Here is a 57,263-nt window from a genome sequence, read left to right on the forward strand (position 1 = left end):
ATTCCAGCACTTTTGTACGGATTGCATCGAAGCGATCCTGGAAAATCATCCCGGCAATCGGTACGAGGATCGTCTTCGGAACGATCGACGGGATGATCGGTGCGGCCATCTGCTTGATGACGTTTTCATAATAGCGGTTTAAGTCTTGTGCTTCTTGTAGCTTTTTTTCGATGTCCATTCCATGCACCTCTGAAAGTTATTGGCAAAACAGAAAGACAGAATAGGAAGGATCCTATTCTGGTTGGCTCGAAAGAAACTCTGTCACTTCTTCCGGCGATTTCGCATTCGCGCTATGAAGGTGAGCGGTCTTTGATCCGTTTTTGAAAATCAACAGGCTTGGAATGCCCATGACTTCATATTGCTCAGCGATTTCTGGCAGCTCGTCGCGGTTGACGTCGAACCACTCATACTTGTTGAATTCTTCAACGATCGGATCGATGAACATGTCCATACGTGTACAGTCCGGGCACCACCCCGCCTGGAATTTAACGATGACCGGCTTGTCTCCGCCGATGATTTGGTTGAAATGATCTGCAGTTGTAATTGGTTTCAAGAAAATCTCCTCCTATATTGCTTATAGTTTACCTTTTTATCAGGGAAGTGGGAAGGATTGTGTTTTGAAAAGTTTATGTCCCGGTGGGGGGAGTATGGAGAGACCGGCTGACCTGCATTCCAGAGTTTCGCGTGCTGGAGGAGTAAACCCGCGCCTCCTCGGTTGCTATCGCAACCTGCGGGGTCTCGGGTTTACTCTGATTCTCCGGCACGCTCACTCTTCCATTCCGGCTCAGCTCGTTTGATAATAGGAGTTTCATAGAACTTCAGTGATTGGGAATATCCCTGCATAATTTGCCTTCGTCGCTTTCTACTAGAAGGTATCGGGTAGTTGGAAGTGAGTTCAGGAAATTTGTCATCTATCATTTAGTCGTGACTCGTGGCATTCTAATCACCACGCAGGTTTTTTCATACTTGATAATGAGCAAACCAAACATATTTGTCGTATCTCGTGATCATCTCGTCATATCTCATCAATTTTCAGCTCCGATGTGATGCTGGCTAAGAATGGAGACATAATGATACGCTCCCGATAACTTTTGCACACAAAATTATTTGAAAATGGCGGCCTACGCAGTCAGCCGCCAAACAAAGATGAAACACTCGAATTAGAATGAAACGCCAGCTGCCACGACACCACCACTTCACCCACACACCAGCGAAGTGGCTGGCCTGGACATGGCGGAAGGATAAGATGAGCGATCCACAGCTCAACTTATCCTGGAAGCCATGTCCTTAAGCCGCGAGCGAATTTCCGTGTGACACCCGATTTCACTTTTTCACTCTCCAAAATTAGAACCACAGTGGCCTCCGCAGTTAGCCACCTTCCCGGAGCCCTGTCCGAAGCGACGAAGCGGATTCCCGCACGACACCCAGTCCTTTTTCTAAAACAGAAAAAACATTCCTTTCAAGAATTAAATATTGCGAAAAAAGAAAATATAATTTACACTGGAAGACATAGAGAACGTTCTATTTTTTTTAGCTACAAAATGAATGAGTGTTCATTCAAAAACAGGGAGGGTTTGCTTGTGTCTTACGAAATCAAAAAAGCGGCCGTAATCGGATCGGGTGTCATGGGTTCAGGAATTGCGGCACATTTGGCGAATATCGGGATTCCAGTCGTATTACTCGACATCGTGCCGAATCAATTATCAGCAGATGAAGAGAAGAAAGGCTTGACCTTGGAACATCCTGCAGTCCGCAACCGGATGGCAGCAGGAGCCTTGAAAAAACTACTTAAACAGAAACCGGCGCCGTTAGCCGTTAAAAGCAATTTGTCACTCATCACACCAGGTAACTTGGAAGACGACTTGGACAAACTGAAAGATGTCGATTGGATCATCGAAGTCATTGTCGAGAACTTGGATGTCAAGAAATCCCTTTATGAAAAAATCGATGGCGTCAGAAAGCCAGGAACGATTATCACATCGAACACGTCGGGCATTTCCATCAATGCGATGGCGGAAGGACGTTCGGAAGATTTCCAGAAACATTTCTTCGGGACACACTTCTTCAATCCGCCGCGCTATTTGAAACTGCTTGAAGTGATTCCGTCTAAGACGACTGCGCCGGAAGTGATCGAGTTCATGCAAGAGTTTGGCGAAGACGTCCTTGGAAAAGGCGTGGTCATCGCGAAAGATACACCAAATTTCATCGCGAACCGTATTGGAACTTACGGGCTTCTTATTACACTGCGTGAAATGCAGGAACGCGGCTACACGATCGGTGAAGTGGATTCGGTTACCGGTCCGCTCATCGGCCGGCCGAAATCCGCGACGTTCCGTACATTGGATGTCGTCGGACTGGACACGTTCATGCATGTAGCGAAAAACGTCTACGACCAGACGGAAGGCGAAGAGCAGAAAGTGTTCGAAGCACCTGCATTCATGAAAAAGATGGTCGAGAACGGTTGGATCGGTGCGAAGAACAAGCAAGGATTCTTCCAGAAGAAAGACAAAGAGATTCTGGAGTTGGACCCTGAGACGATGGAATACCGACCAGCTGGAAAATTGAAAACGGCTTCACAAGAACTTGCGAAGCAGCAAAAAGGCTTGAGCGCGAAGATGAAGACGCTTGTCTACGCAGACGACCGCACGGGGGAATTGCTGTGGAACGTTCTGTCACCGACACTTCGTTACTCTGCTGAATTGCACGGGGAAATAGCTGACGACATTGTGGCGATCGACAATGCGATGAAGTGGGGCTTCGGCTGGGAACAAGGACCGTTTGAGACGTGGGATGCAATCGGTGTCGAAAAATCGGTTGCCCGCATGAAGGAAGAAGGTCATGAAGTACCGGCGTTCGTCGAGCAATTGCTTGCTGGCGGTAATGAAACCTTCTATAGAGAAGGGGAAGACGGTCTTTTGTACTTCGACGGAGAAGGCTACAAGCCGGTGCCGGTCAATGATAAAGCGATCGACTTGAAACGCTACAAGAAAAAGCACGGTGTGATCAAGAAAAACTCCGGTGCATCCTTGATCGACCTTGGCGATGGAATCGCACTTCTTGAATTCCATTCCCGCTCGAATGCGATCGGCTTGGACATTTTGCAGATGATCAACTTTGCAGTGGACGAAGTCGAGAAGAACTTCAAGGGGCTTGTTATCGGGAACCAAGGGAAGAACTTCTGTGTCGGTGCGAACCTTGGCATGATTTTAATGGAAGCACAAGATGACAATATTTTCGAATTGGACTTCACGGTCCGCACGTTCCAGAACGCAATGATGAAAATCAAATACAGCTCGAAGCCGGTTGTCGTCGCACCATTCGGCATGTCACTCGGTGGAGGAGCGGAAGTCGCACTGCCGGCAGCGCACGTACAAGCATCGATGGAAACGTATATGGGACTTGTGGAAGCTGGCGTCGGACTGATTCCGGGCGGTGGTGGAAACATGGGGCTTTATGCAAAGCACCTGAAAGGCTTGCCTGAAGGTGTGGACATTGACCTGCAAAACGTTGCGACAAAAGTGTTCGAAACGATTGCGATGGCGAAAGTATCGACATCTGCTGCAGAAGCACGCGAAAGTAACTTCCTGAACTTTGTCGATGGGATTTCGGTCAACCCCGACCATTTGATCTGGGATGCGAAACAGGCGGCGCTCGGGCTTGCTCAAAAAGGCTATACGGCACCGAAGCGTGAAAAGATTCCGGTGACAGGTGAACCGGGCTATGCAACACTCTTGCTTGGTGCAACTGGGATGCATCTGTCCGGCTACATCAGTGACTATGATTTGAAAATCGCGACAAAACTCGCTTATGTGTTGTCAGGCGGAAAAGTTCCGTACGGCACAGAAGTGGATGAACAATACTTGCTCGACCTCGAGCGCGAAGCATTTTTGAGCTTGGTCGCTGAACCGAAAACGCAGCAGCGTATGCAGCACATGCTCGTCAAAGGAAAACCACTACGCAACTAAGATAGGGGAGTGAATCGAATGCGTGAAGCAGTAATTGTGGCTGGTGCACGGACACCGGTCGGAAAAGCGAAAAAAGGTTCTCTCGCGTCAGTGCGGCCGGATGATTTCGGCGCACTTGTCGTCAAAGAGACATTGCAGCGGGCTGGCGGATATGACGGGCCGATCGATGACTTGATCATGGGCTGTGCCATGCCTGAAGCAGAACAAGGAATGAACATTGCGCGCAACATTGGCGCACTTGCCGGTTTACCGGACACGACACCGGCCGTCACGGTCAACCGATTCTGTTCATCAGGCCTTCAATCGATCGCCTATGCAGCAGAACGAATCATGATCGGACACGCAGACGCGATCATTGCAGGTGGCGTGGAATCGATGAGCATGGTGCCGATGATGGGGAACGTCATACGTCCGAACGCGACACTTGCTGAGACAGCTCCGCAATATTACATGAGCATGGGCCACACAGCTGAGCAAGTGGCGAACAAATACGGCATCAGCCGTGAAGATCAAGATGCATTCGCGGTCCGTTCACACGAAAACGCAGCACGTGCGATCGAAAAAGGACATTTCAAAGATGAAATCATCCCGGTCGAAGTGATCAACCGTTTCGTCGGCGAAAACAATAAATTACAAGAAACGAAATCGATGTTCGAGATGGATGAAGGGGTGCGTCACGGCACATCCATGGAGACATTAAGCAAACTACGTCCGGCATTCGCAGCACGCGGATCGGTCACTGCAGGAAACGCCTCGCAAACTTCTGACGGTGCAGGATCAGTCCTCGTCATGGAGCGGGAACGAGCGGAAGCACTCGGCTTGAAGCCGATCGCGAAATTCCGCTCGTTCGCAACTGGCGGCGTCCCTCCTGAAATAATGGGAATCGGACCGGTCGTCGCAATCCCGAAAGCCTTGAAACTGGCAGGATTGACGAAAGACGACATCGATGTGTGGGAATTGAACGAAGCCTTCGCTTCCCAGTCACTAGGTGTCATCCGCGAGCTTGACCTGGATATTAACAAGATCAACTTGAACGGCGGTGCCATCGCACTTGGCCACCCGCTCGGTGCTACAGGTTCCATCCTGACACTGCGCATGCTGAGTGAACTGAAACGCCAAGGCAAGCAGTTCGGCGTCGTCACGATGTGCATCGGCGGCGGCATGGGCGCAGCCGGCGTATTCGAAATGCTGTAAGACTTACTAATTGGAGGGATTATGAAATGGAGAAATCAATCATCAAAGGCGGAAGCTTTTTAATCGAAGACGCAGATCTATCACGGGTATTTACACCGGAGGATTTCACGGAAGAACATAAGATGATCGCGAAAACGACGGAAGACTACGTGAACACGGAAGTGATGCCGCTCGTCGAAAACTTGGAGAACCATGAGTTCGAGCATTCCGTAAAACTGTTGAAAAAAGCGGGCGAACTTGGACTTCTCGGAGCGGATGTTCCAGAACAATACGGCGGACTTGGCCTGGATAAACTTGCTTCGGCATTGATCGCTGAGAAAATGTCGAAAGCAGGCGGCTTCTCGATCACGCACGGCGCGCACGTTGGAATCGGTTCTTTGCCGATCGTTTTGTTCGGAAACGAAGACCAGAAGCAGCGTTACTTGCCGGTTCTTGCAACGGGCGAGAAAATCGCGGCATACGCACTGACTGAGCCAAGTTCCGGATCGGATGCACTTGGTGCGAAAACGACTGCGAAATTGAATGCTGCAGGCACGCACTACGTTCTGAACGGTGAAAAACAGTGGATTACGAATGCTGGCTTTGCGGACGTCTTCATCGTTTACGCGAAAATCGATGGAGAGCAGTTCTCTGCATTCATCGTCGAACGGGAATACGGCGGCGTATCAGTTGGACCAGAAGAGAAAAAGATGGGAATCAAATCTTCTTCTACACGCACACTAATTTTGGAGGATGTGGAAGTGCCGGTCGAGAACTTGCTTGGAGAAGCAGGACGCGGGCACATTATCGCCTTCAACATTTTGAACATCGGGCGCTACAAGCTTGGCGTAGGCACGATCGGTGCATCGAAACGCGCGATGGAAGTGACGATTCCTTACACGAACCAGCGCCAGCAGTTCAAGACGCCGATTTCATCCTTCAACTTGACGAAAGAAAAACTAGCGACGATGGGATCGAAACTATACGCAGTCGAAAGCTCGGTTTACCGTACAGTTGGCTTGTTCGAGGACCGCATGAGCGGCTTTACGGACGAGCAGCACGCGGACGGCAAGTTGGTTGCGACATCAATCGCGGAATATGCGATCGAATGCTCGATGAATAAATTCTTCGGTACGGAAACGCTTGATTACATCGTGGATGAAGGTGTCCAGCTGCACGGCGGTTACGGCTTCATGCAGGAATACGAAATCGAGCGCATCTATCGCGACTCACGCATCAACCGTATTTTCGAAGGAACGAACGAAATCAACCGTCTTCTCGTACCAGGAACACTTCTGCGTAAAGCGATGAAAGGCGAATTGCCACTTCTTCAAGCTGCACAAGACTTGCAGGAAGAGTTGCTGATGATGATGCCGGAAGAAGTGGGCGACGAAGTGTTGGCACAAGAGAAAATCCTTGTGAAGAACGCGAAGAAGATTGTCTTATTGACGGCTGGTCTTGCAGCACAGCGCTACGCGGCTAAGCTGGAGGAAGAGCAGGAGCTACTTGTGAACATGGCGGATATGATTTCCAATGTCTTCGCAATGGAATCGGCACTTCTACGTACGGAAAAAGCGATCGTCGCTTCCGGTGAAGAAAAAGCGAAGCAAAAGATCCTGTACACAGAAATCTACTGCCAGGAAGCATTCGCTGAAATCGAGCGCGATGCGAAGGAAACATTGATCGCAGCGGTCGAAGGGGACAACCAGCGCATGATGCTTTCTGCACTACGCAAGTTGACTCGCTCGAACCCGCATAACCTGATCGCGAAAAAACGCGAAGCAGCAGCAAAATTGATCGAAGTCGAAAAATACGTCGTTTGATCGATGTAGTGAAACCCTCCGGAAGCGAGCACGCTTTCGGAGGGTTTTTCTCATTTTGGAGCGATTCTGCAAAAAGGGTGGCGGATTCTGCAACCAAATCGAGAATACTGCAACCAAGTGACCGGATTCTGCAACCAAATCAAAAATACTGCAACCAACCGCACCGATACTGCAACCAACCACACCCCCCCCCCCGCACCAACCACCAAAAAATATTACCCCCGCAACCTACGATTCGACCGATATACAGCAATTTGGTAAGCTAGAAACATAAATGCAACAGAGGAGGCAATCCATTGATCGAATTTTATTCCTACCCGAAATGTACGACTTGCCGAAAGGCGAAAAAATGGCTTGATGCCAACGAAATTTCCTACACGGAGATCCACCTCGTAGATGCACCGCCGACAGCTACGAAAATCAAAGAAATGCATGAAGCGAGCGATGTCGAACTGAAGAAGTTCTTCAACACGAGCGGCATGAAATACCGTGAACTTGGATTGAAGGATAAGTTGCCGGAAATGTCCGAAGCAGAGCAATATGAACTGCTTGCAAGCGACGGCATGCTCATCAAGCGCCCACTTAGTTTTGACGGCAAAAAAGTGACGCTCGGCTTCAAGGAAGATGATTACCAGAATAATTGGGCATAACGCTCCTGCACCTTGTGTTTCACGTAACAATATGTCAAACTGAGTGAGATATAATCATTTACTTTTGGAGGGATTTGGATGAGTACACCACAAGATCTTCGTTATTCAAAAGAACACGAATGGGTTAAAATGGAAGGCGAAAACGCACGTATCGGCATCACGCACTTTGCACAGGAAGAACTAGGCGATATCGTCTTCGTTGAACTGCCACAAGTAGGCGACGAATTGACGAAAGATCAGCCGTTCGGTTCTGTTGAGTCCGTGAAAACGGTTTCTGAGCTGTATGCGCCGATTAGTGGAAAAGTAATCGAAGTGAACGAAGAGCTAGAAGACAGCCCTGAGTTCGTCAACGAATCTCCTTACGAGAAAGCGTGGATGGTTGTCATCGAAGCGCCTTCACAAGAAGACATCGATGGTTTGATGACCGCTGACCAATACAAGGAAATGACTAACGAATAATTCCCGAGGCGCCGGTTTTTTGGCGCTTTTTTCTGTTGCCTGTCTGTTTGCAAGCGAGCGTGAAGCGAGGTGCAGCCAAATGGAAAAAGTGATTGTGGTGGAAGGACGATCGGACAAACTGCGGATCGCCCCGTTAATTGCAGAGCCGGTCAAAATCATCTGTACGAACGGAACAGTCAGCGCCACGAGACTGGAAGAGCTGCTGTTGCCGTATGAAGATTTGGAATTGATCATTTTGCTCGATGCCGATTCATCGGGGGAGAAGTTGCGCAAGCTGGTCAAGCGGGAATTCCCGGAAGCCCGGCATGTCTATATCGACCGAACCTACAAGGAAGTGGCGACCACGCCGCTCCGCGTATTACTGGACGTCCTCATCTCTGCGGACGTCGCTGTAACAAGTTTATTAACTGAAGGATGATTCAACATGAACGAATGGACGTTTGCAGAATGGCAAACTCAAATAAAAGAACAACGCATGGCGATGTATTATTTGTATACGCCGATGTGCGGCACGTGCCAAGTCGCGTCACGCATGATGGACGTCGTGACGAAGCTTGTCCCGGATCTGCCGGTTGGCAAGGCTAATTTGAACTTCGTCATCGAAGCGGCTGAAGCATACGAAATCGAAAGTGTGCCGTGCTTATTGATCGTAAAGAACGGGGAGCTGGAGAAGAAAATCTACGCATTCCAGTCGGTGCCGTATCTATATAGTATGATCCAAATGGTTGACGAAATGCAGGAGTCATGATAAATTGGATTTCTGAACTGATAATTTAATAGCTAGGCTCTTATTAAGAGAGGTGGAGGGAAGTGCCCGTCGAAGCCCGGCAACCGTCATGAAAATGAAATGGTGCCAAATCACACAAAGCGAATCGCTTTGAGAGATGAGAGAATGGTTTGCGTTTTTTTATGCGGCCCTTTCTGCTTGTCTATGCGCAGAAGGGGCCTTTTTCAATTTCCAAAACAGAAAGTAAAGAGCAGGTGAAGATACATGATTCAATTAGCAAAATTAACGAAGAACTTCGATGTCGGGAAAAACGCTTTGACGGCTGTCGATACGGTGGACCTGACCATCGAACAAGGGGAGATTTTCGGCATTATCGGTTACAGTGGTGCAGGAAAGAGTACGTTGATCCGTCTGTTGAACGGACTCGAGAAACCGACTTCCGGCAGTGTCTCCATCAACGGCCAGGAAATCACGCGCATCAAAGGGTCCGAACTGCGGAGAGCGCGCCAGAAGATCAGCATGATTTTTCAGCATTTCAATCTGCTTTGGTCGCGTACGGTCCAGGAGAACATCGAGTTCCCTCTTGAAATCGCCGGTGTCCCGAAGCGTGAACGTGCAAAACGTGCAGCGGAACTGATCGAACTCGTCGGCTTGTCCGGCCGTGAGCAAGCATACCCTGCCCAACTGTCAGGTGGACAAAAGCAGCGTGTCGGCATTGCGCGAGCACTTGCAAACGAACCGGAAGTGCTGCTTTGTGACGAAGCCACTTCCGCACTGGATCCACAGACGACGGATGCCATCCTGGATTTACTGGTGGACATCAACAAACGCCTCGGTTTGACGATCGTCTTGATCACACACGAGATGCACGTCATCCGCAAAATCTGTCACCGCGTCGCTGTGATGGAAGGCGGCCGTGTCGTAGAACTCGGAGACGTACTGGACGTATTCCAAGCGCCGAAAGAAGGAATCACGAAACGGTTCGTCGCACAGATCACCGAGAATGCAGATTCGGGGGAGACGATCAAAAACTTGCTGGAACTTTATCCGACAGGCCGTCTCGTCAAACTGGTCTTTGTCGGAGAACGGACGGAGCAGCCAATCTTAACGCAGCTGATCCGCACGCACCCGGTGGAAGTGAACATCGTCCAAGGCGATATCGCGCATACACAACGAGGCGCTTACGGGACGTTGATCCTGCAGTTGAAAGGATCAGAACAAGAGATTGCTGCGGCACTCGCTTTCTTGAACGAACAAGAAGTACAAGCGGAGGTGCTGACAGATGTTTGAGTCATGGTTCCCGAATGTCGACTGGGATAAAATGTGGGAAGCGACGTATGAAACACTTTATATGACCGCATTGTCGACGGTATTCACATTCGTTTTCGGCTTGTTGCTCGGGTTATTGTTATTCCTGACGGCACCGAGACAATTATGGGCGAACAAACTCGTCAACTGGCTGACCGGAGCATTCGTCAATATTTTCCGTTCCATTCCGTTCATCATCTTGATCATCTTGCTGATCCCGTTCACACTTTGGCTGATCGGCACGATCCGCGGACCGAACGCCGCATTGCCAGCACTGATCATCGGTTCGGCACCGTTCTATGCACGCATGGTGTTGATCGCATTGAGCGAAATCGACAAAGGCGTCATCGAAGCAGCCCGTTCTATGGGGGCAACGACGTGGATCATCATCTGGAAGGTATTGCTTCCGGAGTCGAAGCCGGCACTCATCTCCGGCATTACGGTGACAGCGATCGCCCTCGTAGGCTACACGGCGATGGCCGGCATCATCGGAGCAGGCGGACTTGGCACATTGGCGTTCCTGGATGGATTCCAGAGAAGCCGGGAAGACGTGACGTTGATGGCGACGATCTTGATTTTGGTCATCGTCTTCATCATTCAATTTATCGGAGACCGTTTAACCGCGCGCGCGGACAAACGCTGAATAGAGCATTCATACTTACTAATCCAAAGGGGAGTCATGAACATGAAGAAACTTTTTGTAGGTACACTATTCGCAGCACTGGCACTAACAGCTTGCGGCACGGATGATACAGCAGATACAACAAAAGAGAACGGGGGAAGCGGCACGGAAGAAGCGGTTACGCTGACAGTTGGCGCTTCGAACGTTCCACACGCAGAAATTCTTGAGCAGGCACAGCCACTTTTGGAGGAACAGGGTATTGATTTGAAGATTGATACGTATCAGGATTATATTTTCCCGAATGAAGATCTCGATGCCGGCCGGATTGATGCAAACTACTTCCAGCACATTCCTTATCTGGAATCACAAATGGCTGATCATGGCTATGATTTTGTTAACGCTGGCGGCATCCACATCGAACCGATCGGCGTTTACTCGAAAGAATATGCTTCACTTGATGAATTGCCGGACGGCGCAGTCATTTTGATGAGCAACTCGATTCCGGATCATGGCCGCATCCTGTCTATGCTTGAAGTGGAAGGCTTGATCACGCTTGAAGAGGGCATCGACAAGACAATTGCTGAAATCAGCAATATTGTAGACAATCCGAAAAACCTTGAGTTCGATACAGAGTACGAAGCAGCACTTCTTGTGCAAATGTTCGAAGCAGGTGAAGGAGATGCTGTGTTGATCAACTCGAACTATGCGATCGATGCAGGCATCAGCCCGCTTGAAGATTCGATTGCACTGGAAGATTCCGATTCCCCGTACGTGAACGTCATCGCAGTCCAAGCAGGTGAAGAGGACAGCGAAGCGATCCAGAAATTGGTGGAGGTTCTGCGTTCTGAAGAAATCCAGCAGTTCATCTTGGATGAGTGGGGCGGCGCAGTCGTACCAGTCGAAGAATAATATCTCAGAAAATCATGATGGGTTTGTCCCGGAAGCTGAAATCGGCTTTCAGGGCAGACTCTTTTTTCATTTGCCGGAAATCGTTCAAGCACTTCCGGCAGATCTGGAATAATAAAAATATTCCGCGTATTCGAATACAGCTAGTACGGGATTCTTCTTCATGATATTGTATACTACAATAATACAACTGTTCTTTCAGGGAGGAATAAACATGAAGTTCAAATTCGGTCTTTTGCCAAAAATCATTGTTGCAATTGCACTTGGCGTCATCATCGGTTCTGTTTCACCGGAATGGCTTGTCCGCGTGTTCGCGACATTCACCTCCATTTTCGGGAATTTCCTGAACTTTGTCGTGCCGTTCATCATTTTAGGATTCATCGCACCAGGGATTGCCAAGCTCGGAAAAGGTTCAGGGAAGCTGCTTGGCCTGTCCACTGGGGTCGCTTATACATCGACGGTTGTTGCGGGAATCATCGCATATTTCGTCGCAGTCATGATTTTGCCGGGTGTCATGGAAGGACGTAGCCTACAAGGGTTCGACGATCCTTCTGGAGCGCTCGCGAAAACATTCATCGACTTGGAAATGGCGCCGGTCTTCGGCGTCATGTCTGCGCTGATTCTTGCATTCCTTCTTGGGATCGGGATGGCTGCTGTGGAAAGTAAGACGATGGTGTCGTTCTTCGACGAATTCCAGTCGATCATCGAGAAGACGATTTCCGTCGTCATCATCCCGCTTTTGCCATTCCATATCTTCGGGATTTTCGCGAACATGGCATACGGCGGGGCGGTTGCTGAAATCTTGTCACTCTTTGCGATCGTCTTCGTTTTGATCATCATCATGCACTGGGGCATGCTACTGCTCCAGTACACGACTGCAGGCGCGTTGCAAAAGCGCAACCCGTTCGCCATGCTGAAGACGATGCTGCCGGCATACTTTACAGCGCTCGGAACGCAGTCTTCCGCAGCGACGATTCCGGTAACGCTGCGCCAGGCGCGTAAAACAGGATCAGATGAAAAAGTGACCGACTTCACGGTGCCGCTTTTTGCAACGATCCACTTGTCAGGCAGTACGATTACACTCGTCACTTGTGCAATCGGCGTTCTCCTCTTGACAGGGCAAAGCATTTCCTTCGGTCAGCTGTTCCCGTTCATTTTGATGCTCGGCATCACAATGGTCGCAGCACCTGGTGTTCCAGGAGGAGCGGTCATGGCCGCCATCGGTTTATTGAAAGTGATGCTCGGGTTTGACGAGACGATGGTTGCACTGATGATCGCGTTGTACATGGCGCAGGACAGCTTCGGGACTGCAGCGAACGTGACCGGAGACGGTGCACTTGCCAACATCGTCTCGAAATTCGCAGGCAGCAAGAAAGTAAGCGAATCGGCAGCTGCTGAATTGACAAACTAATGATAAATGAAATTTCCTGAAAAAAGTTTTATTTTTATGTTTAACACGCCGGGTAACGGGTAGACATAGTAGTGAATAAAATTTTTAAAAAACGGGGAAGGAATGATTCATTATCGAATCTCAAAGTATGGAGCGCACTGAAAAGATGGAACAGGCATTTCGGGACAAACACGGATATGGTATTGAAGAATACCAAAATGATCCGCAAAAAATCGTAGAAGTGGAAAAGCGCCGAGAGAGAGATTACCTTCAGGGGCAGATGGTATCAGCAATGATCGATCGACAAGCCCACCGTGAATGATCAACTGAACATTGAATAAAAAACTTTCGAGCCAGCCGGAGAATGGAGCAAATCCTTTTCCGGCTGGCTTTTCTCATGCCTGCATACTGGAAACCATGATATACATTCTCAATTAGTTGGAAACGACTGAAAAAATGATTTTTTTATCTGAATTAAGGGGATTCCCTAGCGTGAACGAGCAAATTCAATGATTTTAAACCTTTTCGACAGCAGAAATTATAAGGGTCCAATGATTTGCCAGTTGTCGGGTTATCGGTTAAGATTAGAATGATACTAATTAAGGATGGTTCGCCATCCCAATTAACTTTATGGAGGTATTTACATGTCAACTCTTGTAATCAAGGATTTGCACGTTGAGATCGAAGGCAAAGAGATTCTAAAAGGTGTAAATTTAACAATTAACACAAATGAAGTTCATGCCATCATGGGCCCGAACGGTACAGGGAAATCTACTTTGGCTTCAGCGGTCATGGGGCATCCGAAATATGAAGTAACACAAGGTTCAATCATGCTTGACGGGGAAGATGTATTGGAAATGGAAGTCGACGAGCGCGCTCGTGCTGGCCTATTCCTTGCAATGCAATACCCAAGTGAGATCTCTGGCGTAACGAACGCCGACTTCATGCGTTCTTCTATTAACGCTCGCCGCGAAGAAGGCGAAGAAATTTCATTGATGAAATTCATTCGTGAACTCGACAGCAAAATGGAAGTTCTCGATATGGATCAAGAAATGGCACAGCGTTACTTGAACGAAGGATTCTCAGGCGGAGAGAAGAAACGTAACGAAATTCTTCAAATGATGATGATCAAACCGAAAATCGCTGTATTGGATGAGATCGACTCCGGTCTTGATATCGATGCACTTAAAGTTGTTTCTGAAGGAATCAACCAGATGCGCGGCGAAGAATTCGGCTGCCTGATCATCACTCACTACCAACGTCTGTTGAACTATATCACTCCTGACCATGTTCACGTTATGATGCAAGGTCGCGTCGTAAAATCCGGTGGCAAAGAGCTTGCACAGAAATTGGAAGCTGAAGGGTACGACTGGATCAAAGCGGAACTTGGCATCGAAGACGAAACAGTAGGTCAAGCATAATTGAAGGGAGAGACTGGCATGACGGTTGAAACAAACTTAAAAATGACCGAGCAAGAGCTGCGCTCCTTTTCAGAAAGAAACGGTGAACCGGCATGGTTTACTGAGCTGCGCCTTCGCTCGTTTGCAGAAGCGGAAAAACTAGCGCTTCCAAAACCAGATAAAACAAAGATCGTGAACTGGAACTTTACGGATTATCCAGTTCATTCAGTCGAAAGCACGAAGTTCGATTCGATTGAGCAATTGGATGAAAACCTTCGTTCTATTGTAGATCTTGAACAGAAGAACCTTTACATCCAACACAACAACACAGCAGCGTTTTCACGTGTATCACCTGAGCTTGCAGGACAGGGCGTTATCTTGACGGATATTTTCACAGCACTCCGCGAACACGGAGAGCTTGTGCAAAAGTACTTCATGACAAACGGCGTGAAAACGGATGAGCACAAATTGACAGCTTTGAACGCTGCGTTGATGAACGGTGGAGCATTCCTTTATGTTCCGAAAAACGTAGTAGTTGAAGAGCCTGTACAAGTTGTCTTCTTCCACGACGACGAGCAAGTGTCATTGTTCAACCACGTCATCGTAGTCGCAGACACGAGCAGCCAAGTGACTTACGTCGAGAACTACTACTCGACAGTTGAAGAAGCAAAAGGCCAAGCGAACATCGTTTCTGAAGTATTCGCGGAAGACAATGCACAGATCACTTACGGTGCTGTAGATGTACTCGCGAAAGGTTTCACAACATATGTGAACCGCCGCGGAGTTGCTGGCCGTGACGCGCGCATTGAATGGGCGCTCGGTATGATGAACGACAGCGACACAATTTCTGAGAACGTAACTCACCTTGTGGGCGACAACTCAGTCGGCGACACGAAAATGGTTGTAGTCGGCCGAGGGTCACAGAAACAAAACTTCACGACGAAAGTCGTTCATTGGGGCAAAGACTCTGATGGTCAGATCTTGAAGCATGGCGTTATGAAAGATGCAGCATCTTCCATCTTCAACGGAATCGGCAAAATCGAGCACGGTGCGACGCGTTCCAACGCAGAGCAGGAATCACGGGTCTTAATGTTGAGCCCGGAAGCACGCGGTGACGCAAATCCGATTCTTTTAATTGACGAAGATGATGTAACTGCAGGCCACGCAGCATCGGTCGGCCGTGTAGATCCATTGCAGCTTTACTACTTGATGAGCCGCGGGATTACTAAACAGGAAGCTGAACGTCTTGTGATTCACGGCTTCTTGGCACCTGTTGTACGGGTATTGCCAATTGAAGGCGTCAAAAAGCAATTGACGGAGGTTATCGAAAGGAAAGTCCGCTGATGATCAACAAAGAGATTAAAAAGCATTTTCCGATCCTGAACCAGGAAATTAACGGCCATCCACTCGTCTATCTCGACAGTGCAGCGACTTCCCAGAAGCCGGTGCAAGTGATTGAGGCGATGAAGGCATATTACGAACTGGACAACTCCAACGTTCACCGTGGTGTGCATACACTCGGGAACCGTGCGACTGAGAAGTACGAAGGTGCACGCGAGAAAGTCCGCAACTTCATCAATGCGCGTTCCACGGAAGAGGTTATTTTCCTCCGCGGGACGACGACTGCGATCAACCTTGTTGCGCAAAGCTATGGCCGTGCGAACGTGGAAGAGGGCGATGAAATCGTCATCACGTATATGGAGCACCATTCCAATATCATTCCATGGCAACAGTTGGCGAAAGAGCGCGGAGCTGTTCTGAAATACATCGAACTTGAAGAGGATGGAACCATTTCCCTTGAGCAAGTTCGAGCAGCGATTACGGAGCGGACGAAAATCGTTTCGATGGTTTACGTCTCGAACGTTCTCGGTACGATGAACCCAGTCAAGGAAGTCGCTGAGATTGCACACCAACACGGCGCGGTTATGGTCGTTGATGGTGCGCAAGCAGCGCCACACTTGAAGATCGATGTACAAGAACTGAACTGTGACTTCTTCGCATTTTCCGGCCACAAGATGGTCGGACCGACTGGTATCGGCGTGTTGTACGGCAAGAAGGAATTGCTGAATGCAATGGAACCGGTTGAATTTGGAGGAGAGATGATCGACTTCGTTGGCTTATATGATTCAACGTGGAAGGAACTGCCTTGGAAATTCGAAGGTGGAACACCGATCATCGCTGGCGCTGTCGGTCTTGGTGCAGCAATCGATTTCCTCACGGAGGTCGGGCTGAACAATATCGAGCGACATGAGCACGAGATGGCTGCATATGCCATGGATAGAATGAGCACGATTGAAGGGCTGAACATTTACGGTCCAGCCGATCCTGAACAGCGTGCGGGAATTGTCACGTTCAACCTTGACGGTGTACACCCGCATGACCTTGCGACAGTGCTGGACATGCATGGTGTAGCGGTTCGCGCCGGTCACCATTGTGCACAGCCGCTGATGAAATGGCTGGATGTTACAGCGACAGCCCGTGCAAGCTTCTATCTTTATAATTCGGAAGCGGATGTCGATCGTCTTGTAGACGGTCTGCGCATCGCAAAGGAGTATTTCAAAGATGTCTTCTAATAACTTGGATCAATTGTATCGTCAAGTGATCATGGATCATTACAAAACTCCGAGAAACAAAGGAACACTGGAAGAAAATCATATTACGATCGACATGAATAACCCAACGTGCGGCGACCGCATTCACTTGACGTTGAAAGTCGAAGACGGCAAAGTGGCGGACGCTAAGTTCGATGGGGAAGGATGTTCAATCTCTATGGCCTCGGCTTCGATGATGACGCAGGCGGTCAAAGGGAAAGACGTCGATACGGCACTGCAACTGTCCAACATCTTTTCCGACATGATGCTCGGCAAAGATTACGACGATTCGATCGACCTAGGGGATATCGAAGCATTGCAAGGCGTCTCTCAATTCCCAGCCCGCATCAAATGTGCAACACTCGCTTGGAAAGCGATGGAGCGTGGCGTACAAAGTGGAGAAGAATCGTAACTAATAGAATGGAGGAACGACGATGGCGAAGAAAATGCCAGAAATCGGCGATTATAAATATGGTTTCCACGACAAAGACGTATCTGTCTTCAGATCGAAGCGTGGATTGACAGAAGATATCGTAAGAGAGATCTCTTCAATCAAGGAAGAACCTGAATGGATGCTCGACTCGCGCCTGAAAGCATTGAAGATGTTCTACTCAATGCCTATGCCACTATGGGGCGGCGATCTGAGCGCACTTGATTTCGATGAAATCACGTATTATGTAAAACCTTCGGAAATGAGCCAAACTTCATGGGATGAAGTACCGGACGAAATCAAACAGACGTTTGACAAGCTTGGAATTCCTGAAGCAGAGCAAAAATATTTGGCTGGTGTATCCGCTCAATATGAGTCGGAAGTCGTTTACCACAATATGAAACAGGAACTTACGGACATGGGCATCGTCTTCAAAGATACAGATGCAGCGCTCGCAGAGAACGAGGACCTGTTCCGTGAATATTGGCAGACAGTCATTCCGGCTGCTGACAACAAATTTGCAGCACTCAACACAGCAGTATGGTCAGGCGGATCGTTCATCTACGTGCCAAAAGGCGTGACAGTGGAAGCTCCGCTGCAAGCATACTTCCGTATCAACTCAGAAAATATGGGGCAGTTCGAACGTACACTCATCATCGTGGATGAAGGCGCAAGCGTTCACTACGTGGAAGGTTGTACAGCTCCGGTCTACACAACGAACTCACTTCACTCAGCGGTTGTTGAGATCATCGTCAAAAAAGACGCATATTGCCGTTACACAACGATCCAAAACTGGGCGAACAACGTCTATAACCTTGTAACGAAACGCGCATTCGTGGATGCGAACGGTACGATGGAATGGGTCGATGGCAACATTGGTTCGAAATTGACAATGAAATACCCTGCAGTTTATCTGCGCGGCGAAGGCGCACGTGGCATGACTCTGTCAATCGCTATCGCAGGTAAGGGCCAACACCAGGATGCAGGCGCGAAAATGATCCACCTTGCACCGAACACTTCTTCTTCGATCGTTTCGAAATCGATTTCGAAACAAGGCGGGAAAGTTTCTTACCGTGGAATCGTCCGTTTCGGACGCAAGGCGGACGGCGCACGTTCGAACATCGAGTGTGATACGCTCATCATGGACAACCAATCGACATCTGATACGATCCCTTACAATGAAATCCTGAACGACAACGTTTCATTGGAGCACGAAGCGAAAGTTTCGAAGGTATCGGAAGAGCAATTGTTCTACTTGATGAGCCGTGGTGTTTCTGAACAAGAAGCGACTGAAATGATCGTCATGGGCTTCATCGAGCCGTTCACGAAAGAATTGCCGATGGAATATGCGGTCGAAATGAACCGTCTTATCAAGTTCGAGATGGAAGGATCGATCGGTTAATTACCGGTTCCACTTCCCGAATCGATGAAATGAATAAGGGAATCTGCGATGACTCATTAGGAGCCGTTGCAGGTTCTCTTTTTCGTTCCGAAAAGTTAGTCGGAGGTACGTTCGGTGGTCCATTATGCTATGATAATGAAATAATAATGAGTTCAATGAAGCGGGGGCCTGGACAATGATTTATGTCGGATTGACAGGATGGGGCGACCATCCAGATGTGTATCAGCCGAATTCTAAAAATAAATTGGAAGACTATAGCGCACATTTTCCGATCGTGGAGCTTGATTCAGCGTTTTACGCTGTCCAGCCGGAGCGCAATATCCGAAAATGGATTACAGAGACGCCTGAGTCGTTCCAGTTCGTCGTGAAAGCATATCAGGGCATGACAGGGCATCAGCGTGGCAAGATGCCGTTTGAGAGCCGTGAGGAGATGTTCGAAGCATACATCAAATCAATCCGTCCACTGAAGGAAGCAGGAAAGCTCGCGATGGTGCTGCTGCAGTTCCCACCTTGGTTTGATTGTGTCAAAGAAAATGTCGACATCATCCGGGACATCACGGGCAGATTGCGCGAGTTCGACCTCGCGATCGAGTTCCGCCACCAATCGTGGTACAGGGACGGCATGGCTGAGAAGACAGTTGAATTCCTGCGTGAAAACGGTTTGATTCACTCCGTTTGTGATGAACCACAGGCGGGCGATGGCTCGATTCCGCTCGTCCCGCTGTCGAGCCGTGCCGATAAAGTGCTGTTCCGTTTGCACGGACGTAACGTCCACGGTTGGTTAGCTCCGGCAAAAGGTGATCAATGGCGCGAAGTACGATATTTATACGATTACAATGAGAAAGAATTGAAAGAAATCAGTGCAGCTGTAGGGGAACTGAAGAAAAAGACGGACAATGTGTACGTCATCTTCAACAACAACTCCGGCGGACACGCGGCGGCGAATGCGAAAGCATTTCAGAAGCAGAACGGTCTGACTTATACAGACCTCGCGCCGAAGCAGCTTGATTTATTCGATGGTGACTTAGAATGATCTATCTCATAATGGCGCTGATCGGCGTCGCTGCAGGGACACTGGGAGCGCTCATCGGGCTCGGGGGAGGCGTCATTCTCGTGCCGGCACTCCTGTTCCTTGGAAGCACATTCGAATTCTTCCCGGACCTCGGTCCGCAGAAAATTGTCGGCTTGTCTGTCGTGATGATGATCTTCATCGGACTTTCATCGACGTTATCGTATGTGAAAGTGAAGACGGTCGATTACCGGAGCGGTTTTGTGTTTTTCGCCGGAAGTGCACCGGGGACGATTGTCGGCGCATTCGTGAACAAGAACTTGGATTTGCCATCATTCAATCTCTATTTCGGTATTCTCCTCGTATTTTTGGCAATTCTGCTACTTGTCCGCGATAAACTGAAAAAAGTGCAGTGGTTCGTGAAAAATGGCCGGACTTCTACATTCACGGACAACCAAGGCGTGACCCATGTGTTCGGCTATCCGCTTTGGTTCGCACTCCTGTTGACGTTCTTTGTCGGTTTCGCATCCGGCCTGTTCGGAATCGGTGGAGGCTCGATCATCGTTCCGGCGATGATTCTATTATTCCTATTCCCGCCACACGTCGCGGTCGGTACGTCGATGTTCATGGTCTTCCTGACGTCGATTGTCAATTCGATCACACATATTTCTCTCGGTAACGTGCCATGGGTCTATGCTTTCGCAATCGTCCCAGGTGCTTATATCGGTGCAAAGCTCGGTGCACGTTTGAACAAGCAGTTGAATTCGGATACGCTCGTCATCATTTTGCGCCTGGCGCTGCTTATTTTCGGTTTGCGTTCGATTTATCAAGGACTTTTTGGAACTTAAGAGGTGATGCAGATGAGGGAAACGATACACATCTATCATACGAACGATTTGCATAGTCATTTCACATCTTGGCCTGCTATCCATGCATTTCTGGAAGAGCGACGGAAATTCCATGAAGCGCAAGGGGATTTTTGTCTTGTGCTCGATATCGGTGATCATGCGGATCGGTCGCACCCATTCACGGAAGGCACGTCCGGAAAAGGCAATGTGGAATTGCTGAGTGAAGCAGGCTATGATGCCGTGACAATCGGCAATAATGAAGGAATCACATTCGCAAAAGCGGATCTCGACCAGTTATACGCTGACGCACAGTTCACGGTCGTCCTAGCCAATCTCTTCGATGCATTCGGGGAACGGCCGGACTGGGCAAAGCCTTATCATATTATCGAAACGAACGCTGGAAAACGGATCGGTCTCATCGGGGCAACAGCAGAGTTCACACCGTTCTACGAGCGTCTTGGCTGGCAAGTAACGGACGGGAAGAAGGCGATCCAGCAAGCAGTCCAGCATTTGAAAGGCCAAGTCGATTTCCTAATCTGCCTGTCGCATCTCGGTGTCAAATCCGATGAAGCGCTGGCGGAGCTGTGTCCGGATCTGGATATTATACTCGGTGCACATACGCATCACGTATTTCGAAAAGGCAAATGGATCGGCAATACGCTGCTTGGTGCAGCGGGGAAATTCGGTCAGTATATTGGCCATATCCAAATCGAACCGACACTTTTCGATATGAAGGCAGAACTAATTGAAACGGATAACCTTCCGGGAGACGGCAAAGTGTACGATGAACAATTGATGGAAGAGAGCCGTGAGCAATTGTCCGAGCCGGTATTCTGGAACCGGCACGTGCTGGAGGCCGATTGGTTCAACGAATCCGAGCTCGCCGGTTTGTTCGGTGCAGCGCTATCGGAGTTTGCAGAATCGGATTGTGCTTTGTTCAATGCCGGGCTTTTCATGAAGGATCTGCCAAGTGGAGAATTGACCCATTACGATTTCCACCAATTGTTGCCGCATCCGATCAATCCGTGCCTCATTTTCCTGACCGGTGAAGAGCTGGAGGGCGTCTACCACGAGTCTCTTAACGAAGAATGGGAGAAGCTTGAACTGAAAGGAATGGGGTTCCGCGGAAAAGTGTTCGGAAAAATGATCCGTGTGAATTTTGGGATGCAGGGAGATGTACTTCATGTTGCTGGTGAACCGGTCGACAGAAAACGGGTTTACCGGCTGATGACACTCGATATGTATACATTTGGCTATTTTTTCCCGGTCATGAAACAAGCGGAAAAGACCTATTTTATGCCGGAATTTCTGCGAGATGTTTTCAAGGAATATTTCCGAAGGGAAGCGCTCGAATATACTGAAAAGTAAGACATATGTGAACCCCTTGATTTCGGGCCGGATAGTTGATATGCTATGGAAGAATTTTATAAAGATGGGTAGAGGCCGCGAGACGGATCAGTACATTGCAGGAGCACGACAGCGAGGAATGCAATGGAAAGGTCGAATCGCCGAAGTCTGTTTTCTGTGTCAACAGGAACGGGCTGGGGGTATTCTGAAGAAGGATGCCACTGTCATTTGTGCGAGACACAAATGGAGAGCTACACAATAGTTTGATTAACCAAACGAATTGTAAAAAGCCGGCTTCTCCATTTTTGGGAAGCGGCTTTTTTTGTTGCCTCGCATCCTAGTAAAAAGAAAAGGAGAACAACATGGAAAATACTATTTTTACAATCCTGCCACCGATCATTGCGATCGTTATGGTCTTGCTGACGCGCCGTGTGCTATTGTCACTGGGGATAGGGATCATTTCTGCAGCACTTATTTTAACGGCATTTTCACCGGTGGGAACATTGAGGGAAGTGTTCAATTCATTCGCTGTATCTTTCTGGGACGGCGGGTTCAATGCGTATAATGTTTTCATCATCCTATTCTTACTGCTTCTGGGAATCATCACTGCCTTTGTTTCGTTGTCCGGAGGCAGCCAGGCGTTTGCGGAGTGGGCCTCGGGTAAAATCAAAACGAAGCGCAGCGCAAAGCTGATGACTGTCTTTTTGGGCATCGTCGTCTTCATCGATGATTATTTCAATGCATTGACGGTCGGCCAGGTCTCACGCCCGATCACGGACCGCTACAAAGTGTCCCGTGCGAAGCTTGCCTACTTCATCGACTCGACATCGGCGCCGATCTGTGTGGTCGCTCCCGTATCGAGCTGGGGCGCGGCAATCATTGGAATCCTGGCAACGATACTGGCAGGGCAAAGTTTTGTCGAGTATTCCGCACTGGAAGCCTTCCTGTGGATGGCACCGATGAACTTTTATGTAATCGCATCATTGGTCATCGTCTTTTTCGTTGCTTGGACCGATACGAATATCGGACCGATGAGAAAGCATGAAATGGCAGCCGCACAAGGCCAGCTGTTCGATCCCGAAAAAGATATTCCAGGGGAATTGAAGGAAACTTTCCCGACGCACTCACACGGCCGCATCATTGATCTGCTGCTGCCGATCGCTTTGCTGATTGCAGGGACGCTTGCAGCAATGGGCTGGACAGGCTATCAGAACGCTGATCAAGTTTTCGATATCTGGCTGATTTTTGAGAACACCGACGTCCCGGCCTCATTGCTTATCGGCGGTCTGCTCGGTGCCATCACATCAATCATCCTGTATGTGATGCAAATGAAACAAAATAAAACAGCCGAGCCAAAATGGATTGGCAAAGGGATCATCGCAGGCATCCAATCGATGCTTGGCGCTGTGTTGATCCTGGTCTTCGCTTGGGCGTTGACTTATTTGATCGATCTGCTCGGGACGGGTGCATACTTGGCTGATGTGGTGATTTCAAGCAATGTGCCGATCGCGGTTCTTCCGGTACTGCTCTTCATCCTGGCAGGAGTCATGGCATTCTCCACTGGGACTTCCTGGGGTTCTTTCGGGATCTTGCTCCCGATTGCCGGCACCATCATGATTGAAGCGGCACCTGAATTATTGCTGCCTTCGCTGTCCGCTGTACTTGCCGGTGCGGTTTTCGGCGATCACTGTTCACCGATTTCCGATACGACGATCCTGTCTTCTACTGGAGCGGGAAGCAACTTGATGGATCACGTCGTTACGCAGATTCCTTATGCGCTGACAGCAGCAGGAATCGCTGCAGCAGGGTATTTGGTCATGGGATTAAGTGAATCACTTTTGCTTTCTCTTGGGGCAGTGGGAATATGTCTAGTGATTGTTTTACTTGTGTGGACGAAAATAGGTTCTATTTCAGAAAAACATTCATAATAATATTTTGGGAGGATAAGCTTAGTTCTTATCCTCTTTTTATTTTTTTGAAATAATTATTTAGAAAATTTAGAAAAATCATCTTTACTTAGGACCAGGTGATTAGTATACTGAATCTAGATTATAAAATAATCTGAATAAACCGAAATCACTGTTTTACAGGGGAATTTTGGAATCAAAAAAGGGGGAAAAGATATGGAACGTTCGCAGTGGGGTACGCGTGCCGGTTTTATTATGGCCGCGGTTGGTTCGGCGGTCGGCTTAGGAAACATCTGGCGATTTCCGTATGTAGCGTTTGAAAACGGTGGGGGTGCCTTTTTCATTCCTTATTTGTTCGCATTGTTAACTGCCGGAATTCCGATTCTAATCATGGAGTTCACGATCGGCCATAAGTACCGCGGTTCTGCTCCGCTGTCATTCTTCAGAATGAGTGGCAAGAAAGCGGAATGGATGGGCTGGTGGGCGATTATGGTATCGTTTGTCATTTCTGTTTACTATGCAGTTATCATCGCATGGTCGATGCGTTATACGATCTTTTCATTCAATCAGGCTTGGGGAGAAGATACGGAAGGATTTTTGTTTAATGAATTTCTTCAGTTGACAGTTTCTCCTGGACAGACAGGAAGCATCGTCTGGGGAATTTTCATTCCGCTTGCGATTGTTTGGCTAGTGACACTCGGAATCCTGTTCGGAGGAGTCAAGAAAGGTATTGAATTAGCGAACAGAATCTTCATACCGACACTCGTTGTCGTCTTCTTGATTGTCGTTATACGCGCAGTTACACTTGATGGAGCAATGCTTGGTCTGGATGCATTCTTCAAACCGGATTTTTCAGCCATTATGAACCCTGAAGTGTGGGTGGCCGCGTATGGTCATATCTTCTTTAGTTTATCGATTGCATTTGCTATCATGATTACTTATTCAAGTTATCTTCCGAAGAAATCGGATATTACGAACAACGCATTCATCACAGGTTTTGCGAACTCAGGATTTGAATTGTTAGCTGGTATCGGTGTCTTTGCTGCACTTGGATTTATGGCGACACAGGCTGATGTCCCGGTTGCAGAAGTTGCGTCTGCAGGTGTCGGACTCGCATTCGTCGTATTCCCACAGATCATCAACCAGTTCCCGGGGATGAATGGATTGTTCGGGGCATTATTCTTCCTGTCCTTAACACTTGCAGGTTTCACTTCGTTAATTTCAATTTGTGAAACGTATATTGCAGGAATCAGTGAGAAACTAGGCGTAAAACGTCGCTCAGCTGTTTTGTTCGGCGGTGGATTTGCAGCACTTGTTTCCATTTTATTCGCAACACAAGGCGGTCTCTTCTTCCTTGATATCGTCGATTACTTCATCAACCAGTTCGGCGTAGCTGCACTTGGTCTTGTCGAAGTCATTATGGTCGTTTGGGTATTGAGAAAAGCGGACGTACTGAAAGGTCATGCAAACGCGATCTCCGATATTCCGCTTGGTGGCTGGTGGAAATTCTGTCTTGGCATCGTGACACCAATTGTTCTTGGTTACATGATGTTCGGATTGATCCGCTTGAACGTCGGTCAGAACTTTGAGACAGATACAGGAAACTACGAAGGCTATACGAACATGTTCACCCTGACCGCAGGTGTTGGTGTGGCAGTTGGAGCTTTAGTCATCGGAATTCTATTGTCTATTGGTAAATGGCATAAAGACCACGCACAGTTCAAAGAAGATGAATAAAGGGGGAGCAGCGTATGTCAGTTAGTGCTATCGTCGTCATGATCATTGGAATGGTCATTTTATGGGGCGGACTCGCCGCAAGCATCGCGAATGCGATGGTCAAAGGGAAAGCAAGAAAGAACGCTTGAATGAAAAGGTCCGGAGCAACGAGCTCTGGACCTTTTTTTATGCGCCGCTCTATGGTACATTTGGAGAAGGGAAATATTCGGTTTCCGGTATTGAACAAGACGGGCTCGGATGGGCTCATGGATGGTGATGGATAGTGACGATATTAGACCGTTATGAATACGAAGTAATCATGGACTACCGCGATGGATTCCAGGAAGAAGCGCTATTGAAGCGATATAGTGAAATTTTGTCGAAATACGATTATATTCTAGGTGACTGGGGTTATGGCCAGCTGCGGCTCAAAGGATTCTTCGATGACGCGAGCCAAAAAGCGACCTATGACACGAAAATCAGTACGTTGCAGGATTACTTGTACGAATACTGCAATTTTGGTTGTGCCTATTTCGTCATCAAGAAGACAGGGAAAGCACCGAAACCTGTAGAAGAGCAGGCGGAAGAGCCAGTGAACGAATTGAAGGAAGCGCCCATTGAAGCAGAAGGATGATCTGTTTCAAGGGCTTTTTTTATTTGGCTGAAATGCATCCGAAAACGTGGAATAGACATACGTATAGAACCGGTGTCCGGCACTGATGAAAGGGCTTCTTTATGATATGATGAAGTGGAAGGTAACAGCTAGGAGGAATACACATGTACTTTGTCGACCGAAATAAAATCAGTGAAACATTGGCACATATGAGTGAACTATTAGCGCTGTTCGAAGAGAAGAACGGCGCATGGGAAGGGCTGGAGAGCCGCCTGGCGCTCGAGCGTTTGGCGTTGAACACGATCGAATCGATCATCGACGTTGGAAATACGATGATCGACGGCTTCATCATGCGGGATCCTGGAAGCTATGATGACATCGTCGATATTCTTGTTGATGAAAAAGTCATTTCTAAAGAAATGGATGCGCCGCTGAAAGACGTCATCAGCGTGCGGAAAATGCTGGTGCGCGAATTCATGAAAATCGATCAAGCACAGATCCAGGAAGTGTTTGCACGCAACCTGGATGCGCTGAAGCAATTCCGCCCGAAAGTGGAGCATTACGTGGAACACGAATTGGGAGCGGTTTCGGCGTTCTTGCCGGAGGGTAACAATGAAAGCATATAAAGCATACTGTCTCGATGTCGACGGGACGATCTACCGCGGCGAGCAGTCGATCGAACACGCAGCAGATTTCGTCCGCCGTCTGCAGGACAAAGGCATCGAGCCATTTTATGTCACGAACAACGCGTCGAAAACACAAGCGCAGTTATGTGAGAGGCTTGCGAACTTCGGAATCACAGCGGATCCGGAGTGCATTCTGTCATCGGCTATCACGGCTGCGAAATACATCCACCGCTGGTACGCAGGGAAGTCCGTCTATTTCATCGGGACGGATGCCATGGGAGAAGCGCTTCGTGCTGAAGGCATCAGTTGTGTGGAGAGAAACGCAGACATCGTCGTCACTGGCCTCGACTGGGGCATCTCCTACGACAAGCTTGCACAGGCGTGTCTCGATATCCGGAACGGTGCGACGTTCTTGTCGACCAACCGTGATGTGGCATTTCCATCAGAGCGCGGCTTCCTGCCGGGGAACGGTGCGTTTACTGCACTCATTTCGACTTCGACGGGTGTAGACCCGATTTTCATTGGAAAGCCTGAGTCACATATGCTTGAAGCGATCCGCCATGAGCACGGCTTCCGGAAGGATGAGATGGTCATGGTCGGGGATAATTATGATACAGACATTTTGGCGGGGATCCGGTTCGGCATCGATACAATTCACGTTAATACGGGCGTGAGCAGGATGGAAGATGTACTCACTAAAGATGTTCCACCGACCTGGACGATTGAAAATCTGGAGGAGTGGGAAGTAATATGAAAAGTGGTGCAGCAGGAATGCTGACATAGAAAAAAGCCGTCACGGACGGCTTAAAACAACGGATTTTCTTCGATGAATTCGTAGATTTTCCGGGTCAGTTCTTCTGGGGTCTCGGCTTCGACGATTTCGCCGTTGACGAGTGCGAATAAAGTCTCTGCACAAGTGGAGCAATAGCTCAGACAACCGTATTCCAGCACATCCAAGGAAGGGTCTTTCTCCAATTCCTCAAAACAGGACTGGGCACCATTCGCGAGGTTGCTGATGCAAAATTCAACAATCGGATTCATGGGATATAGTCACCTCGTTCAATAGAAATCCTACCGTTTTTGGAAGCTTGCGTCAAACAATTGATTTCGCGAAAAGCCATTGTGAAACTTCTCACAATCAGCTATACTCTTAATGGAGAAAAAAGCAGAGTAGATAAGGAGATTTTTATGCGAAAATTAGTTTTGCTTGGTGGCGGATACGGAAATATGCGCATATTGCTGCGGTTATTACCGAATAACTTGCCACTTGATACGGAAATCATTTTAATCGACCGGACGCCGTTCCACAGCATGAAGACAGAATTTTATGCGCTGGCAGCAGGAACTTCATCCGACCAGGAAGTACGTGTAGATTTCCCGGAGAGTGATCGCTTGACGATCATCAACGCCGAAATCTCGCGCATTGGTCTTGAAGAGAAGCGTGTTTATTTAGGGAACGGTCAAGAAGTGGCATATGACGACCTTGTCATCGGACTTGGCTGTGAAGACAAATATCACGGCGTTCCAGGAGCGGAAGAGTTCACACACAGCATCCAGACGATCGGCAACTCACGCAAGACGTACAACGAGCTTCTTGGTTTGCCATCTGATGCGATTGTGGGAATCGTCGGTGCTGGACTGAGCGGAATCGAACTGGCAAGTGAACTGCGCGAAAGCCGCGGAGATCTGCAGATCAAATTGTTCGACCGGAGCCCGCGTATTTTGCGTGATTTCCCGGAACGGCTCAGCAATTACGTCAAGAAATGGTTCGATAACCATGATGTCGAGGTCGTATCGAACGCCAACATCACGAAAGTCGAACAGAACAAGCTTTATAATCACGAAGAAGTGATTCCGGTCGATGCTGTCGTATGGACAGCAGGAATTCAGACAGTGAAAGTTGTCCGTGACCTGAACCTTGAAAGCGATGGAAGCGGTCGTGTCGTTATCAACCAGTACCACCAATTACCGACCGATGAGAACGTATATGTCGTCGGGGACTGTGCGGGACTTCCGATGGCACCTTCTGCGCAGCTCGCAGAAGAACAGGCGGAACAGATCGTCAAAATTCTGAAAGCGATGTGGCGGAGTGAACCGCTTCCGGAGAAGATGCCGGAAATCAAGCTGAAAGGCTTCCTTGGCTCGCTCGGACAAAAACAAGGTTTCGCGTATCTTGCCGACCGTACCGTTACAGGACGCATCGCACGTCTGATGAAATCAGGCGTACTATGGATGTACAAATGGCATAACGGGTGACTTCATATGGAACAGCCGGAGAAAAGGAATTCCTTTTCTCCGGCTGTTTTTTAGTGAAGAGGGGATGCGGTGCTTTGCTTCGGCGCAGAAGCAGTGACTGTATGACGGAATAACGCAACCGAACCGATAATAACGCAACTAAATCGAGAAACTGCGCAACCAAATCAATTATTCTGCAACCAACTGCTCCTGCTTCTGCTTCTGCATCGCTTCGCTAGCTTCGAAGCATGAAAAACCGTTGCACCGCTTCGCTGCTTCTACAAACAAACACTAAAAAGACCGTTTTCGCGAACGAAAACGGTCCAAATGTCTATAGCCGAAATCAGCCTTCCGCGGAAAAGCCGTGCTTCTCGAGCTCTTTGTAGACTGGCTTCAATTGCACATAGCCTTCACCGACGACTTCCCCTTCGACGAGGACGAGCGGATAGAAAAATTCATCTTCTTGGATGCGATTAATGTAATCCTGGCGGCGTTCATCTTCTTGCGGTTTCTCAATATCGATGTACGTAATTGAAAATGGCTGGTCTTTGTACTTGCGTGAAATGGCAGCTTCCAGCCATTCGTATGTATCAATGGAAGATGGGGCATTTACACAGCTGGCGCAAACGATGTCGGCACCGTAAACTTCAATAGCAATTTCTTTTGTCATTTTCTTGAACCTCCTTGGAATTCTATAGTGGCTTTTTGTTCTCATTCACATTATAATGATTATAATGAAAGGAGTCGATAAAAATGACTGAAGCTTTGATGGAAGAACAAGTAAGTGAAGTATTGGATAAATTGCGCCCTTTCCTTTTGCGTGACGGTGGAGACTGTGAATTGGTTGACATCGAGGACGGTATCGTAAAACTTCGTCTGCTTGGCGCATGCGGTAGCTGCCCGAGCTCGACAATCACTTTAAAAGCAGGAATTGAACGTGCGTTGGTAGAAGAAGTACCAGGCATCGTTGAAGTAGAGCAAGTGTTTTAATGAATAGGCCTGTAAGGGGCCTTTTTTTTATAAAGTTTTCGAAGTCAGTGCGCTTGAATTCATCTGGCTGGAATTGATACTATAGAAGCAGGAGGTTGATACGGATGACACAAACGACACAAGTTGTTGAAATCACTGAAGCAGCATCGGTCCATGTAAAAGAGATGATGCGCCATAACGGCGAAGAAGGTGCATTTCTTCGAGTGGCAGTGAACGGCGGAGGATGCAGCGGATTGACGTACGGCATGGGCTTCGAGAAAGAACGCGGTGCTGATGACGATCTATACGAACAGCACGACCTACAAATCTTGATCGCAAGAGACGACGCACCGATCTTAAACGGCACGATCGTTGACTACAAGCAATCATTGATGGGTGGAGGCTTCACAATCAACAATCCGAATGCAATCGCTTCATGTGGGTGCGGGACGAGCTTCCGTACAGCGAAGAAAACCGGTACACCTGAAAACTGTTAATTCAGATCTCTCTGGCAATGGAAGTTGCCGGAGAGGTTTTTTTGTTTGCGCTTTCATTGTTTGTATGACTGGATTTACAACTTGAAAAGAAAGCTCTTAATTAAACATGATTCAGTTGAAATATAGGGGTAAAAGGTCTAAGATAGAGTGTAGACATTTATCAGGGACTGCGACACGAGTGTCACAAATTTCTGATTTTGAAAATAAGAGCCGAAGGTGGTTGCGATTGTGTTGAAAAGACCGTCAATTTTAGTATTAGGTGCTGGGTATGGTGGATTATCTACTGTAGTCAATTTGCAAAAAGAATTTGGAGCGGATGCAGCTGACATCACGCTGATCAACAAGAACGACTATCACTATGAGAGTACTTGGTTGCACGAAGCTGCAGCAGGTACGATGAAACCTGAAGATGTCCGTTACGATATCAAAGATGTCATCGACAGCGTCAAAGTGAAATTCGTCCAAGCGACAGTTGAAGCGATTGATGTGGAAGGTAAAAGTGTCAAGACAGACAATGGCGTCTTTACATATGATTACTTGGTCATCGGCCTAGGATTCGAAGGAGAGACATTTGGAATCGAAGGATTGGACAAATATGCTTTGTCCATCGCGAACGTGAAAGCGGCGCGTTACATTCGTGAACATATCGAATTCCAATTCGCGACATGGTCGACTGAAGAAGTGAAAAACGACGATCGTCTGACAATCATTGTTGGAGGTGCAGGCTTCACAGGCATCGAGTTCCTTGGTGAGCTTGGAAACCGTGTACCTGAACTTTGCAAAGAGTTCGACGTACCGCGTGAAAAAGTTCGCGTGCTTTGTGTAGAAGCGGCTCCGATGGTTCTTCCAGGATTCGATCCGGAACTTGTAAACTACGCAGTGGGCCAATTGGAATCGAAAGGAATCGAATTCTCGATCGGCACGCCGGTTGTCGAAGCGACTCCTGAAGGCGTCAACATCAAAAAAGGCGACGACGAATTTGAATTCATCAAAGCCGGTACAGTCGTATGGGCTGCTGGTGTTCGCGGAAACCGTTTGATCGAAGCGACTCCGATCGAAAGCATGCGTGCACGCGTCAAAGTCGACAAAGACCTTCGCGCTCCAGGCTACAGCGATGTCTTCATCGTTGGAGACTGTGCACTAATGATCAACGAAGCGGTTAACCGTCCGTACCCGCCAACTGCTCAAATCGCAATGCAGCAAGGTGTTCAAGCAGCGAAGAACATCAAAGCGCTTGTCGATGGAACAGATACACACACATTCGTTCCAGACCTAAAAGGGACAGTTTGTTCACTTGGCCATGACGACGCGATTGGCGACGTTTTCGGTGGCAAGAAAGTGACAGGCAAGAAAGCTTCATTCATGAAGAAAATGATCGACAACCGCGCGCTTTACATGATTGGCGGCGCTGGTCTCGTTCTGAAAAAAGGGAAATTCAACGTCTTATAATCGTTCCGAAAACTGCCCTGCAGCGTCGTCGTTTCTGACGCAGCGAGGCAGTTTTTTCATTTGTTGCGCAGACCCGTATGACGAAAAGAAATTTCCCACAACTGCCGGCTCTGTGACAAAGCGATGAATTATGAATCGTTTCATTGAAAGCCTCTTTTTTTTCGGGTAAACTGAGGAAAGGAACAGCGGAGGTTATCATTCATGGAAACTTTTAGTATCATCCAATTGGTCATTTCAATGCTTTTATTTTTCGTCATGTTTTTCGGAATCGGCTTTTTGCTGAATATGTTACTACGGATGACGTGGCTTATGGCCGTCATCTATCCGGTCGTCATCATCTTCGTTATTGACGATGTCGGCATCTTCGATTACTTCACGAATGCAGGAGAATCGTTCTCCATGCTTTGGGAAACACTCGGGAATTTGACGGTCGTCGACATCTCGATCTTGCTTGCAGGGTTTGCAGGGGCGATCACCTCGGGGATTGTCATGAAGATCTTGCGTAAAATGGGTTACCGGATGTTCTGACGGAAGTCGGAGCAGCACGAAAACAAAGAGGGCAAGTGGCGATTCGATCGCCACTTGCCCTCTTTCTAGTGCTTTTTGATCAAACGAACAACTGGAAGACGAATGCAATCGCAATACCGGTCAACGCACCGACGAACACTTCACTTGGCTTGTGGCCGAGCAACGTCTTCAGCTCCTCAATTTTTTGGTCTTCATTCTTATCTGCCCACGCGCGTGTTTCCTGCATGAACAAATTAAGGTCGTTTCGCATTTTGTTGATAGTGATCGCTTGCTGTCCGGCTTGGAAGCGGATGCCGGTCGCATCATACATCGTGATGACCGCGAACATGACGGCGACCGCAAAAATCGTCGAATCGACACCGTATTCGATTCCTACTGCTGTCGTCAGTGCCGTTACAGCTGCAGAATGTGAACTCGGCATCCCACCTGTAGAGGTGAAGATTTTCCAGTCGAGCTGGCGCGTCACCAGAAAGAGGATTGGAATTTTGATGAATTGCGCAAAAAATACAGCGAATAACGCTGTCATAAGTGGGATATTCGAGAAAATTTCCATCTGCAGACAACCTTTCATGAACAAAGATGTACTAGTAGTATACCACATTGCCTTTTCCTCTAAGCATCCGCTATTATTTCGGCTATCGAACTACTAAATTCTGAAAAAGCGTGCTACACTGAAAAAGAAGAGAATGAATAGGGGGCATGAAAGATGAAAATCAACGTACAGAACATGGATGCACAAACGAAAGCGGACTTGCTGATCGTGGGCTTGAGCCGCCATCCGGAAAATGTGGAAGGCTGGGAGACGTTCGCTGAGCGTTTTGATGGCAAGCTTGCCGATTGGATCAAGGATGGCCTTACATATGATACGACGTCGCTGACGATCTATCCGGCATTAACAGGAGACATTCCGCGCGTCTTGTTTGTCGGCTTGAACGACCGTAAGAAGTTGACGGAAGAAGGGATTCGTTCCGCATTCGGTCTTGCCGGTAAACAGTTGCTGAAAGAGAAAGTGAAGACGGCAGCGGTCTATGTGGAATCGTTCGTCGGAGGAGAAGTGGAAGCGGAAGAAGTGGCGTATCTTGCAGCTGAAGGTCTGACAATGGGCGGCTATCGTTTTGCAGACTACAGAACGACATCGAACGAGGCGGAAGTCACTTTGGAGAACCTTGTCCTGTTTGCGGATGAGCCAGCGGAACTCGAGCAGGCAGCGACAGTCGGCCGTGTATACGGAGAAGCTGTGAACGAAGCGCGGACGCTCGTCAACCTTCCAGGTAACATCTTGACGGCTACTGCGCTAGCTGACTACGTACGTGAACTTGGGGGAGCATACGGCATCGAGACGGAAATCCTCGGCAAGAAGGAAATGGAAGAGCTTGGCATGGGTGCCATTCTTGCGGTCAACCAAGGTTCGGTCGAAGAGCCACGCCTGATCGTCATGAAATACAAAGGGACGGAATCCTTCGAAGATCCTGTCGCGCTTGTCGGGAAGGGTGTCACGTTCGATACGGGCGGTTACTCGATCAAGCCGAAAGACGGCATCGTCGGAATGAAAGGTGATATGGGCGGCGCTGCAGCGGTCCTTGGTGCAATGCGCATCATCGGTGAGCTGAAGCCTGCGAAGAACGTCATCGCTGTCATCGGCTCGACTGACAACATGATTTCGGGTGATGCCTTCAAGCCGGACGATGTCATCACGTCACTTAGCGGCAAGACCATCGAAATCTTGAATACGGATGCTGAAGGCCGTCTTGTATTGGCTGATGCAGTCACGTATGCGAAGCAATTGGGTGCAACGCAGATCGTCGACGTTGCGACATTGACAGGTGGCGTCATCGTGGCGCTTGGCATGGACAAGACGGGTGCACTGACGAACGACGAAGCATTCTTTGAAACATTCCTTGCAGCTTCTGTCGATACGGGAGAATTCGTCTGGCGTTTGCCACTGACGGAGAGCGATAAGAAACGCATCCGTAAGAGCGATGTCGCGGACTTGAACAACTCACCGGGTCGCGATGGCCATATGATTTTCGGTGGTGGCTTCGTCGGGGAATTCGCAGAGGGCACTCCTTGGATCCATTTGGATATCGCCGGCACTTCCGCCGCTCCGTCCGCACACGATTTCGGACCGAAAGGCGGCACGGGTATCATGGTCAGAACACTCGCGACATTCGTGGATAAATTACAAAACTAATAAGGAAAAAAGGCCCTGGAAATCAATTTGATTTCCAAGGCCTTTTATCATGGGTTCGTTTCAATTTTGTTTTTTCTTCTCTTCCACGACTCTCGATAGGTCATCCTGAACGGTTTCATCCGCAACCGGAATTCCCGTCATGTAGGACGCACGGCCGATCATATGACCTGCGACCGGTGATGTGATGAACAAGAAAATCAGTGCGATGATCAATTGCGGGCTGAAAATCCCCTCAATCATCAGGAAGTGCAGGAAGACACCGAGCAGGATGCTCATCACGCCCAGTGTAGCGCTTTTTGAAGCGGCATGGATACGTGTATAGACATCCGGAAACCGGACTAAGCCAAGAGCCGTTACAAGGCTGAAAATGACGCCAGTGCTGATGAGAAAGACGATGAGAATGTTAGCGATGGTCATCACGATCGAAAATCTCTCCTCTCTCTAAAAACTTCGCAAAAGCTGTTGTGCCGATGAAAGACAGAATAGACAGGAGCAAGATGACTTCAAGGAAATATCCCGTGTCATAAAGCATGGACAATAAGGCGATCATCGAGATTAATGAAATGCCCAGCGCATCGAGTGCCACGACACGGTCTGCGGTTGTCGGTCCTTTGACCAGACGGAACAGCAGGAAAACGAATGCGACGGACACGAGCAGCAGGGCTGCCCAATAGAAGGTCATCATGGGCGGCTCACCTCCCGGATCGCTTTTTCGAACGTGTTACGGATTGAATCGACCGATTCTTCTACGTTATCGAACTCGAGTGCATGGATGTATAGACGGGTCTGATCTTCCGAGATCCCAACGACGAGTGTGCCGGGTGTTAGTGTGATCAGTGCAGACAATAAGGTCACTTCCCAATCATTGGTCAGTTCCGTTTCGAGTTCGAAAATCGCCGGCGATAAGTTCAAGTTTGGCCGGATGACGATCCGGAAAACTTGGAAGCTCGATAACACCAATTCTTTCAAGAACAGCACTGTCAGTGAAATGATCGCCCAGACACGACTCAAATAGAGGCGGTGACTGAAGAAGCGCCGCATCAAGATGACCAGCAGGAGTCCGAGGATGAAGCCGATCGCGAACCCTGACGGTGTGAAAGAAGCAGTGATGAACATCCAGGCGAATGCCAGGACGAAGTTAAGCAGAATCTGTAAAGCCATCCTCATCTACTCCTTGAATACCGCGTCGATATAAGCGGTAGGATTCAGCAGCACTTCACCAGCTCCGGAAATGAGTGGCATGAAGAGTTCCGCGCCGACCCCGAAAATGACTGTGATGGCGACCAGTACGACTGTCGGGATAAACATCTGATTGTACGAACGTTTTGCGAGGGGCAGTGTTTCCACCGGTTCTCCCCAGAATGCGTAAATGAATATGCGGACGACACTTAGGAGTACAAGCAAGCTGGAAGCAAGGATGACGATCGAGCCCCAGAACTGTGTCCCTTCAAATCCGCCTTGGACGATCAGCAATTTACCAGGAAAGCCGCTAAGTGGCGGGATTCCCGCAAGCCCGAAGGCAGCGATCAAATACGTCCAGCCAAGTCCGGGACGCGTCTTGATAAGTCCGCCCATCTTCCGCAGGTCGGATGTGCCGAACAGGACGGTAACGATGCCGATCAGGAAGAACAAGGCTGCCTTAATTAGCATGTCGTGCACCAAGTAGAAGATCGAACCATCGATGCCGGCTTCGTTCATCTGAGAAACACCGAACAAGATGACACCGACTGCGATGATGATGTTGTAAATGATGATCTTCTTGACATCGAAATAGGCGAGTGCCCCGATGCTTCCGGCAAGAATCGTCAAGATTGCGATGATGCCGAGCAGTTCATGTGTATAGTCGATATTCATCGTGAAGAGCAATGTATATGTACGCATGATCGCATAGACGCCGACTTTCGTGAGCAGGGCACCGAACAATGCAAGAATCGGAATAGGCGGTGCTGCATAAGCTGACGGCAGCCAGAAGTATAGTGGAAAGATCGCTGCCTTGAAGCCGAAGACGATCAAGAACAGGACAGCGATGACGGTCAGGATGCCAGTTTCTTCGATTTGTGGAATTTTCACCGCGAGATCTGCCATGTTGAGCGTACCGGTGACGGAATACAAGTAAGCGACCGTTCCGACGAACAGTGAACTCGAAAAGATATTGATGACGATGTACTTGATCGCTTCACGCAGCTGCGGTTTTTCGCCGCCGTGTACGATCAGTGCGTATGAAGCCATCAAGAGCACTTCGACGAAGACGAACAAGTTGAAAATATCGCCTGTCGTGAATGCACCGTTCACTCCGACCATCAAGAACAGGACGGCAGGGTAGTAAAACGACTGCTCGCGCTTGACACCGATCGACGGGAAGCTGTAAAAAATGACGAACAGCGTAATGATGGAAGACGTCACGACCAGTAATGCGGATAGCAGGTCGGACACCATCGAAATACCGAACGGAGCAGGCCAGCTGCCGAGCGTCACTGCCTGGATGCCGTCGTGATAGACGGTGTAGGCGAGATAGATGCTTGCGGCAACAGTCAATGCGCCGCCGATTGCAGCGATTGTGCGCTGCATCCGGATGTTTTTCGGGAACATCATCAAGATAGCGGCAAAAAACAGCGGGATGATGATCGGAAATAGTAGCAAGTTACTCATTCATCTTCATTTCCTTTCATCAGACTCATATCATCCGTTCCAAGCTCCTGATACGCTCTGTAGGAAACGACAAGCAGGAAGGCAGTGACGGCGAATGCGATAACAATCGCTGTCAGGATCAGTGCTTGCGGGAGCGGGTCGGCATAGTCGTAGACTGTGACGCCATCTGCAACCACTGGCGGCTTCGTCCCGCCGAGGCCGCCCATCGTGAGCAGCAGCAAGTGAGCGGCGTGGCTCAGGACCGCTGTTCCGAGAACGACCCGGATCAGACTTTTCGACAGCATTAAGTAAACAGCAGCAGCGAACAGGAACCCGATGAGAAGTGACATTAGAATTTCCATTATTCATCCTCTCCAATCGTTTGAATAATGGTTATCGTGACTCCGACAACAACCAAGTAGACGCCTGCATCGAACAGCATCGCTGAATGCAGGGACGTCTCGCCGAACAACGGCAATGTGAAATAGTCATAAGCATGTGTAAAGAACGGGACATCGAAGACGATCGATGCCGCAGCTGTGCCAAGTGCTAAGATCAAGCCGATCGCTGTCATCGTGACGTAGTTGATCGGCAGAATGGATTTGACGGTCCTGATATCGAACGCAAGCATCAGGAGGACGACAGCACTTGCCGTCAGCAAACCACCGACGAATCCTCCGCCCGGTGTATAGTGCCCGGCGAAGAAAATGTGGATGGCGAACACCAAGATAATGAACGTCACGACTTTCGTCGCTGTTTGCAGCATGACATCATTTGTTCTCATGAGGCGCCTCCTTCTTCTTCAAGCGGAGTTTGATCATCGTGATGATGCCGATCGCTGCGATACCAAGTACCGTAATCTCGAACAATGTATCAAAGCCCCGGTAATCCACGAGGATGACGTTGACGATGTTGCCTCCGCCGCCAAGGGTGTATACGGTTTCCTTATAATATTCCGAAATTGATGGAATGATTTTCTGTGAATGTGCGGACAATGCGACGATGGTCATCATGGCACCGACTGCAATGGCGATAATGGCATTGCCGAGCTTGAAGCTTGGACGTTCCATCTTCTTCGCGACTTTCGGCAAGTGGAAGAACGCAAGGAGGAACAGTGCGACTGAGACCGTCTCGATGACGAGCTGCGTCAATGCAAGGTCCGGTGCACGGAACATGACGAATAGGATCGCCACGGAATAACCGACTGCGCCGAGCGCGATGATGGCCGTCAAACGTGAACTTGTAACCAGAATAACGATTGTCCCGATGATCATCGCAAGGATGATGGTCACTTCATAAAAACCGATCGGAGCGGACTGGCTGAAATCGACAAGGAATGCGTCATTCAGGAAGACCGTCGCAATCACGAGGACTGACATCGCGCTGAACATGTAGACGAATCCATTGCGCATGATGCCGTCCATGTACATGCGTGAAAAGCGGTTCGCGCCTGTATCGCCGAGGAACATCATGCCGTCGTAAAGCCGGTTAAGTGTAAATGCTTCCGGGAATATTTTGTACGCTTTCTGCCATTTGCGGAGCTTCCAGAACAACAGACCGCCGACCGCAAAGATACCGATCGTCATGAACAATTCCGGCTGGAAGCCGTGCCAAGCGCTGACATGTACATCCACTTCAGCAGGGGAGTTGTACAGGAACGGCTGAATCGCTACGACAGCCGGCTTGATGAGCCAATCCGCTACCAAATTCGGAATGAAGAAAATGACGATGACGAGTACCGCCAAAACCGCTGGCGAGATCAGCATGCCGATCGGCGCTTCGTGCGCTTTCTTCGGAAGAAGCTCCGGCTTGTGCTTGCCAGCGAACGTGTGGAACACGAAATAGAAACTATAGATGAATGTGAATACGGATGCGATCCATGCAAGGACAGGGAACAGGAAGCCCCATACATCCATCGAGAACAGTTCGAACTGTGCAATCGACAGCATCGCCGTCAAGAACATTTCCTTACTCAGGAAGCCGTTCAATAATGGCAGGCCGGCCATCGAGAATGCACCGATCATCGCAATCGTGAAGGAAATCGGCATCAAGCTCATCAAGCCACCGAGCTTGCGGATATCGCGTGTGCCGGTTTCGTGATCGACGATACCTGCGATCATGAACAAGCTGCCTTTGAATGTCGCATGGTTGATTAAATGGAAGATTGCTGCGAAGGCGGCATATTTGAACACCGTGCTTGCTGCGTCTTCAACGTGGTACGCTGCGGCAGCGACACCGAGCAGTGACATGATCAGGCCGAGTTGGGACACGGTCGAGAACGCCAAGATCCCTTTCAAGTCCGTCTGCTTCACTGCGAAGAACGAACCCCAGAACAACGTCAGTAAACCGATGCCGGCAACGAGCCAGACCCAAGTCCCGTCAAGTGCGAAAATCGGTGTGAAACGTGCGACCAAATAAAGGCCTGCTTTGACCATCGTCGCGGAGTGCAAGTATGCACTGACCGGAGTAGGCGCTTCCATTGCATCCGGAAGCCAGATGTAGAACGGGAACTGGGCGGACTTCGTGAACGCTCCGAGAAGGATCAGCACAAGTGCCCAGATGAAAAAATCATGGTTGACCAGTTCAGCTGCTTGCGGAATCAATTCGCGGATGGAATATGTCCCGCCCATGATATAGAGAAGAATGAACCCACCGAGCATCATCAAACCGCCGAACACAGTGATCATCATGGACTTCAATGCACCAAAGCGTGAACGGTCACGCGTATACCAATAACCGATCAACAGGAAGGACGAAATCGACGTCAATTCCCAGAACAGGTAAAGGGAGATCATATGGTCCGACTGGACGACACCAAGCATTGCAGTCATGAACATCAAAAGATAAATATAGAAATTATGTAATTGCTCACGGTTCTTATCAAGATAAAAAACCGAGTAAAGAACAACCAATGAGCCGATCCCTGTAATCAGGAGTGAGAACAACAGGCTCAACCCATCGATATAGGAGCTGATCGCGATATCGAGAGAAGGAATCCAGGCGAATTCTTCAATGAAAGTTCCGCCATTCATCACATCAGAAATCAAGGTCAAGTAATAAATGAACAAGGCTGCCGGAACGGCAAAAACGAACCAGCCTGTATGGATTTTCCCGACCCGTTTGAACAGAAACGGGATGAACACGGCTGCCAACAGCGGCAGGAAAATCAAAAGCACAAGGTACAAAGGAATCCCCCTTCCAAAAACATTAATAAGTTATAGTGAAAAGTATACCGTATATCGCACATTTATGCATGGCTCAGTTCCCGACTTTCGCCCGCATCGCATATTTGAATTTCGATGTTTTAAATAGGAAGTAAGCGATGAGAAATAAGGCTATTTTCAACTGAAAATGTGTAAGAAGTTTGTCGGAAACCAAAAAAGTACTTGGGAGGATCGACCGATTCCCCCAAGTACTCTTATTGCATGAATTCCTTACCCTACATGGATTTCAATTCCTGTTCGAGCAGTACCTCTTCAAAGTCCTGTTCCGGCTTCTTCAGCGTTTGGCGGAGGAAGAAGAACGAAGCGATGAAGAGCGCACCTGTAACGACGAACACGGCCGGGATGCCGACGAATCCACTGACGATCCCGCCGAACATCGGACCGACGATATTGCCGAGGAAACGGAAACTCGTGTTGTAGCCCATCACTTCACCTTGGATCTCGATCGGTGCTTCACGTCTCATGAGCGCCGTCGTCGTCGGAATCATCCCACCGACTGCTATCCCGAAGAAGAGGCGGAGAATCATCAGCTGCCATAATTCGGTGACGAATGCCTGCGGGATGATGAAAATAAAAGCTAAGACGAGCAGGAATCCGAGCACTTTCTCGTAGCCGATGGAATCACCAAGACGGCCCCAGCGGCGCGCGAACAAGAGATTCCCGACACCTGTCGCACTGAAGGTGATGCCTGCGAGCAGCGCGACATCAGATGCATCCGTCAAATGCGCGACATACAATGACAGGAGCGGCTGGATACTGAAGTTCCCGATCTGGATGAGGGCAGTGATGATCATCACGTTCAGGAGTAGCCGGTGATGGAAAATGCCTTGCACGATCGTTTTGCGGGCATACACATGCGCGTCTTTTTTCGCCTTCTTCTTGATCTCCTTGATTCCGACGGCCACGAACACGGCTGCGATCGAAATGGCGGCTGCTGTGATCAGGAATGTATACGTGAATCCGAAGGCATCGGCGAGAAGTCCACCGATGACAGGTCCGAACAATGTTCCCGAGACACTCCCCATCTGCAGTGTGCCAAGTGTCTTCCCGGCTGTTTCCCGGTCAGTCTGTGCACTGATGAAGGCCAAGGAAGTCGGGATGAAGCCTGTCACCAATCCCATGAACAAGCGGATGAAAAACAGTTCCATGACGGAATCCGCGGTCCCCATCATGAAGATGGAGACGGCGATTCCGATGCTGTTGATGAGAAGGATCGGCTTGAATCCGTATTTATCCGCGATGCGGCCCCAGATCGGTGACATGATCAGTGCGGCGACAAACGTGATGCCGAAGACGAGACCTGCCCAGCGCTGTACGTACTCGTCAGAGTAATGGCCCATCGAATCGATGTAAAGAGAAAGAAAAGGCATAATCATCGTTGTACTTCCTGCGACGAGGAAGTTGGAAATCATGATAATGATAAAGTTCTTTTTATGAACGTCCATGACGAAAACCTTCCTTCTTGCTTACGCTATCTTTATTATATATTATTTCGCTACCCTAAACAAAGGATTGAAATGGGAGTGGACGCGGCTTTGCGCTATGGTAAAATGAACGAGGGGTGATTTGGAATGAGAAAGAAATTAGCATTCATTTTTGCCGCAGCATTATTAGCTGCAGGTTGTAACGCACAAGAGGACGGGGCAACGGAAAACACAGGAACTGAAGACGTTGCGGAACAAACAGAACAAGTAGAAGAAACGCAATCACAAGATGTATACCCGCAATTGAGCGAAGAAGTCGCAGAAGACGAAGTTCTAGTTCGCATGACGACGACGCTTGGGGAAATCGAAATCAAATTGTTCCCTGAACAAGCACCGAAAACGGTGGAGAACTTCCTCGGATTGGCGGAAGAAGGGTACTATGAAGGCGTTTCCTTCCATCGCGTCATTCCGGAATTCATGATTCAAGGCGGTGACCCGACAGGAACTGGTGGCGGTGGTGAAAGTATTTTCGGAGCAGATTTCGAAGATGAGTTCCACGACTCACTGTTCAACTTGCGTGGAGCACTTTCAATGGCCAATGCCGGACCGAATACGAACGGCAGCCAATTCTTCATCGTTCAGGCAAATGCAGTTCAGCCGGAGCAGATAACAGATGCTTATCCTGCAGAAATCCAGGAAGCATACCTAGAGCAGGGCGGCACGCCTTGGCTTGACGGTGGCCATACGGTCTTCGGTCAAGTGATCAACGGGATGGATGTTGTCGATGCGATCGCGAACGTCGAATCACAGATGGATAAGCCAGTCGAACCGATCTTGATCGAAACGGTCGAAGTCGTCGAGTAACCATCGATACTGAACTGAAATTGTCCGGGCAAGAGTGATTCCTTTCCCGGACAATTTTTTTCGGATAAGATAGCTTTCAGATGTGATTAAAATGATAGGTGGAGCGAAAATGGATATGAGTGAGATGAATCGCCGTGCAGGCAGGGTTCTGGAAGAGTGGGGTCCGCTTGCGGCAGGAAGCGATGGCTGTCAGACAGAAATTGCGGAAGTCTTGAAGGAGCTCGAGACACTGGATCATCCATCCGAGCTTGGTCGGAAGATCCAGCACGTTTACGCTGATGCATTCGGAAAATGGATTCCGCTCGAGGACTGCGTAGAAGTTTCCTATAAATTACTAGCATTGAAATACGAAGCGAAGCACATCATTTGATGACTTCCTGAAAATGAAAAAAAGCTGACCCTGAAAGTTCACGAAACATGACTTCCGGGGCCCGCTTTTTTTAGTTTGACAATTTTTCTTCTATTCCATCCAACAAGTTGGAGGCAGGTACTTCGAGTGCGTTTGATAGTTTTAAGATAGTTTGGACGGAAGGCACTTGTTCGCCAGCTTCATAAGCCTGAAGACGGGCGGTACCGATGCGTGTTTTTAAGGACAAGTCGTCCAAAGACAAATTCCGTTCTTCCCGCAGGAATTTTAATTGAGCGTGCAGATCTTTTTTCATCTTCAGCCACTCCTTCGTTGAAATGTTGATATTACTTTATTTTAACTGTAACACGTTTTCAAGAACTTACCATGATGAGTTTATGGCAATTTACAGACAATCAAGAAAATAGGTCGATAATGCCTTGGACGAAGACGATGACGATTGCGGCAGGTGCTACGTAACGGACGATAATTCTCCACGTGCGCGTCCACTTCGACGGGCCTTGCAGTTCGGAATCGATGTCGCTCTTCGACAGGATGTAGCCTGCGAACAGAGAAATGAACAAGGCGCCGAGTGGCAGTCCGATCCGGCTCGTCAATAGGTCGACAAAGTCGAAGAAGATATAGCCGAACAAGAATGGCTCCGATAGAACGCCGAATGACAGGGCACTTGGAATCCCGACGATGAAGATGAACAAGCCCGCAACCCAAGCCATGCGTCTCCGGCGGTCGTACTTGTTCTTCACGACGATTGATACCGTGATCTCCAGCATGGAAATCGACGACGTCAACGTTGCGAACAACATCAGGATGAAGAAGATGATCAGGAGGAAGTCCCCCATGAACAGCTGATCGAAAATTGCTGGCAAAATGATGAAGACAAGTCCAGGACCTTGATCCGGTGTGTAACCTAGTGCGAAAACTGCCGGAAAAATAATGAGGCCTGCGACGATCGAGATGACGATGTTGAGACTCACGACGCTAACTGAAGAACGCGTCAAATTCTCGGCTTTTGATAAGTAAGAAGCATACGTGATCATTCCGGCAACCCCGACACTAAGTGAGAAGAATGCCTGTCCGAGCGCAACGAGTGCAGTCTCGAATGTAAAGAATGACCAGTCAGGAACGAAAAGGAATCTTACGCCTTCCATTGCGCCATCGAGCGTCAGTGAACGAACGAGCAAGAGGACCAGGAAAAGGAGCAACGCCGGCATCATGATTTTGCTGGCACGTTCGATCCCTTTCTTGATTCCGCCTTGTACGATCCAAATCGTCAAGAACATGAAGGCAGCTTGAGCGAGTAACACCTCGAGCGGGTTCCCGATGATGCTCGTGAACAGCTCTCCGTATTGCTGGTCGCCCAGCCCTGACAATTGGAAGAAAATCGAGCGTCCGAGGTACGAAAGGATCCAACCTCCGACGACCGAATAGAATGACAGGATCAAGAAAGAAAAGACGAGACCGGAATACCCGATCAAATACCAATGCTTATCCGGGGCAAGCTTCTTCAAGCCGGATACGGCATCCGCCTGTCCGCGCCGTCCGATGACGAATTCAGCGAGCAGGATCGGAAGTCCGATCAAGACGGTAGAAAGAATGAAGAGCAGAATGAAAACACTTCCGCCGTTCATTCCTGTTTCGTAAGGAAACTTCCAGATTGCGCCGAGTCCGACTGCACTACCTGCTGCAGCAAGGATGAAGCCAACCTTGGAAGTCCATTGTTCGCGATTGTCCATTGTTGCCCTCCTAAAAAACGAATAGATTTTTTCATTGTACATGACTGTAGCCAAAAAACATAGCTGTCGGAAGTGGTTTTCACGTATATAATGGAAGGAGGGGTTCCTAAGTTGTTGTTTTTGCACTGCAAGGGGGAGGAATGACTTGATGAGGGATGGGGAAGATGGAGCAGAGAAAAGAAGACAGCTGATTGCGGAATTACAGCAATCGATCGGACTATTCAGCTTCCAGCACGGTGTCGCAGCAAACCGGGTAGTGGAGTTTACAACTTACATAACGAATCAGCACGCCTTACTTACAGAGAAGGCGGAGCTTGGTGTGCTTGAAGGGGTCTTTTATCAGGAAGCGATCCGGGCATTGCGGGAAGAATCGTTTACCGATTTGAAGGAAAGTACGTCACAGTTCCGTTTTCCGGAAGACAAAGAACTGCACGACCAATTGCAGAAATTGCCGTTCGGGGAACGGAATGCGGTCGTGCTTACAACTTTTCACGGAATAACAATGGGGAGAATCGCTGCACTTACAGATGAAAAGAAAGATGCTATAGCGCATGCACTTGAGCAGGGGATGTCTTCTTTGGGTGGTAACTTAGGGCTGGCCAGCGAAGATCAGCTTGAACAACGGCTGGAACTCTTGAAGAAGTCATATGATCGTTTGACATTCTTAGTGCCAGTTGAAGAGAACAACGTGGAACCGGAACAAGAGTCCGCCCCGGAAGAAGAAACAGACAAGACGCAGCCAGCAATCTCTCCCAAAAAGCCGGCATCGAAAAAAGCGGCAGCGGTGTGGACAGCAGCGATCATCGGGATTGGTGCCATCATCGGTTCGACCTTCCTGCTGGAAGAGCCGTCAAGAGGGAGCGAGGCGGTCGAAAGCTCCGATGACTACGTGTCGGATGCGCAGATCGAGGAATGGAAGCAGGAGTACAAGCATTACCGGGCGACGGCACATGCAAAGCTTGGACTGACGGAAGAACGGCTCGAGCAGTTGAACTATGTCAAAACGGCAGATGCGGCATTCGAGAAGTTTTTCAGCAAAGCGGAGCTGAAGGAAATGCGAATGGACCTGGAACAGATGGAACAGCTGTTTAAAGGGCTGATGATGCAGATTCATGTGCCGGGGGATATGTCTGATTTCCGCTACGTCGGTTTGTTGAAAGGTGAAGAGCAAATTGATTTCATCCATTCGTATGCAAATAAAACGCAGGAATTGATGAATCTGCTCAACATCCTATTTTTCCAATACGCGAAAGAATTGTCGTATGCGGAGCGGGACGGGCAATTATCGGTCGACGAACTGATGACGAACTTGGAGGATTACCCTGAGGAAGTGACGCGGATTCTAGAGCAGCAATACAATGCGGGAGTACGGGTGGATGTGCATCCGAACCGGCCGACCTTCCTGGCAAAACGGGATGTCCAACCATTGTACACGATGCCAGTGCTGTCGATGGATTGGAATCATATTTACATGGAAATCCTATCGGAAGCTCCTTATCTGGATGGCACAGGAATCATACTGGATCATCCGGACGCACTTGCGATGCATCTGTCTTACATGGAAATGCTGCTGGCGGATGAACTGATGGAGCCGCATATTCTGGATGAATTGGAAGTGTGGTTCGAGCAACTATTCTGGTATGTGTTGAAAAGCCCGGACTTGTCAGAAGATGAAAGCGAACTCGATGCAGAACGGAAGAAACTGTGGAATATGATGCTCTCAAGTTCCCAGGATCCGATGTATTACATCCTTCATCCGATTGTGGGGGAAATGGAGGCGAGCGGCTGGAAAGAGTCGGCATCGCTTGATGAGCTTGCTTACAATGACATCTCGGTTGCCATCGAAATGAAGCAGCGTGGGGAGCTTTCGGCATTGATGCCGTTTGCGGACCGGATGGTGAAGGAACGGTTCGTCGATCTCATGACCTTTGAATGGGAGAGTATGACGCCTCTTTATGAAGCGTACAGCGAGGAATACTCGGACCAAGCATTGGCAGAGAGTGACCCGCTCGATATATATTTGCTCTACCACTTCGCCAACCGGATGGATGATCCGGAGACGATGTGGCACTTATTGGAAGACAATGCAGCGCGTCCGGATAAAGAAGAATTCATCCGCGATTGGGAGCGCCTGCCGGACATTCAAGATAAACTTCGCTGGCTGCAAACATTCGAAGGCAATTCTCAGCGAAACGCGGATCAGATGATGGTCATGATCGAGCTCGGTTATAACAACTTGGCAGATAATGAAGAGATGGGCCGTAGCGGTCCTGCGCTTGTGACACGAGCGGAGGGGCCTTGGAAACTGAAGCATCAATGGTCGGAACACATGACCTCTGGAGCGGAGATGGATGCCTTCAAGGAACAAATCCGTTCGCTGTACAGCTCGTTACAAAATGGGGATGAGTCAGTGCTTCAAGAGGCGGAACCGCTTGTGCTTGGGGCGCTCTATGTATACGCAGAAGCTGAAAAGGACTGGGACGTCTTGCAACGGTTGATGTATAGGGAAGACGGCCTGGAAGTTTTAACGGAAGAAGAGATGGAAGAGAGGCTCTTGGTCCAAGACCCTTCGTTCAGTTTCGAGAGCATCGAAACAATGACTTTCAATACAGAAGTGTACATGATGGAACAGGACAAGGTTTATGGCTCGTTCGTGCTTTCGGTTCCCACACGCCAATCGTATTACAACATGATCAAAACTGAGGAAGGCTGGCGGCTGGACGCCGGTTATTGGTAACCGAGCGAAAGTTATGGTAGAATACACTGATGCCGTTACAGGTATAGAGGGAAAATCAGATAAGACTAGGAGCGGATTTAACATGACAAATTCATACAAACCAGGAGATACGATCAAAGGGAAAGTAACTGGAATCCAGCCATACGGAGCGTTTGTCGCTTTGGATGAGAACACACAAGGCTTGGTGCACATCTCTGAAATTACACACGGTTACGTTAAAGAAGTCAGCGAATTTTTGGCAGTTGGCCAAGAAGTGGACGTAAAAGTTCTTGAAGTTGATGAGAAATCGAAAAAAATCAGCTTGTCGATCCGTGCTTTGCAAGAAGAGCCACCGGCAGCTCAGCGCACTGAACGCCCGAAGAAATCTCTTCAAACGCGCGTAGATGAAAATGATTCAGAAGGGTTCAACTCTTTGAAAGATAAAATGCAAGAGTGGATCAAACGTTCTGGACAACAATAATGATTAGGAGCTACCTAGAAAGTCGTTTTCTCGACTTTCCGGGTAGCTTTTTTTATTTTGCGGAAAGAAAAAGCCATTCACGGAAATCATCCTGGAATAGCTTCATGTATATTCAATCATCCGTTTGTATCGTTTTCTTGATTTTCCGTAAACGGTATTGGAGATTCTGGCGACTCATGCCGAGTGCTTGAGCCGCTTTCGTGATGTTGTGGTCGTGAAGCGCCATCGCTTTTTCCAGATAGTATCGTTCAGCTTCAAGAAGGTACTCATCGAGTGGGACCATTTCCTTTTCCGGCTGGATCAGGAAGTCTTCGGGCTGGCGGACGTCGGATTGCTGCACCTTCATTTTGAAGTAGGGCGGCAGGAGATCCGGCCCGGCGATTTCTTCCGTCGTGACAAGTGCAGTCATTTCTTCAAGTACCAGCTCGAGTTGTTTTTCGTTCCCCGGCCAGTCGTATTGAAGGAAAGCGGTCTTCACTTGCTCATCGAGCGTAGTGATGAACGAACCGAATTTCAGTCGGTGCCGCGAGAAGAAATCTTCCGCGAATGGCAAGATGTCTTCTTTCCGCTTGCGGAGCGGCTCGATCTGGATTGTCAAAGAAGAGAAGAAGTAATACAGATCCTTGAGCAGTTTCCCGCTAGCAATTAGTTCGACTGGATCCTCACCGACTGAAGCGATGAAGAAATGGCTCCCTTTTTCAGCAGCTTGCTGTGTCAGGACATTCAGCAAGGACTGTTGGAGCTCAGGAGACAGCAAGTCGATCCGTTCATGGTAGATGGTGCCCCCCGATGTTTGCTGCAAGTCTTTGCCGAGTTGTTCGATCAACGACTCGTCCGTGCCGTGGCAAAAAAGGGTGTGCATCGGTTTTTCGGAGGAGCTGGCGCGATGGATCGCTTCCGCTACACGCTCCTTGCCGGTTCCGGATTCCCCGACGAGCAGGACCGGCAGTTTTGAGGCAGCGGCTTTCTCGGCCGTCTCAAGAACGCGCTTCATCGAATCCGAAGCTGCGACGAAAGAAGAGAACGTAATCGGCTCCGCATCTTTTTTCAGCGGCTGGAAAATGATCCGTTCGAGACGTGTGACATCACGGGCGATCTCGATTGCGCCGATCAGCTTCCCTTGATCGAAAACCGGGTACGTATCATTGATGGTCGTAATTTCCTGGCCCTTCCGATTCCAGTATGTTTGCTTGACGTTCAACACTGCATTCCCGCCGTGCAAAACTTTCAACAATGTACTTTCTTGCCCTTCAAAGCGGAAAAGCTCAAGAATCGAACGGTCCTGGATCTGCTCCAGATCGAACCCTTCGATTTCTTTCATCTTTTGGTTATATAAAACTGTCCTGCCCGTCAAATCGATCGCGTGCAGCCCGACAGCTACGTGTTCTGCAGCAATTTGATAAAACGCTTCCATCTCCTTTTCTTCCGGTAACATGACGACACCCCATAAAATAAATTTATTTAAGAGAAAAAGCTTGAAAAGTGCAACAATCTTTTGCATTATTATAAGTGGAAACAGATTGAATGTGCAAATTTATTTTGCGCATTAACGAAAAAGGGAGGAATTACAATGATTCCGTACAAACACGAACCATTCACAGATTTTTCAATTGACGCTAACCGCGATGCTTTCCTGGAAGGCTTGAAGACGGTGGAAGCATACCTTGGCCAGGACTACCCACTAGTAATCGGCGGGGAACGCATCATGACAGACGACAAGATCGTGTCGTTCAACCCCGCTGATAAAGAAGAAATCATCGGCAAGGTCTCGAAATCGAATAAAGAACTAGCAGAGCAAGCAATGCAAGCTGCAGATAAAGCATTCAAATCTTGGAAAAAAGTAAAACCGGAAGTGCGTGCAGATGTCTTGTTCAAAGCAGCAGCAATCATCCGCCGCCGCAAACACGAATTCTCTGCACTTTTGACGAAAGAAGCAGGCAAGCCTTGGAATGAAGCGGATGCAGATACAGCAGAAGCGATCGACTTCCTTGAATATTACGGACGTCAGATGCTGCGCCTGAAAGACGGCATGCCAGTCGAAAGCCGCCCAGGTGAGTTCAACCGTTACGATTACATCCCGCTTGGCGTAGGCGTCATCATCTCTCCATGGAATTTCGCATTCGCGATCATGGCAGGTACGGCAGTTGCGGCAATGGTGACAGGGAACACAGTTCTATTGAAGCCAGCATCGACGACACCAGTCGTCGCTTACAAATTCATCGAAGTTCTTGAAGAAGCGGGCATGCCAGCGGGCGTCGTCAACTACATTCCTGGACCAGGCGCTGAAGTCGGCGACTACTTGGTGGACCACCCGAACACGCGCTTCATCTCGTTCACAGGTTCACGTGCTGTCGGACTACGCATCGCAGAACGTTCTGCGAAAATCAGTGACGGCCAAATCTGGATGAAACGTTTGATCGCTGAGATGGGCGGGAAAGATACAATGGTCGTCGATAAAGAGGCGGACCTTGAACTTGCAGCGCAGACAATCGTGAAATCGGCATTCGGCTTCAGCGGACAGAAGTGTTCAGCTTGTTCACGTGCTGTCATCGTAGAAGATGTTTACGACGAAGTGCTTGAGCGCGCAATCGAATTGACAAAAGAATTGACGGTCGGTAACCCGACAGACCAGTCACACTTCATGGGACCGGTTATCGACGAAGCAGCATTCAAGAAGATCTCTGATTACATCGAAATCGGGAAAGAAGAAGGCCGCATCGTTGCAGGCGGAGCAGGCGACGATTCGAAAGGCTACTTCATCAACCCGACGATCATCGCAGACCTTGATCCGAAAGCACGCGTCATGCAGGAAGAAATCTTTGGTCCAGTAGTCGGCTTTACGAAAGCGAAAGACTTCAAAGAAGCGATCGACATCGCGAACAACACAGAGTACGGCTTGACGGGTGCAGTCATCACGAACAACCGTGAGCACCTTGAATATGCACGTGACGAATTCCACGTCGGGAACTTGTACTTCAACCGCGGCTGTACGGGCGCGATCGTTGGATACCAGCCATTCGGTGGGTTCAACATGTCAGGAACAGATTCAAAAGCCGGCGGACCGGATTACTTGACGCTTCACATGCAAGCGAAAACAACATCCGAGATGCTATAATAATTCTCTTTATGGTATAATTATTCAATCGAAGGCGGACACAATGTCTGCCTTTCTTTAAAAAGGAGGAATTCAGATGACTCAAACAAGCGCAATCATTGAAAAAACGGAAAAATACGGTGCCAACAACTACCACCCGCTGCCGATCGTCATTTCCGAAGCTGAAGGAGTATGGGTGAAAGATCCGGAAGGCAACAAGTTCATGGACATGCTATCTGCATATTCAGCAGTCAACCAAGGACATCGCCACCCGAAAATCATCCAAGCATTGAAAGACCAGGCGGACCGTGTCACTTTGACATCCCGCGCATTCCACAATGACCAATTGGCGCCGTGGTATGAACTGATCTGTGACATTTCCGGAAAAGAGATGGCATTGCCAATGAACACCGGTGCAGAAGCGGTCGAGACAGCATTCAAAGCAGCGCGTCGCTGGGCATACGATGTGAAAGGCGTGGCTGAAGGGCAAGCGGAAGTCATCGCTTGTACAGACAATTTCCACGGACGCACGATGACAGCAGTCTCGCTTTCCTCCGATGAAGAATACCGCCGTGGCTTCGGTCCGATGCTTCCGGGTATCAACCTTGTACCATTCGGTGATCTAGAAGCATTGAAACAGGCGATCACGCCGAACACTGCTGCGTTCCTGATTGAACCGATTCAAGGAGAAGCAGGCATCAACATCCCTTCTGAAGGCTATTTGAAAGCGGCACGTGATCTATGTAAAGAAAACAATGTCCTCTTCATCGCGGATGAAATCCAGTGCGGCCTTGCGCGTACGGGGAAAATGTTCGCATGTGAATGGGAAGATGTGAACCCGGACATGTACATTCTTGGAAAAGCACTTGGCGGCGGCGTATTCCCGATTTCTTGTGTCGTAGCAGACAAAGACATCCTCGGCGTCTTCAACCCAGGCTCGCACGGTTCGACTTTCGGTGGGAATCCACTTGCGTGTGCCGTATCGGTCGCTTCTTTGGAAGTCCTGATCGACGAGAAGCTTTCGGAACGTTCACTTGAGATGGGCGAGTACTTCATGGAGCAACTGCGTGGCATCAATCATCCGTCGATCAAAGAAGTAAGAGGACGCGGCTTGTTCATCGGCATGGAATTGAAAGAAGAGGCACGTCCGTATTGCGAAGAATTGAAGGGATTGGGACTTCTGTGCAAAGAAACACATGACACAGTGATCCGATTTGCCCCTCCATTGATCATCTCGAAAGAGGAATTGGATTGGGCAATTGAGCGTATTCAAAAAGTATTCGCAAAATCATAACATTTCTCGCTTTAGAAAGTCTAACTGTGTTACACTTATTTCGAAGTAATTACTAAAAATATAAAGAGGCGAACTAAAACAATGGCTGATAATTTGAATTTGTTGACGTCAACTCAAAATGTCATTAAGACGGCACTGGATAAACTAGGGTACGAAGAATCCATGTACGAACTACTGAAAGAACCGATGCGTATGATGGAAGTCCGTATTCCAGTACAAATGGATGACGGAAAAACGAAGATTTTTACAGGATACCGCGCACAGCATAACGACGCAGTAGGTCCGACAAAAGGTGGAGTCCGTTTTCACCCGGATGTGAATCCAGAAGAAGTGAAAGCGTTATCTATGTGGATGACACTGAAATGCGGCATCGTCGATTTGCCTTACGGCGGTGGTAAAGGCGGAATCATTTGTGATCCACGTGAAATGTCGATGAGGGAAATCGAACGCTTGAGCCGTGGATATGTCCGGTCGATCAGTCAGATCGTTGGACCGAACAAAGACATTCCGGCTCCGGACGTGTTCACTAACTCACAGATAATGGCATGGATGTTCGATGAGTACAGCAAAATCGATGAATTCAACTCACCAGGCTTCATCACCGGTAAGCCTATTGTTTTAGGTGGGTCACAAGGACGCGACAAAGCGACTGCCCAAGGGGTGACCATCGTCATCAATGAAGCTGCAAAAAAACGTGGGATCGATATGAAGGGTGCGCGTGTCGTCATCCAAGGCTTCGGGAACGCAGGTAGTTTCCTGGCGAAGTTCTTGCACGACGCAGGTGCGAAAGTGATCGGGATTTCTGATGCATACGGAGCGCTTCATGATCCAGATGGTCTGGACATCGATTATTTACTGGACCGTCGCGACAGCTTCGGTACAGTAACGACATTGTTCGATAACACAATCACGAACAAAGAATTGTTCGAATTGGATTGTGATATCATCGTTCCGGCAGCGATCGCGAACCAGATCACTGCGGAGAATGCGCATGACATCAAAGCATCGATCGTAGTCGAAGCAGCGAACGGACCGACAACTTCCGAGGCGACGAAGATCTTGACGGAACGTGGCATCCTACTTGTTCCAGACGTATTGGCGAGTGCCGGCGGTGTAACCGTATCTTACTTCGAGTGGGTTCAAAATAACCAAGGTTATTACTGGTCCCAGGAAGAAGTGGACGAAAAACTCCACAAGAAATTGATCGATGCTTTCGAAAACGTCTACAATGTAGCATCTACACGAAATATCGATATGCGCTTAGCGGCATATATGGTTGGAGCACGCAGAACAGCGGAAGCAGCACGTTTCCGCGGCTGGGTATAAGCCGACTCACGATCCGTCCGGGTTTCTGGGCGGATTTTTTTGCGTTTTAAGGCAGGCAACTTCTATAATGGAGATATGATGAAAGGGGAGATTTGAGTGAATGCATTCTCATTTTACAATCCAGTGAAATTGATCTTCGGCAAAGGGAAACTCGAGGCGCTGAAGAAAGAAATGCCGCAATATGGCAAGAAAGTGCTCGTCGTCTACGGCGGAGGCAGCATCAAACGGAACGGCCTGTACGATGAAGTCATGGAAACGTTGAATGAGGCTGGCATGGAAATCTTCGAATTGGGTGGCGTCGAACCGAATCCGCGTATCTCGACTGCCCGTAAAGGTGCGGAAATCTGTAAGCAAGAAGGCATCGATGTGCTGCTTGCAGTGGGTGGCGGCTCCGTCATCGATTGTACGAAGCTGATCGCATGTGCTGCGAAGTATGAAGGAGACGCGTGGGACCTTGTTGTACGCAAGGCGATTCCTGTAGATGCATTGCCATTCGGGACCGTTTTGACGCTTGCCGCGACAGGTTCCGAAATGAACTCGGGATCGGTCATCACAAATGAAGAGACGCAGGAAAAATACGGCTGGGGCTCGCCGCTGTCATTCCCGAAATTCTCGATCTTGGATGCGACGTACACGAAGTCTGTGCCAAGTGACCAAACTGTCTACGGCATCGTCGATATGATGTCCCACGTTTTCGAGCAATATTTCAACAATGCAACGAACACACCCGTCCAGGACCGTATGTGTGAAGGGGTCTTGGCAGCGATCATTGAAACGGCACCGAAGCTGATGGAAGACTTGGAAAGCTACGAGCACCGCGAAACGATCCTATTTGCTGGAACGATGGGATTGAACAACTTTTTGCAGATGGGCTACCGCGGAGACTGGGCGACGCATAATATCGAACACGCTGTCTCGGCAGTTTATGATATTCCGCACGCAGGTGGTCTGGCAATTCTCTTCCCGCGTTGGATGCGCCATAACATCGGCGTCAATCCGGAACGTTTTGCCCAACTGGCAATCCGCGTCTTCGGTGTGGATCCGGAAGGGAAGTCTGCTGAAGAGGCAGGGCTGGAAGGAATCGAACGCTTAGTGGAATTCTGGACATCCCTCGGTGCGCCGACGAATCTCGCAGACTATAAGATCGACGATTCACAGCTCGATACGATCGTCGAGAAGACGATGGTGAACGGTGAATTCGGCAACTTCACAAAATTGAACACAGAAGATGTCAAAAAGATTCTCGTCGAATCCCTTTAGATAGATAGAAGGAGGCTGTTCTGCAATTGCAGAACAGCCCCTTTTTCGTTTCTAATGATTCAACAGCTCAATCTCCACTAATTCGATGTTCTGGATCTCGGATATTTCTTGAAACAGATCGATTGTATTCCGGTCCTGCAGGTATCCGAGCCGTACGCGCAATTCATACCGATCGATTGACGGATCGACTTCATCCACCGTTTTTCTGATGGATAAGCTTTCGATCAATAAGTCGGTCGCATTCAACTCTTGTACGACGAACCGGATGTTTTCCTGGTCCTTTACTTTGATGATCATGTTCGCTTCTTCCATCCGCAATCGCTTCGGTCCGAAACGAAAGAGAAGAGGAGGTAGAACTTCAATACCGACAAGCACGATTAAGACCGCAGTTGCAGCTTCCAAGTAAAACCCGGCAGCGACAGCGATGCCGATTCCGCCTGCTCCCCAGATCATGGCAGCGGTCGTCAGTCCGGAAATGGAATCATTGCCGCGCTTCAAGATGACCCCGGCGCCAAGGAAGCCGATCCCCGAGACGATTTGGGCAGCTAGACGGAGCGGATCCATCGTGACATTGACGCCAGAAAACTCGCTTGGCTCTGCTAAATAGACAGACTCGATCGAGATGATTGTCAGCAAACAACTGAACGTCGAGATGACCATACTCGTTTTTAGGCCGACCGGTTTCCGTTTCAATTCACGCTCCAACCCGATGACCAGGCTCAGCAGTGCAGCAATCAGCAGTTTCAAAAAAGTTTCCCATGATAAAATCTCAAAAGCAGCGTACAGCTCCATCGTTCATCCTCCCCTCGAGATGCTTCGTTTGACTCTTGACCCGTATCAGCCGGAATGAACATAATAGAAGGAAGCGGTGTTCTCGACCGCTAACCAACTACAAAGAAATGAGGTGCACCTTGGAAAAGCCGATTGTTCATCCATCTATCCCCATTATCGTCGGTGTCATCTCGATGGCGCTATCGGCTATTTTCGTCAAAATGACTACGGCTGATTCGGGAGTGACAGCATTTTATCGGATGCTTTTCTCAGTCCTCTTACTGAGTCCGATCCTTTTATGGAAATATACCCATGAATTCAAGAAGTTAAGCAAAGGGGATTGGTGGCTCACTGCCATAGCAGGAATTTTCCTTTCCTTCCACTTCATCTTATGGTTCGAATCATTGAACTATACATCGGTAGCAAGCTCGACTGTCCTCGTCACGATGCAACCGCTCTTCGCATTTGTCGGGACATACATATTCTTTAAAGAAAGAATCTCCATCAAGACATTAGTTGCAGGAGTTGTTGCCATCAGTGGAAGTGTGTTGATCGGGTACGGTGACTTCCAAGTGAGCGGTAGTGCGTTATATGGGGATGTCCTCGCTTTGATTGCTTGTGCACTTATTACGAGCTATCTGCTGGTGGGGCAGGGAGTAAGGAAGCGTCTGTCACTCATGACTTATACATTCCTTGTCTACAGTTTTAGTACAATAACATTATTCTTCTATGTCATCGCAACAGGCGAATCGTTCGGTCCGTACCCAGCAGAAGAGTGGGTGTGGTTCTTCCTGCTCGCGCTTATCCCAAACCTATTTGGGCATTCGTTGTTCAACTGGGCATTGAAGTGGATGAGCACGAATGTCATCTCGGTCTCCATTTTATTTGAGCCAGTAGGAGCTGCCATCCTAGCGTATTTCATCTTGAACGAAGGGCTTTCTTGGAGTCAGATTGCTGGCGGATCCGTCGTCATTGCAGGCATTGTGCTGTTCGTGATCGACTTCGAGAAAATTAAATCTAAATTAATTCGAAATTAAGCTTGCATTTATGCCGTCGGCGGTTTATATTAATACATGTCCTTAAAAAACAGCCCGAAAAAATATTTTAAAATAGTATTGACGGAAAGTTGAAGATAAGGTATATTAATGAAGTCGCTGATGAGCGAAGCAAGTTTAAAGAAGTAACAACATGAACCTTGAAAACTGAACAGCAAAACGTTGATGAAATATTTACTGATCAGCCTCCGGGCAGATCAAGGTTGACGGTTCTCCTTGTGAGAACGTCAAGCCAGCAACAGGTG

58 protein-coding genes and 2 riboswitches (1 of these 60 running past the window's edge) are annotated in these 57,263 nt (G+C 48.8%); of the genes, 41 read left to right on the plus strand and 17 right to left on the minus strand.

Features of this window, described 5'->3' with window-relative positions; translation table 11 throughout:
• Together GIW82_RS12095 and GIW82_RS12100 are read right to left on the minus strand one after the other, a co-directional pair.
• Window positions 1–178, minus strand: the 5' portion of a protein-coding gene (locus GIW82_RS12095; RefSeq protein ID WP_154750194.1) for an STAS domain-containing protein. The gene continues 287 nt to the left of window position 1, outside the view; only the first 178 of its 465 coding nucleotides appear in the window; it begins with the start codon at window positions 176–178; its stop codon lies beyond the left edge, outside the window.
• A 54-nt stretch (window positions 179–232) separates the two neighbouring features.
• Window positions 233–553: a thioredoxin family protein gene (locus tag GIW82_RS12100; protein WP_154750195.1), complete on the minus strand. Its 321-nt coding sequence runs from the start codon at window positions 551–553 to the stop codon at window positions 233–235.
• Window positions 554–1,580: 1,027 nt separating this feature from the next.
• Between GIW82_RS12100 and GIW82_RS12105 the strand changes: the two genes are divergently transcribed.
• The 26 genes from GIW82_RS12105 to GIW82_RS12225 all read left to right on the plus strand — a co-directional run bounded on the left by GIW82_RS12105 (window position 1,581) and on the right by GIW82_RS12225 (window position 27,666).
• Window positions 1,581–3,965 (plus strand): 3-hydroxyacyl-CoA dehydrogenase/enoyl-CoA hydratase family protein, encoded by a 2,385-nt coding sequence (locus GIW82_RS12105; RefSeq protein ID WP_370456222.1) that lies wholly within the window; start codon window positions 1,581–1,583, stop codon window positions 3,963–3,965.
• 18 nt (window positions 3,966–3,983) lie between these two features.
• Window positions 3,984–5,159, plus strand: coding sequence for an acetyl-CoA C-acetyltransferase (locus GIW82_RS12110; protein WP_154750197.1), 1,176 nt, complete (start codon window positions 3,984–3,986; stop codon window positions 5,157–5,159).
• A 26-nt stretch (window positions 5,160–5,185) separates the two neighbouring features.
• Window positions 5,186–6,961: an acyl-CoA dehydrogenase family protein gene (locus tag GIW82_RS12115; protein WP_154750198.1), complete on the plus strand. Its 1,776-nt coding sequence runs from the start codon at window positions 5,186–5,188 to the stop codon at window positions 6,959–6,961.
• Window positions 6,962–7,257: 296 nt separating this feature from the next.
• Window positions 7,258–7,611, plus strand: coding sequence for an arsenate reductase family protein (locus GIW82_RS12120; RefSeq protein ID WP_154750199.1), 354 nt, complete (start codon window positions 7,258–7,260; stop codon window positions 7,609–7,611).
• Between the two features lie 78 nt (window positions 7,612–7,689).
• Window positions 7,690–8,070 carry a glycine cleavage system protein GcvH gene (gene gcvH, locus GIW82_RS12125; RefSeq protein ID WP_154750200.1) on the plus strand — a complete coding sequence of 127 codons (381 nt, stop codon included), beginning with the start codon at window positions 7,690–7,692 and terminating at the stop codon, window positions 8,068–8,070.
• A 79-nt stretch (window positions 8,071–8,149) separates the two neighbouring features.
• Window positions 8,150–8,488 (plus strand): ribonuclease M5, encoded by a 339-nt coding sequence (locus GIW82_RS12130; protein ID WP_154750201.1) that lies wholly within the window; start codon window positions 8,150–8,152, stop codon window positions 8,486–8,488.
• 6 nt (window positions 8,489–8,494) lie between these two features.
• Window positions 8,495–8,818, plus strand: a complete 324-nt coding sequence (locus GIW82_RS12135) for a thioredoxin family protein (protein ID WP_154750202.1) — start codon at window positions 8,495–8,497, stop codon at window positions 8,816–8,818.
• Between the two features lie 37 nt (window positions 8,819–8,855).
• Window positions 8,856–8,961: riboswitch (SAM riboswitch) on the plus strand.
• Window positions 8,962–9,061: 100 nt separating this feature from the next.
• Complete coding sequence (locus GIW82_RS12140; RefSeq protein WP_154750203.1) at window positions 9,062–10,087, plus strand: methionine ABC transporter ATP-binding protein; 1,026 nt, start codon at window positions 9,062–9,064, stop codon at window positions 10,085–10,087.
• Window positions 10,080–10,748: a methionine ABC transporter permease gene (locus GIW82_RS12145; RefSeq protein WP_154750204.1), complete on the plus strand. Its 669-nt coding sequence runs from the start codon at window positions 10,080–10,082 to the stop codon at window positions 10,746–10,748. The genes GIW82_RS12140 and GIW82_RS12145 overlap by 8 nt, the downstream gene beginning before the upstream one ends.
• A 42-nt stretch (window positions 10,749–10,790) precedes the next feature.
• On the plus strand, window positions 10,791–11,636 hold the full coding sequence (locus GIW82_RS12150; protein ID WP_154750205.1) for a MetQ/NlpA family ABC transporter substrate-binding protein: 846 nt from the start codon (window positions 10,791–10,793) through the stop codon (window positions 11,634–11,636).
• Between the two features lie 211 nt (window positions 11,637–11,847).
• A complete protein-coding gene (locus GIW82_RS12155) occupies window positions 11,848–13,044 on the plus strand; it encodes a dicarboxylate/amino acid:cation symporter (protein WP_154750206.1) in 1,197 nt (398 codons plus the stop codon).
• A 127-nt stretch (window positions 13,045–13,171) separates the two neighbouring features.
• Window positions 13,172–13,345, plus strand: a complete 174-nt coding sequence (locus GIW82_RS14760; RefSeq protein WP_195914042.1) for a YuzK family famiily protein — start codon at window positions 13,172–13,174, stop codon at window positions 13,343–13,345.
• A gap of 322 nt (window positions 13,346–13,667) precedes the next feature.
• A complete protein-coding gene (gene sufC, locus GIW82_RS12160; RefSeq protein WP_154750207.1) occupies window positions 13,668–14,444 on the plus strand; it encodes a Fe-S cluster assembly ATPase SufC in 777 nt (258 codons plus the stop codon).
• Window positions 14,445–14,462: 18 nt separating this feature from the next.
• A complete protein-coding gene (gene sufD, locus GIW82_RS12165) occupies window positions 14,463–15,767 on the plus strand; it encodes a Fe-S cluster assembly protein SufD (RefSeq protein ID WP_154750208.1) in 1,305 nt (434 codons plus the stop codon).
• Window positions 15,767–16,996, plus strand: coding sequence for a cysteine desulfurase (locus GIW82_RS12170; RefSeq protein ID WP_154750209.1), 1,230 nt, complete (start codon window positions 15,767–15,769; stop codon window positions 16,994–16,996). Before sufD ends, GIW82_RS12170 begins: the two co-directional genes overlap by 1 nt.
• Window positions 16,986–17,426: a Fe-S cluster assembly sulfur transfer protein SufU gene (sufU, locus tag GIW82_RS12175; RefSeq protein WP_154750210.1), complete on the plus strand. Its 441-nt coding sequence runs from the start codon at window positions 16,986–16,988 to the stop codon at window positions 17,424–17,426. The genes GIW82_RS12170 and sufU overlap by 11 nt, the downstream gene beginning before the upstream one ends.
• A gap of 22 nt (window positions 17,427–17,448) precedes the next feature.
• Window positions 17,449–18,846 (plus strand): Fe-S cluster assembly protein SufB, encoded by a 1,398-nt coding sequence (gene sufB, locus GIW82_RS12180; RefSeq protein ID WP_154750211.1) that lies wholly within the window; start codon window positions 17,449–17,451, stop codon window positions 18,844–18,846.
• A 175-nt stretch (window positions 18,847–19,021) separates the two neighbouring features.
• On the plus strand, window positions 19,022–19,879 hold the full coding sequence (locus tag GIW82_RS12185; protein ID WP_154750212.1) for a DUF72 domain-containing protein: 858 nt from the start codon (window positions 19,022–19,024) through the stop codon (window positions 19,877–19,879).
• The gene (locus tag GIW82_RS12190; RefSeq protein WP_154750213.1) at window positions 19,876–20,703 is read left to right on the plus strand and encodes a sulfite exporter TauE/SafE family protein; all 828 of its coding nucleotides are present in this window, start codon (window positions 19,876–19,878) and stop codon (window positions 20,701–20,703) included. Before GIW82_RS12185 ends, GIW82_RS12190 begins: the two co-directional genes overlap by 4 nt.
• Window positions 20,704–20,715: 12 nt before the next feature.
• Window positions 20,716–22,071, plus strand: a complete 1,356-nt coding sequence (locus tag GIW82_RS12195; RefSeq protein WP_154750214.1) for a bifunctional metallophosphatase/5'-nucleotidase — start codon at window positions 20,716–20,718, stop codon at window positions 22,069–22,071.
• Between the two features lie 61 nt (window positions 22,072–22,132).
• A riboswitch (Lysine riboswitch) is annotated at window positions 22,133–22,312 on the plus strand.
• A 100-nt stretch (window positions 22,313–22,412) separates the two neighbouring features.
• The gene (locus GIW82_RS12200) at window positions 22,413–23,978 is read left to right on the plus strand and encodes a Na+/H+ antiporter NhaC family protein (protein ID WP_154750215.1); all 1,566 of its coding nucleotides are present in this window, start codon (window positions 22,413–22,415) and stop codon (window positions 23,976–23,978) included.
• Window positions 23,979–24,173: 195 nt separating this feature from the next.
• On the plus strand, window positions 24,174–25,694 hold the full coding sequence (locus tag GIW82_RS12205; protein WP_154750216.1) for a sodium-dependent transporter: 1,521 nt from the start codon (window positions 24,174–24,176) through the stop codon (window positions 25,692–25,694).
• Between the two features lie 14 nt (window positions 25,695–25,708).
• Window positions 25,709–25,822, plus strand: coding sequence for a methionine/alanine import family NSS transporter small subunit (locus GIW82_RS12210; protein ID WP_154750217.1), 114 nt, complete (start codon window positions 25,709–25,711; stop codon window positions 25,820–25,822).
• Window positions 25,823–25,956: 134 nt separating this feature from the next.
• The gene (locus GIW82_RS12215; RefSeq protein ID WP_370456223.1) at window positions 25,957–26,307 is read left to right on the plus strand and encodes a YutD family protein; all 351 of its coding nucleotides are present in this window, start codon (window positions 25,957–25,959) and stop codon (window positions 26,305–26,307) included.
• Window positions 26,308–26,450: 143 nt separating this feature from the next.
• Window positions 26,451–26,912 (plus strand): DUF86 domain-containing protein, encoded by a 462-nt coding sequence (locus GIW82_RS12220; protein ID WP_154750218.1) that lies wholly within the window; start codon window positions 26,451–26,453, stop codon window positions 26,910–26,912.
• Window positions 26,899–27,666, plus strand: coding sequence for a TIGR01457 family HAD-type hydrolase (locus GIW82_RS12225; RefSeq protein WP_154750219.1), 768 nt, complete (start codon window positions 26,899–26,901; stop codon window positions 27,664–27,666). The genes GIW82_RS12220 and GIW82_RS12225 overlap by 14 nt, the downstream gene beginning before the upstream one ends.
• A gap of 50 nt (window positions 27,667–27,716) precedes the next feature.
• Here GIW82_RS12225 and GIW82_RS12230 read toward each other — a convergent pair whose 3' ends face one another.
• The gene (locus tag GIW82_RS12230; protein ID WP_154750220.1) at window positions 27,717–27,953 is read right to left on the minus strand and encodes a YuzB family protein; all 237 of its coding nucleotides are present in this window, start codon (window positions 27,951–27,953) and stop codon (window positions 27,717–27,719) included.
• A gap of 147 nt (window positions 27,954–28,100) precedes the next feature.
• Here GIW82_RS12230 and GIW82_RS12235 point away from each other — a divergent pair, with 147 nt between their 5' ends.
• Window positions 28,101–29,168: an NAD(P)/FAD-dependent oxidoreductase gene (locus tag GIW82_RS12235; protein ID WP_154750221.1), complete on the plus strand. Its 1,068-nt coding sequence runs from the start codon at window positions 28,101–28,103 to the stop codon at window positions 29,166–29,168.
• A 322-nt stretch (window positions 29,169–29,490) separates the two neighbouring features.
• Here the strand turns inward: GIW82_RS12235 and GIW82_RS12240 are convergent, their stop codons facing one another.
• Window positions 29,491–29,817: a YuzD family protein gene (locus GIW82_RS12240; protein WP_154750222.1), complete on the minus strand. Its 327-nt coding sequence runs from the start codon at window positions 29,815–29,817 to the stop codon at window positions 29,491–29,493.
• An 83-nt stretch (window positions 29,818–29,900) separates the two neighbouring features.
• Here GIW82_RS12240 and GIW82_RS12245 point away from each other — a divergent pair, with 83 nt between their 5' ends.
• The 4 genes from GIW82_RS12245 to GIW82_RS12260 all read left to right on the plus strand — a co-directional run bounded on the left by GIW82_RS12245 (window position 29,901) and on the right by GIW82_RS12260 (window position 32,590).
• On the plus strand, window positions 29,901–30,137 hold the full coding sequence (locus GIW82_RS12245) for a NifU family protein (protein WP_154750223.1): 237 nt from the start codon (window positions 29,901–29,903) through the stop codon (window positions 30,135–30,137).
• Window positions 30,138–30,241: 104 nt separating this feature from the next.
• Window positions 30,242–30,613, plus strand: coding sequence for a HesB/IscA family protein (locus tag GIW82_RS12250; RefSeq protein ID WP_154750224.1), 372 nt, complete (start codon window positions 30,242–30,244; stop codon window positions 30,611–30,613).
• Between the two features lie 231 nt (window positions 30,614–30,844).
• A complete protein-coding gene (locus GIW82_RS12255; RefSeq protein WP_154750258.1) occupies window positions 30,845–32,062 on the plus strand; it encodes an NAD(P)/FAD-dependent oxidoreductase in 1,218 nt (405 codons plus the stop codon).
• Between the two features lie 201 nt (window positions 32,063–32,263).
• Entirely contained in the window at window positions 32,264–32,590 is a 327-nt protein-coding gene (locus GIW82_RS12260; RefSeq protein WP_154750225.1) for a YuiB family protein, read from the plus strand.
• Window positions 32,591–32,669: 79 nt separating this feature from the next.
• On the opposite strand, the gene GIW82_RS12265 is transcribed toward GIW82_RS12260, so the two are convergent.
• Complete coding sequence (locus tag GIW82_RS12265; protein ID WP_154750259.1) at window positions 32,670–33,143, minus strand: divergent PAP2 family protein; 474 nt, start codon at window positions 33,141–33,143, stop codon at window positions 32,670–32,672.
• Between the two features lie 153 nt (window positions 33,144–33,296).
• Between GIW82_RS12265 and GIW82_RS12270 the strand changes: the two genes are divergently transcribed.
• A complete protein-coding gene (locus tag GIW82_RS12270) occupies window positions 33,297–34,781 on the plus strand; it encodes a leucyl aminopeptidase (protein WP_154750226.1) in 1,485 nt (494 codons plus the stop codon).
• Between the two features lie 60 nt (window positions 34,782–34,841).
• On the opposite strand, the gene mnhG is transcribed toward GIW82_RS12270, so the two are convergent.
• The 8 genes from mnhG to GIW82_RS12310 all read right to left on the minus strand — a co-directional run bounded on the left by mnhG (window position 34,842) and on the right by GIW82_RS12310 (window position 42,078).
• A complete protein-coding gene (mnhG, locus tag GIW82_RS12275) occupies window positions 34,842–35,198 on the minus strand; it encodes a monovalent cation/H(+) antiporter subunit G (RefSeq protein ID WP_154750227.1) in 357 nt (118 codons plus the stop codon).
• A complete protein-coding gene (locus GIW82_RS12280) occupies window positions 35,185–35,466 on the minus strand; it encodes a Na(+)/H(+) antiporter subunit F1 (protein ID WP_154750228.1) in 282 nt (93 codons plus the stop codon). The genes mnhG and GIW82_RS12280 overlap by 14 nt, the downstream gene beginning before the upstream one ends.
• Window positions 35,463–35,942: a Na+/H+ antiporter subunit E gene (locus GIW82_RS12285; RefSeq protein WP_154750229.1), complete on the minus strand. Its 480-nt coding sequence runs from the start codon at window positions 35,940–35,942 to the stop codon at window positions 35,463–35,465. The genes GIW82_RS12280 and GIW82_RS12285 overlap by 4 nt, the downstream gene beginning before the upstream one ends.
• A gap of 6 nt (window positions 35,943–35,948) precedes the next feature.
• Window positions 35,949–37,430: a Na+/H+ antiporter subunit D gene (locus GIW82_RS12290; protein WP_154750230.1), complete on the minus strand. Its 1,482-nt coding sequence runs from the start codon at window positions 37,428–37,430 to the stop codon at window positions 35,949–35,951.
• Entirely contained in the window at window positions 37,427–37,771 is a 345-nt protein-coding gene (locus GIW82_RS12295) for a Na(+)/H(+) antiporter subunit C (protein ID WP_154750231.1), read from the minus strand. The genes GIW82_RS12290 and GIW82_RS12295 overlap by 4 nt, the downstream gene beginning before the upstream one ends.
• On the minus strand, window positions 37,771–38,193 hold the full coding sequence (locus GIW82_RS12300; RefSeq protein WP_154750232.1) for a Na(+)/H(+) antiporter subunit B: 423 nt from the start codon (window positions 38,191–38,193) through the stop codon (window positions 37,771–37,773). The genes GIW82_RS12295 and GIW82_RS12300 overlap by 1 nt, the downstream gene beginning before the upstream one ends.
• Complete coding sequence (locus tag GIW82_RS12305) at window positions 38,180–40,594, minus strand: Na+/H+ antiporter subunit A (protein ID WP_154750233.1); 2,415 nt, start codon at window positions 40,592–40,594, stop codon at window positions 38,180–38,182. Before GIW82_RS12305 ends, GIW82_RS12300 begins: the two co-directional genes overlap by 14 nt.
• Window positions 40,595–40,848: 254 nt before the next feature.
• A complete protein-coding gene (locus GIW82_RS12310) occupies window positions 40,849–42,078 on the minus strand; it encodes an MFS transporter (RefSeq protein ID WP_154750234.1) in 1,230 nt (409 codons plus the stop codon).
• 126 nt (window positions 42,079–42,204) lie between these two features.
• On the opposite strand from GIW82_RS12310, the gene GIW82_RS12315 reads away from it, so the two are divergent.
• Together GIW82_RS12315 and GIW82_RS12320 are read left to right on the plus strand one after the other, a co-directional pair.
• Window positions 42,205–42,921, plus strand: coding sequence for a peptidylprolyl isomerase (locus GIW82_RS12315; protein WP_154750235.1), 717 nt, complete (start codon window positions 42,205–42,207; stop codon window positions 42,919–42,921).
• Window positions 42,922–43,030: 109 nt separating this feature from the next.
• Window positions 43,031–43,291 (plus strand): DUF1871 family protein, encoded by a 261-nt coding sequence (locus GIW82_RS12320; protein WP_154750236.1) that lies wholly within the window; start codon window positions 43,031–43,033, stop codon window positions 43,289–43,291.
• Window positions 43,292–43,361: 70 nt separating this feature from the next.
• Here GIW82_RS12320 and GIW82_RS12325 read toward each other — a convergent pair whose 3' ends face one another.
• On the minus strand, window positions 43,362–43,583 hold the full coding sequence (locus GIW82_RS12325) for a helix-turn-helix domain-containing protein (protein WP_154750237.1): 222 nt from the start codon (window positions 43,581–43,583) through the stop codon (window positions 43,362–43,364).
• Window positions 43,584–43,683: 100 nt separating this feature from the next.
• The gene (locus tag GIW82_RS12330) at window positions 43,684–45,021 is read right to left on the minus strand and encodes a sodium-dependent transporter (protein ID WP_154750238.1); all 1,338 of its coding nucleotides are present in this window, start codon (window positions 45,019–45,021) and stop codon (window positions 43,684–43,686) included.
• A 148-nt stretch (window positions 45,022–45,169) separates the two neighbouring features.
• On the opposite strand from GIW82_RS12330, the gene GIW82_RS12335 reads away from it, so the two are divergent.
• Window positions 45,170–47,758, plus strand: coding sequence for a hypothetical protein (locus tag GIW82_RS12335; RefSeq protein WP_154750239.1), 2,589 nt, complete (start codon window positions 45,170–45,172; stop codon window positions 47,756–47,758).
• A gap of 82 nt (window positions 47,759–47,840) precedes the next feature.
• Window positions 47,841–48,218: a S1 domain-containing post-transcriptional regulator GSP13 gene (gene yugI / locus GIW82_RS12340; RefSeq protein WP_154750240.1), complete on the plus strand. Its 378-nt coding sequence runs from the start codon at window positions 47,841–47,843 to the stop codon at window positions 48,216–48,218.
• A 112-nt stretch (window positions 48,219–48,330) separates the two neighbouring features.
• On the opposite strand, the gene GIW82_RS12345 is transcribed toward yugI, so the two are convergent.
• Window positions 48,331–49,653 carry a sigma 54-interacting transcriptional regulator gene (locus GIW82_RS12345; RefSeq protein ID WP_154750241.1) on the minus strand — a complete coding sequence of 441 codons (1,323 nt, stop codon included), beginning with the start codon at window positions 49,651–49,653 and terminating at the stop codon, window positions 48,331–48,333.
• Between the two features lie 135 nt (window positions 49,654–49,788).
• Between GIW82_RS12345 and pruA the strand changes: the two genes are divergently transcribed.
• The 4 genes from pruA (at window position 49,789) to GIW82_RS12365 (ending at window position 55,192) form a co-directional block, all read left to right on the plus strand.
• Window positions 49,789–51,333 carry an L-glutamate gamma-semialdehyde dehydrogenase gene (gene pruA / locus GIW82_RS12350; RefSeq protein WP_154750242.1) on the plus strand — a complete coding sequence of 515 codons (1,545 nt, stop codon included), beginning with the start codon at window positions 49,789–49,791 and terminating at the stop codon, window positions 51,331–51,333.
• Window positions 51,334–51,409: 76 nt separating this feature from the next.
• Window positions 51,410–52,606 carry an ornithine--oxo-acid transaminase gene (locus GIW82_RS12355; RefSeq protein ID WP_154750243.1) on the plus strand — a complete coding sequence of 399 codons (1,197 nt, stop codon included), beginning with the start codon at window positions 51,410–51,412 and terminating at the stop codon, window positions 52,604–52,606.
• An 81-nt stretch (window positions 52,607–52,687) separates the two neighbouring features.
• The gene (locus tag GIW82_RS12360; RefSeq protein WP_154750244.1) at window positions 52,688–53,932 is read left to right on the plus strand and encodes a Glu/Leu/Phe/Val family dehydrogenase; all 1,245 of its coding nucleotides are present in this window, start codon (window positions 52,688–52,690) and stop codon (window positions 53,930–53,932) included.
• 96 nt (window positions 53,933–54,028) lie between these two features.
• The gene (locus tag GIW82_RS12365; RefSeq protein WP_370456224.1) at window positions 54,029–55,192 is read left to right on the plus strand and encodes an iron-containing alcohol dehydrogenase; all 1,164 of its coding nucleotides are present in this window, start codon (window positions 54,029–54,031) and stop codon (window positions 55,190–55,192) included.
• Window positions 55,193–55,243: 51 nt separating this feature from the next.
• On the opposite strand, the gene GIW82_RS12370 is transcribed toward GIW82_RS12365, so the two are convergent.
• On the minus strand, window positions 55,244–55,984 hold the full coding sequence (locus GIW82_RS12370; RefSeq protein ID WP_154750245.1) for an MgtC/SapB family protein: 741 nt from the start codon (window positions 55,982–55,984) through the stop codon (window positions 55,244–55,246).
• 119 nt (window positions 55,985–56,103) lie between these two features.
• Between GIW82_RS12370 and GIW82_RS12375 the strand changes: the two genes are divergently transcribed.
• Entirely contained in the window at window positions 56,104–57,000 is an 897-nt protein-coding gene (locus tag GIW82_RS12375) for a DMT family transporter (protein WP_154750246.1), read from the plus strand.
• The last annotated feature ends 263 nt before the right edge of the window (window positions 57,001–57,263 follow it).

Origin of the sequence: Planomicrobium sp. YIM 101495 (assembly GCF_009707665.1) — a bacterium.
Classification (GTDB): domain Bacteria; phylum Bacillota; class Bacilli; order Bacillales_A; family Planococcaceae; genus Planococcus.

Bases quoted from the DNA above. Each gene is read 5' to 3' on its own strand.
- GIW82_RS12355 (WP_154750243.1), top strand. From the start codon at position 51,410: ATGACTCAAACAAGCGCAATCATTGAAAAAACGGAAAAATACGGTGCC.
- GIW82_RS12205 (WP_154750216.1), top strand. From the start codon at position 24,174: ATGGAACGTTCGCAGTGGGGTACGCGTGCCGGTTTTATTATGGCCGCG.
- GIW82_RS12370 (WP_154750245.1), bottom strand. From the start codon at position 55,984: ATGGAGCTGTACGCTGCTTTTGAGATTTTATCATGGGAAACTTTTTTG.
- GIW82_RS12110 (WP_154750197.1), top strand. From the start codon at position 3,984: ATGCGTGAAGCAGTAATTGTGGCTGGTGCACGGACACCGGTCGGAAAA.
- GIW82_RS12170 (WP_154750209.1), top strand. From the start codon at position 15,767: ATGATCAACAAAGAGATTAAAAAGCATTTTCCGATCCTGAACCAGGAA.
- GIW82_RS12325 (WP_154750237.1), bottom strand. From the start codon at position 43,583: ATGAAAAAAGATCTGCACGCTCAATTAAAATTCCTGCGGGAAGAACGG.
- GIW82_RS12115 (WP_154750198.1), top strand. From the start codon at position 5,186: ATGGAGAAATCAATCATCAAAGGCGGAAGCTTTTTAATCGAAGACGCA.
- gcvH (WP_154750200.1), top strand. From the start codon at position 7,690: ATGAGTACACCACAAGATCTTCGTTATTCAAAAGAACACGAATGGGTT.
- GIW82_RS12315 (WP_154750235.1), top strand. From the start codon at position 42,205: ATGAGAAAGAAATTAGCATTCATTTTTGCCGCAGCATTATTAGCTGCA.
- yugI (WP_154750240.1), top strand. From the start codon at position 47,841: ATGACAAATTCATACAAACCAGGAGATACGATCAAAGGGAAAGTAACT.
- mnhG (WP_154750227.1), bottom strand. From the start codon at position 35,198: ATGACCATCGCTAACATTCTCATCGTCTTTCTCATCAGCACTGGCGTC.
- GIW82_RS12200 (WP_154750215.1), top strand. From the start codon at position 22,413: ATGGAAAATACTATTTTTACAATCCTGCCACCGATCATTGCGATCGTT.
- GIW82_RS12310 (WP_154750234.1), bottom strand. From the start codon at position 42,078: ATGGACGTTCATAAAAAGAACTTTATCATTATCATGATTTCCAACTTC.
- GIW82_RS12260 (WP_154750225.1), top strand. From the start codon at position 32,264: ATGGAAACTTTTAGTATCATCCAATTGGTCATTTCAATGCTTTTATTT.
- GIW82_RS12225 (WP_154750219.1), top strand. From the start codon at position 26,899: ATGAAAGCATATAAAGCATACTGTCTCGATGTCGACGGGACGATCTAC.
- GIW82_RS12150 (WP_154750205.1), top strand. From the start codon at position 10,791: ATGAAGAAACTTTTTGTAGGTACACTATTCGCAGCACTGGCACTAACA.
- GIW82_RS12210 (WP_154750217.1), top strand. From the start codon at position 25,709: ATGTCAGTTAGTGCTATCGTCGTCATGATCATTGGAATGGTCATTTTA.
- GIW82_RS12195 (WP_154750214.1), top strand. From the start codon at position 20,716: ATGAGGGAAACGATACACATCTATCATACGAACGATTTGCATAGTCAT.
- GIW82_RS12235 (WP_154750221.1), top strand. From the start codon at position 28,101: ATGCGAAAATTAGTTTTGCTTGGTGGCGGATACGGAAATATGCGCATA.
- GIW82_RS12345 (WP_154750241.1), bottom strand. From the start codon at position 49,653: ATGTTACCGGAAGAAAAGGAGATGGAAGCGTTTTATCAAATTGCTGCA.
- GIW82_RS12220 (WP_154750218.1), top strand. From the start codon at position 26,451: ATGTACTTTGTCGACCGAAATAAAATCAGTGAAACATTGGCACATATG.
- GIW82_RS12250 (WP_154750224.1), top strand. From the start codon at position 30,242: ATGACACAAACGACACAAGTTGTTGAAATCACTGAAGCAGCATCGGTC.
- GIW82_RS12240 (WP_154750222.1), bottom strand. From the start codon at position 29,817: ATGACAAAAGAAATTGCTATTGAAGTTTACGGTGCCGACATCGTTTGC.
- GIW82_RS12320 (WP_154750236.1), top strand. From the start codon at position 43,031: ATGGATATGAGTGAGATGAATCGCCGTGCAGGCAGGGTTCTGGAAGAG.
- GIW82_RS14760 (WP_195914042.1), top strand. From the start codon at position 13,172: ATGGAGCGCACTGAAAAGATGGAACAGGCATTTCGGGACAAACACGGA.
- GIW82_RS12190 (WP_154750213.1), top strand. From the start codon at position 19,876: ATGATCTATCTCATAATGGCGCTGATCGGCGTCGCTGCAGGGACACTG.
- GIW82_RS12230 (WP_154750220.1), bottom strand. From the start codon at position 27,953: ATGAATCCGATTGTTGAATTTTGCATCAGCAACCTCGCGAATGGTGCC.
- GIW82_RS12285 (WP_154750229.1), bottom strand. From the start codon at position 35,942: ATGGCTTTACAGATTCTGCTTAACTTCGTCCTGGCATTCGCCTGGATG.
- GIW82_RS12145 (WP_154750204.1), top strand. From the start codon at position 10,080: ATGTTTGAGTCATGGTTCCCGAATGTCGACTGGGATAAAATGTGGGAA.
- GIW82_RS12185 (WP_154750212.1), top strand. From the start codon at position 19,022: ATGATTTATGTCGGATTGACAGGATGGGGCGACCATCCAGATGTGTAT.
- sufB (WP_154750211.1), top strand. From the start codon at position 17,449: ATGGCGAAGAAAATGCCAGAAATCGGCGATTATAAATATGGTTTCCAC.
- GIW82_RS12280 (WP_154750228.1), bottom strand. From the start codon at position 35,466: ATGATGACCTTCTATTGGGCAGCCCTGCTGCTCGTGTCCGTCGCATTC.
- GIW82_RS12295 (WP_154750231.1), bottom strand. From the start codon at position 37,771: ATGGAAATTCTAATGTCACTTCTCATCGGGTTCCTGTTCGCTGCTGCT.
- GIW82_RS12130 (WP_154750201.1), top strand. From the start codon at position 8,150: ATGGAAAAAGTGATTGTGGTGGAAGGACGATCGGACAAACTGCGGATC.
- sufC (WP_154750207.1), top strand. From the start codon at position 13,668: ATGTCAACTCTTGTAATCAAGGATTTGCACGTTGAGATCGAAGGCAAA.
- GIW82_RS12300 (WP_154750232.1), bottom strand. From the start codon at position 38,193: ATGAGAACAAATGATGTCATGCTGCAAACAGCGACGAAAGTCGTGACG.
- sufD (WP_154750208.1), top strand. From the start codon at position 14,463: ATGACGGTTGAAACAAACTTAAAAATGACCGAGCAAGAGCTGCGCTCC.
- GIW82_RS12330 (WP_154750238.1), bottom strand. From the start codon at position 45,021: ATGGACAATCGCGAACAATGGACTTCCAAGGTTGGCTTCATCCTTGCT.
- GIW82_RS12270 (WP_154750226.1), top strand. From the start codon at position 33,297: ATGAAAATCAACGTACAGAACATGGATGCACAAACGAAAGCGGACTTG.
- GIW82_RS12140 (WP_154750203.1), top strand. From the start codon at position 9,062: ATGATTCAATTAGCAAAATTAACGAAGAACTTCGATGTCGGGAAAAAC.
- GIW82_RS12290 (WP_154750230.1), bottom strand. From the start codon at position 37,430: ATGAGTAACTTGCTACTATTTCCGATCATCATCCCGCTGTTTTTTGCC.
- GIW82_RS12245 (WP_154750223.1), top strand. From the start codon at position 29,901: ATGACTGAAGCTTTGATGGAAGAACAAGTAAGTGAAGTATTGGATAAA.
- sufU (WP_154750210.1), top strand. From the start codon at position 16,986: ATGTCTTCTAATAACTTGGATCAATTGTATCGTCAAGTGATCATGGAT.
- GIW82_RS12265 (WP_154750259.1), bottom strand. From the start codon at position 33,143: ATGGAAATTTTCTCGAATATCCCACTTATGACAGCGTTATTCGCTGTA.
- GIW82_RS12360 (WP_154750244.1), top strand. From the start codon at position 52,688: ATGGCTGATAATTTGAATTTGTTGACGTCAACTCAAAATGTCATTAAG.
- GIW82_RS12155 (WP_154750206.1), top strand. From the start codon at position 11,848: ATGAAGTTCAAATTCGGTCTTTTGCCAAAAATCATTGTTGCAATTGCA.
- GIW82_RS12135 (WP_154750202.1), top strand. From the start codon at position 8,495: ATGAACGAATGGACGTTTGCAGAATGGCAAACTCAAATAAAAGAACAA.
- pruA (WP_154750242.1), top strand. From the start codon at position 49,789: ATGATTCCGTACAAACACGAACCATTCACAGATTTTTCAATTGACGCT.
- GIW82_RS12335 (WP_154750239.1), top strand. From the start codon at position 45,170: ATGAGGGATGGGGAAGATGGAGCAGAGAAAAGAAGACAGCTGATTGCG.